This window comes from Polyangium sp. 6x1 (genome assembly GCF_029946515.1).
In the GTDB taxonomy this organism is placed as follows: Bacteria; Myxococcota_A; Polyangia; order Polyangiales; family Polyangiaceae; genus Polyangium.
On record NZ_JARZHH010000038.1, the window covers coordinates 1 to 57,671 of the forward strand.

Genomic DNA, 57,671 nt, shown 5'->3' on the forward strand with positions numbered 1-57,671 from the left:
TGGGGGCGGGGGCGGTCCCCCCGAACTCGGGGCCTGCGGCCCCTCAAACAACAGGACCCACCACCCCCGCCCCCAAAAAAGAAGCCGCCACGCGCCTCGTCCAGAATCGCAAAGCGCCGGCGGGAGGGAAGAAGGGGGGGAAAGGGAATGGTGGCAAGAAGGCCGCGGGGAAGAAGGAGGTGGTGAAGAAGGCGGCGCCGAGGCCGACGGTCGAGGTGACGGTGCGGTGGGTGTCGCGCGATGGGGTGTTCGAGGGGGAGGCGACGGCGACAGGGCTGAGGTTCGTTCCACCGCTGGAGGGGATGGGGGTGGTGGATGCGCGAGGGTCGGGTCGGGGGGTGGAGATCGTTTGGTATGAGAGCGCCAAACCGTCGGGGGCGAAGAAAGCGACGGGGATGGGGTGGGCCGCGATTGGTGGGGGGGTGATTGGGTCGGATGGACGGTTCGAGGCGAAGAGTCGCGCGAAGGTGGTGGAGGGGGAGCTGGAATGGGGGGCGGTGAAGGGGTTTTATGCGCCGCGGCTGGTGGGCGGGGCGCAGGTGGGGCTGTTGACGCAGCCTGTGGCGCGGGGCGGGAATTGTGAGTTGAGCTGGTTCGGGGGTTCGGCGGCGAAGCTCGGGCGAGGGGCTTGCGCGATCGATCCGGGGGCGGGCGCGGGTTTCGAGAAGATTTTGGAGGCGGAGCCCCGGCGGATGGGGGGGCAGGGGCGCAATGACGTGGGGCTCGTGGTGTGGGCCGGGGAGCGGGCGTTTTTTACGAAGGATGGGCGCGGATTGAGGTCGGCCGGGCGGGATGGGCGTGTGCGGGAGGAAGGGGTCGCTTTTCCCGCGCGGCGAGGTCGGGTGCACTGGGCGCGGGTTTGGCCGGATGGAACGGGGGTGGCGCTGGCCGGGGGGCGGGTGCGGGTGCTGGAGGGGGATGGGGTGCGGGAGGGTTTGTCGAAGGACGAGATTTTTACGGGCGGGCGGGGCGCCGGGGCCGTGGCGGGGATCGGGAAGGTCGGGGGCGCCGTGTGGGTGGCGCGGGGCGATGTGGGGCAGGTGGCGCCGCGTGGAGGGACGGCAGAGGTTTGGCGGGGACGGGTTTGGCCGGATGGTGCGGCGATGGTCGGGGGGAAGGCGAAGGGGCTCTTGATGGAGCTGTCCGGGGGGCGGCTGCATGTGGCGGGGCTTCTGGAGGATGGGAAGGTGGGCGCGCCGGCGCTTTCGAATGGGCGGGCGCGGAGCGCGGCGTCGCCGGTGCGGCCAGGGTTTTCCGCGGTGGAGCGGGCCGCGGGCGGGGCGATCGTGGCAGGCGTGGGGGTGGGCTCGGACGAGGAGGTGGTGGCCTTCGTGGTGGACGGGGCCGGGCGGCTCGGTCCCGTGGCGAAGACGTCGCTGAAGGTGCGCGCCGGAGAGCTGGGGGTGCGTTTGTCAGGGCTGCCCGGGGGCGGGGCGCTGCTGTCGGACGAGGGGCGGCGATATGTGGTTTGGCTGGACGAGGAGGGGCGCGAGGTCGGGGCGGCGGCCTGGCCGGAAGGGGTGGCGGAGGCGGTTTGTCAGGACGGGTCGGCGGGGCCGCGGTTTTATCCGACGACGGCGCCAGGGTCGTTTGTCGAGGTGAACGCGCTCGGGGCGCCGGGGACGTGCGTGGTGGGGGAGCCCGGGTGGGCGGCGGATGGGTCGTTGCGGTGGTTCGGGACGCGCGCCGAGGGGCGGGACGTGGTGCCGGAAGCGGGGGTGGTGCGGGGGCTCGGGACGGCCGTGGAGCGGGCCGGGGGCGAGGGCACGGAGGAGGTCGAGGAAGTGAAGGCGACGGCGCCTCGGCCGTGTCCGCCCGAGATGGTGCTCGTGCAGGGGAAGCTCTGCGTGGACCGGTTCGAGGCGACGATGGTGGACGCGGCGAGCGGGGAGGCACTTTCGCCGGATTTCCCGGTGACGCCGAATTTGATGGAGATCACGCTGGGGGATTGGTCGACAGGGCGGAGCCGCATGGGCGGGGTGCACGCGCGGGCGATGCCGCTTCCCTTCTTGCCGGGGTGGCAGCGAGGGCAGAAGCTCGACGTGGTGGCGGTGCCGCGGCGTCTGGCCCGGCCAAACGGGTATTTGACGGGGCTCGTGGCGGAGAGCGCCTGCGCCGCGGCGGGCAAGCGTCTGTGCACGTTGCCAGAGTTCGTGCTGGCTTGCCGAGGGCAGGACGATACGCCGTTTCCGTACGGGGATACGTACGTGGAAGGGGCGTGCAACGTGTTCCGGGAGGCGCACCCGGCGGCGATTTTGCACGACAATGCCTCGATCGGGCACCTCGATCCACGATTGAACCACGTGCGCGCCGGGGAGGCGCCGCTGTTCCGGAGGACGGGCGCGACGCCGGCGTGCCGGAGCCGCTGGGGGAACGACGCGATCTACGATATGGTCGGGAACCTGGACGAGTGGGTCGACGAAGGAAATGGAGCGTTCGCAGGCGGGTTTTACGCCAGGTCGACGCGGTCGGGATGCGACGCGGTGGTGACGGCCCACCCGCGGAGCTACCTCGATTATTCGACCGGGGCGCGGTGCTGCAAGGACGCGGAGCCCTGAAGGGGCGCCGGGATGGGGCCAACGCCCCGTCGCCGCCGTCGACGCACGACGAGCGAGGCGCCGAATGCAACGGCGAGGACGCCGCCCGCCGAGGACGACGCTCCGTCCCCGGCCGCCGCGCACGCGCAGCTCGTCTCCGTGCTCGTCGGCGTGGTCGTTGGTGTCGCGTCGGGCGGGTCGAGGCGCGCCGTTCGCACGAACAGCCTCGCGCCGTCGTCGTACGCGAGCGCGTACGAGCCGTCGGACGACGCCGCGAGACGAACATCGAGCGATGGCTGGGTCGAGATCACCGCCGTCTCTTCGCGGGGCTCGCCGTCCGCGTCGAGCGCGACGATCGTCGAGCCGCCGCCGTTCGCACGATACACGAGCGCGATGCTCGTGCCGTTCGTCGCGAGCCGTGCGTCGCGGATCCCCGGCGCCTCCGCGAGATTGTCCAGCGCGCGGATCGTGCCGTCCGCGGCGAGGAACCACCCGTGGATATGCTCGCGGTTTTGCCCATTCCCGTCGCCGGGCGGGAGGAAGTACGACCGTGAGACGGCGAGCGTCCCGGCGCCGGTGAGCGCCAACGCGATGCGCGCGTCGGTCGCGTCGCGGAAGCCGAGGAACGTCGGCTTCGGATCCATGTTCGCGTCGTCGAGCGCGACCAGCGCGACGTTCAGCAGCGGATTCGCATTGTTCAGCTGGAAGCCCGCGACGCACGGAGCGTCCCTACATGCAATGTTGACGCGCGGCGAACCGGTCGGCCAAAACAGCGTGCTCGACTCCCCTTCCTGCGGGATCGCGACGACGGGACCGGTCGTGCACGAAAGCACGAGGCCGGTGCTCCGCGCCTCGAGCGCGAGCGGACCGCACTCGACGAGGCCCTGCTCCGCGAGCCCGTACGTTTCGGGATCCCCCACCGTCCCCGCTTCGTCGACCACGAACAGACGTGTGCCGACGTAGAGACCCGCTTGGTCTCCGACCGCGATGCGATACGCGCCGTCCGCGAAGACCGCGCGCACCGCGGAGAGTCGCGTCTCTCCCGAATAGACGAGGAACCGCGGGACGACGACGCCCTTCTCGGCGTCCACGATCGCGGCATGGAGATCGCGCGCGCCTTCGACCCACGTGACGAGCATCGACGAGCCGTGCACCGCGACCGCGTAGTCGTCGCGACGCTCGTCGAGGTAGTCGCCCTGGCCTTCCGGAGGCTCGGAGATCGCGGGGAGCGTCGCGCCGACGTCAATCGGCGCGCTCAATGTGATCGGGTCGGCCAGCGCGACGGACGCGTGCATGACGGCGATCGCGGAAAACAGGCCCGCGAAAAGCGGGCGGCGAAGATGCGGACCAAGCGTGGAGTAGGCAAACATGCCTGCTTCGACGCCGCCTCGTAACCCCTATTCACGTCACCGCGGCTGAAGGCCACCCGGCACACGACACGACTTCGGCCCCACGGCTGGGAAAGATTTTGTCCATGAAGAATTCGTGGACGGTGGGGTCGCTGTCCGCGCAGCCATCGCGGAGCACGGTGATCCGATACCCCCGATCGGCTGCGTCGTAACAGGTTGCGGCGACCATTGCACTGGTGGCCACTCCGGCGACGGCGATGGTATCGACGGCACGGGCACGCAGCACGAGATCCAGGTCTGTTCCGGCGAAAGCGCTTGCCCGGCGTTTGAGTACGAGGACGTCCTCGTCGTGCACCGGTAGGTCGATCTCGGTTCCGGCCATCCCCTCGTGAAAGATATCCCGCGCTTCGAAGAAGGCGGAGAACAGTGCGTTGCCCGGCGGAAGATCCGCCCGGTTGGCGCGGAACGCGATGCGTACGAACACCACCAGCACACCGGCGGCTCTCGCGCGTGGGAGGAGCTCGGTCAGCGGTGCAACGACCTGCCGCGCGAAGGGGTAGGCAGCGGTGATGCCGCGCTGGATGTCGCCGATGATGAGTGCGGTTGTCATGACGTCAGCATGTAGGACAAATGAACCAGGATTTCCGCCTCCTGAGCACGCTTCTCGCGCGGCGGTCGACCGCCCTAGCCCGGAATCGAGGCCCTGCGCTTGCCGGCGATCGTCTCGGTGCGGGTCCGCTCGAATTTGGGGCGCTCGGCATAGACCTTGAGCCGACCGCCGAGCGTGACGTTCGCGACCGAGACGCCCATCGCCACGATACGCGACCTCACCAGGATGTGCGCGTCTCCGGGCTTCGGGTGCTCCTGCGCCCAGCGCACGAACTCCTGCCGCACGATGCTGTCGTAGCCCGTCACGAGCTCCCAATCGTGAAAGACCTCGAGGTCGCCCAGGGTGAGCGAGGCGAGGCGGTCTGCCGCGCGCATCACGTGCAGCGCACAGTCGAGGTCCGCATGCCCCGAGGCGCGCGTGAAAAACACGCCGTGCGCAGGGCTCGTCATGAAGAGCTCCCACGCGTCCGTCTTCCAGGACTCTTTCCATTGCCCACGATCGGATAGGGCGTCGGCCATGTTCGTGTACTCGTCATGGTGAGCATGGTTTTTTCCAGGACGGAAGGGGGTTCGAGGCTCGATACGCCGTGAAGGGACGCGTGTAAGCTCACGCCGCGGGCACCGTTGTCCCGCACCGAAAGGACCACCATGCCCCGCCTCGCCTCCCTCGCCTTCGGCGCTCTCGCGCTCGCCGCCCTCTCGGGCTGCGGGGTCAGCAGCATGCCCTCGCGAAACAGCCGTTTCGAGATGGATCGCGAGGGCGAGATCGACGACGAGGACATCCGCAAAGCGTTCGAAGCCCGGCCCCAGATGCCCGCCAGCGCGATCCGGCTCGCCTATTACACGCTCGACCCGGACGTCGCCGGAGATCTGGAAAAAGTGTTCAACGGATTGCCCGGCGTCAGCAGTGTCTACCGTATCCCGGCCTTGCTCGTCACCGGCCAGCGGCGGCTCTCCGAAGGAAATGGGTATCCCTACGACCCGCCGCACGAGATCTCGCTGAAGAAGCTCCGCCTCTTGGCCGCCCGCGCGAACACCGATGTGCTCGTCATCGTGGACCATGGCTACCGCAACCAAGGCGCCAATCCCCTCGTCGCCACGACCGCGCTGCTCGTGCCCATCCTCTTCGTGCCGTTCCTCGATACCGAGGTGAAAGGGTACGTCGAGGCGTTCGTCCTCGATGTGCGAAATGGGTACCTCTACGGCCACCTCACCGGAGAGGATACGCGCGGGGAGCCGTACGCGACGATCTACGCGAAGAGCGCCAAGGACTACGCCGACGAGCAATGGATCGATCTGCGAAAAGAGATGCAAAAACAGCTCGTGAAGCTCGTCGAGGACGAGCGCGCCCGCAAGCTCGCGCCGAGCGCGCCCCCTCCCCCGCCCGGCGCCGCGGACCCGCTCGCCGCGCCGCCAGCCGCGCCGCCCGGGGCGTCCCCCGTGCCCTGAAACGTCGATCCCGCCCGATTGACGAGGCAGGAGGGACTCGTCACATCCGAGGTATGCGACCCGTCGTCCGCAATGCCCTGCTCCTCGCCGCCTTGACGCTCACCGCCGCCTGTCGCGAGCCTCTGCCCAAGGACAAACCGCCGAGCACGCCCACGGGCCCGATCGCTCCCGCGACGAACGAGGCGCCCGGGACAGCCGCGCCCGACGGGACGGCCGCGCCCGATACGAAGCCGAACTAGCGCTTCTTCTTGTTCTTGCGGGGCTTCTTCTCGACGCCAGGCGCGTCCATGCAGCAGCGGAACCCCGTCGAATAGTCGTGGTAGGCCGGCTCGTGGGCGATCGTGGTGAACGAGCAGCCAGGGCCGTGCTCCAGGGTGGTGCTGAAAAACCCGCCCATGAAGATGCCATTTCCCACTTTCCAGGGCTGCTTCTTTCGCTCGACCTCGTCCCGCGCGAGGACGTCCTCGATATCGGAGTCGACGGCGTCGCTCACCCACTCGTGGAGGTTGCCGACCATGTCGAAGGCGCCCTCGTCGCTGCCGCAGGTCTCGTATTCGCCCGATTTGGCGAGGAAGCCAGGCTCGCGATCGAGCTTCGGGTCGTTGAAGACCTCGTACGTCCAGGCGCCGCGGCTCCGGCCGTAAAACTTTTCGAGGAGGTGGATCTTGCCGGTATTGCAGGCGCCGCGCTGGCCCTTGTTGCCGTACGGATACCGGTAGCCCTTGCTGCCTTTGCAGGCCCGCGTCCACTCGGCGCGGCTGCAGAGGCGCTTGCCCGCGTGGCCGCAAGCCTCGGCCGCCTCGACGCGGCTGATGTAGGCCTGCGGATAGAAACCTGCCCCGCTCATGGCAACGTAAAACGTGCCCTTTTCAGGGCGATCGTAATGGGGCCACGGCGTCGTCACGCCGTCCGCGGTCTTCGTGGCGAGGTGCCCCTCCCAGCGGTCGACGCAGGAACGGCCCATCTTGAACATCTCGGAAGGACAAACCGGCGGCGGCGATCCGCCGTCGGCCTCCGCATCCGCGCCCGCATCCGCGATCGCCGCCGGCGCCGCGTCCGCTTCTGCGCCCGCCTCCGCCTCCGTTCCCGCCTCCGCGACCGTCACCGCGACCACGGGCACCGTGGACCCCGCGGGGACGGCCTCCGTGGTGCTCGGCGCAGCGTTTCCGCCGGCCGGTTTGTCCTCGGAGGAGCGGCACGCGGCGAGGGCCCCCGTGGCAAGGAGCGTGAAGGCGGCGACGAGGAAGGCAGGGCGAGAATCGAGGCGCATGGGAAGCCAAAGCCGGAACGCACGAGGCCCGGGTGGGCCTTTCCACTACCGTTCTTCTTCGTATTTGAGCTCGTAGTCCCCGACCCCGAGCACGTCCCCAGGCTTCAGCGCCGCCGGCGCCGTGAGCTTCTTGCCATTGACGAGCGTGCCGCTGCCGCCCCCGAGGTCGGTCAGGTAAAACTTGCCGTCCTGGCCCACGATCGAGCAATGCTCCCGCGAGACGTCCTTGCCTTCGAGGCGGATCTGCGCGTGGTTCGTCTGGCCGATCGTGATCGTCGTGCCCTCGAGGCGATACCCGTCCTTCGGGCCCTCCCCCCGGACGACGAGCAGGCGGGCGCGAGGGAGGTTGCCAGCGATGGTGGCCATGGCGCGGCGGCTGAGGGGCCCCGCCTGGCTCGCCCCAGCGCGGCGCGAGGCAGCGGCGGCGCGGCCCGCCTGCGCCTTGCGGAAGAGGCGATACGCCGCAGGATTCGGCTTCTTCGCGAGGACCTCCGCCTCCTCCGCGAGCTGCGCGATCGTCTCGCCGAGCGGCGTGCCGTCCTGCGTTTCAAGGTCGGCCTCCGCGCGCATGCCGTCCACCGCGCGCCGGAGCAGCGTCGCCGCCGTCTCGAACGAGCCCTGATCGGCGAGCGTGCGCGCCGCGGTGCGCGCCTCCTCCGCGAGCGCGACGAGCACCCGCGCGCGCGCCGCAGGGTCGCGCTCGGGCGCGCCAGCCTGCACGTCGACCCCGATCGCACGATCGAGGACGTGGACGTCCGTCACGCCGGGGCGGCGATGCGCGAGGCGCGTACGCACGACCTCGAAGGCCCCGCTCACCGAGGCGCCGGGCTCGATCACGAGCTCGACGACCAGCGACGCGCTCTCGCCCGGCTGCAGGTCCGGCAGCTCCACGCGCGCCGCGCCCATCGTCTTGCGCACGCGCACGTCGCCCGCGATGCGGATGATGTCGACGCCACGCGCGGGCGCGACGTCGACCGACACGCCCTCCGCGACCGCGTCGCCCGTCGCGCCCACGGCCAGCGCGAGTTCGGTCGCGCAGAGCGCCGGATCCCGCACGTAATAATACTGGCCGCCGCCCGCGACCGCGATGCGCCGCAGGATGTCCTCGTTGTGCTCCTCGCCGTAGCCGAGCGTGGAGACCGCCGCGTCCCCGCGGAACGAGGCGGCGATCTCGGCGAGCGCCTCGGGGCGTCGATCGCCGAGCGTCGGATCTCCGTCGCTGAGCAGGAGGATGCCACGTCGCTCCCCAGCCACGGGCGGACCGAGCGCGCTCCGGCTCGTGCGCAGGCCGCTCTCCATGTCGGTGCCGCCCTCGGGATCGATCCGGCGCAAGCTGCTCGCGAGCCTGCGGCGCGCGGCCGCGTCGAGCTGCTCGAGCTCCGAGACGACCTCCGCGCCTTCGGAGAACGAGACGATCCCCACGCGATCGGTGGGGTCGAGCAGCTCCACCATGCGCTCGATGGAACGGACGACTTGCTCCATCGGCTGACCCCACATCGACGCGGAGACGTCGATCGCGAACATGAGCGCGAGCGGCGGCCGCTCGTGTCGTTCGTCCTCGGGGAGCGCGGCCGAGACCTCGACGACGAGGTGCGCGCGCTGCGGGGCGCCCGGAGGGACACTCCGGACGTCGAGCGCGAGCGACAGATCGAGGGCAGGGCCGGGCATGCGCCCCAAGAATACCCGGCAGAGGCGTAAGCGCGAGTCGAGATCGTTTGGGTGCTGCCAAAAGAGGCGCAAGAGGGACGGAGCGCTGCGGCGTCACGCTGTCGCCGGTCCGGGGGGTACGGCCGACCATAACACTACGATGACGGCGAAAGCGTGAGGGAGACCGGTGGGCGGGCGTCCTGCATCACGCGGGCCGTTTTTTTCGGCCGTGGAGCGGGTTGACCGGACGAGGAGCCTCGGACTAAGACAGCCGCCCCGCGATCGCGTGAAGGGATCGCTCGAATGGGCGTGACCGGCTTCCCCGGGGGGCACCGGTTTTCTTTGTTTCAAGCGGCGGTGTGATGCGCGTCTGCATTTTCTTCGACGGCAAGAATTTCCACTCCGGTTGGCGTGACGAGGCGGGAGGCCGGAGGCTCGCGTTTCCAAAGCTGTCGCGCTGGCTGGTCGAGCGCGTGGGCGGCTCGCTGCTTTGGGGCGCCTATTACTATACCGGCATCGAGATCGGCTCGGCCGCGGTGACCGAAGGGCAGAAGAAGCTCGCGGGCTTCCTCGACATGCTCGAAGTGCAGCCCGGCTTTTTCGTGAAGCGTTTCCCGCGCAAAACGACGATGTTCCAGTGCGCCGCGTGCGGGGCCGAGAACCGGTATACACAGGAAAAAGAGGTCGACACGTCGATGGTCGCGGACATGCTGCGCCTCGCAGCCGTCAACGCGTTCGACGTGCTCGTCCTCGTCTCGGGCGACTCCGATCACGCGCCGGCCGTCGAAGGCGTCCGGCAGCTCGGCCGCCAGGCCTACGTGTCGACCTGGGGGCGCGCGGGCCTATCGACGCGCCTGCGCAAGGCCGCGTTCGATCACATCGATCTGCTCGAAGGGCTCTCGTTTTTCGAGGATACCGAGGGCTCCGGCCCACCCGCGCCGCCCGGGCCCGAGCCGCGCTGGGCGAGCGAGGACATTCCCCCCGCCGTGCCGACGCCGCCCGCAGGGAGCGCCCTCCGCGAGGTGACGCACGACGAGTGCGAGGACCCCGAAGACGCCGACCCGAACGCGCCCGAATCCGCGCCGCCGTCGTACCAGCCCTCGGAGGACGAGTCGGTGTTCATCGAGGAGCTGCGCGCGGCCGAGCGGAGGCTGCGCAACGGGTACGTCGGGGCGAACTACTTCGTGACGCGCTGGCAATCGAACCGGCTCGATCCCTCACCCGACGGGCGTCGACGCATGCTCGAGCACCTCGTGACGTCGCGGCTCATCGTGGTCTATCACGCGCCCGACGGAAACGCGGCGATCCGGGCGCGCGAGTAAGCCATTTCAGCTCAAAGCGTTCGGGGTCAAAGGAAGAGGTCGCCGAGCAGCGGGAGCGCGCCGACGCGCACGTCCCGCGACGCACGCGCGAGGCGATCGGCGAGCGGGCCGAGGCCCACGGCCGGCAGGGCGCGCACGGGCGCGTGCAGCGGCCGGAAGAAATCGTCCCAGTGCGAGAGCAGCACGGCCGCGGGCGAGACGGCGCGCATCACGCGCTCGGGCAGGTCGACCCCGCTGCGCCATCCCGCCGCGCAGAGCAGGAGCAGGTCGACGTGCCGCGGCGCGGGTTCGTCGGGCAAGAGCTCGGCGCTGCCGAGGTGGACGATCGTGCGGCCGGCGACCTCGATCTCCACGCGGAAGACGGCGCCGCAGCGGTAGCCCTCGGCGCGGACGGGGACGGCGTCGCAGTCGTCGATGTCGCCGGGGAACGGGACGCGGCCGAGGGCGAAGCGCGAGTGCGCGCTCGGGACGAAGCGCAGGCGGAAGGGGCCAACCTCGCGGACGATCGGGGTTTGTCCTGGCTCGCGCTCGACGACCTCGACGCGGGCCTCGAGCACGCCCGCGGCGCGGCAGAGCGCGGCGGCGGAGCGGGAGCCGAAGACACGCGCGCCGGTGCGCTTGGCGATGGCGGGCACGTCGAGGGCGTGGTCGAAGTGCGTGTGGCCGACGATCACCGCGTCCGCGCGGCGGATGTAGCGCCCGATGGCGCCGAGATCCGGGGCGATCGGCGAGGTGATGCAGCGGGTGAGCGAGGCGCGCGTGACGTAGGGGTCGAGCAGGAGGACGTGGTCCTCGCAGGTGATCTCGAAGCCCGCCGTGCCGAGCCAGCGGACCGTGACGGGGGAGCGGCCGGCCGGGCCCGCGAGGGCGAGGTCATCCGGCCGGAAAAACAGGCTCTCGGGGCGCACGGCCGCGGGTATAGGCGCGACGCGTCGCGCGGGGAACGGTTTTTCTCAGCGTCGGCCGATCGGACGGAACAGGAGGCCCGTCACGGCGAAGGCGATGGAGATGACGAGCAGGACGTTGATCCACGGGCCCGCCGCGTAGACGCCCGTCACGGCGAGCAGCCAGGCGAGGAAAGCACCGACGGTGAGCCCCCAGAAGACCAGCATCGCCCGGAGCCGTTGCGAAGGGCGTGCCCGGTCCGCGTGGGAAGGTTCGTCGCGGGGTCTGGGGTCCGGGCCCGGCTTGTCCGGGCGGAGCCACGCGCGCTTGGATGAGGACGGCGCGGCGGCCTCTCGTGCTAGTGTCCCGCGCATGAGCGACGTCGTCTTCGACCTCGAGAACCCGACCGAAGAGCACCGGATGCTGCGCCAGATGGTGCGGAGCTTCGTCCGCGACGTGGTGGAGCCGCAGGCGGAAGAGCATGATCGCACGGGCACGCTGAACGTCCCGCTCCTGAAGCAGGCCGGAGAGCTCGGCCTGCTCGGGCTCACGATCCCGGAGAAGGACGGGGGCGCGGGCATGGACGCCGTGGGCTCGGTCGTCGTGCACCACGAGCTGTCGAAGAGCGATCCTGGCTTCTGCCTCGCGTACCTCGCGCACGCGGTGCTCTTCGTGAACAACTTCTACTACGCCTCGAACGAAGCGCAGCGCGAGCGCTGGCTGTCCAAGGTGATCTCGGGCGAGTGGATCGGCGCGATGGGCATGACGGAGCCGTCGAGCGGCACCGACGTGCTCGGCATGCGCACCTCGGCGCGGCGCGAGGGCGACGGGTTCGTGATCAAGGGACACAAGGCGCTCATCACGAACGCGATCGATGCCGACGTGTTCATCGTCTACGCGAAGGTCGAGAGCGACGTGACGACGTTCGTCGTCGAGCGAAATACGCCCGGGTTTTCCGTCGGAAAGAAGACGGAGAAGATGGGCATGCGCGCGAGCACGTTGAGCGAGTTCATGCTCGACGACGTGTTCGTGCCGGCGGAGAACGTGCTCGGCACGGTGGGCGGAGGCGTGCGCAACATGATGCGCAACCTGGAGCTCGAGCGGCTCACGCTGGCGGCGATGAGCCTCGGCATCGCGGACCGCTGTGTCGACATCATGGTGCGGTACGCGGCAGAGCGGACGAGCTTCGGCAAGTCGATCGCGGAGCACGGGCAGATCCAGCGGTACATCGGCGAGAGCTTCGCGAAGACGGAAGCCGCGCGGGCGCTCGTCTACAGCGTGGCGCGCGACGTGGGCCCGGCCAAACGCAACCGCATCGGCACGGACGCGGCGAAGCTCTTCGCGGCGCCGGTGGGCAAGGAGGTCGCCGACAACGCGATGCAGGTCCTCGGCGGCTGGGGGTACTGCAACGAGTACAAGGTCGAGCGGTTCCTGCGCGACGCGAAGCTCCTGGAGATCGGCGGCGGGACGCTGGAGTCGCACCAGAAGAACCTGACGAAAGAGCTCCTGCGGAAGGTGAAGCAGGAGTAAGGCGTGCCTCAAGCGACGGGGACGAGGTTGTAGACGTCGACGTCGACGCCGGGGCTGTAGAGCGCGAGCGGCTCGCCCGTGGGCGCGGGCAAACCCGCGGCCGCGACCATTCCGTCGCACCACGATTCGACCCGCGCCTCGTGGAGCGGATACGGCACGTGGTGGACGCGCCCGAGCGACAAACCCGAGCGGGTGCGGGCATAAAGAATGTACCGCTCGGCGAAGAAATGCGTGAGCGTCCCGGGTTTGGCGGAGCCGATCGATTCGCCGATCTGGTAGCGCGCCTCGAAGTCTGCGGGCTTCGGGCCGGGGAAGAGACGCTTGCTCCGGTACGCGACGGTGCTGCCCGAGACGTCGAGGCGCATCGAGGCGCGGTGGTACGGCAGGTGCCAGCCGGCGCGCGCGACGGCCACCGCAATCGTGGCCGCCGCGTCGAGGCTGAAGAACCAGACGCCGGGATCCTTGCCGCGAAGGTGCACGTACGTGCGCACGTTGAGCTCGTGAAAGTGCGAGACCCCCGGCACGGACGGCGACCATCGGGGCGCGACGTCGCGCATCGTGAAGGGCACGACCCCGACCCACGCTTTTCCCTCGAACGTGTCGACCGAGAGCTCGGGGGGCAAGAGCCTCGCGATCGCCTCGGCGGGCACCTCCCAGTGCAGGAAAAGCAGGGTTCGCCACCGCTGGAAGCCGGCAGGCCGGCCCGGCGGGCGTTCGGCGGGTGAGAGGCGGTCGATCATCGTGGGGAACATGGTACCTCTTCCCGCGCTTGACGCGCCCCTCCGGAGGGACGAACGAGGTAGCCAGTGACGCCCGAGCAAGCCATCCAGGAAGCCACGAAAGGGACCTTGCGGCCCGTCTATCTCGTGCTCGGCGAGGAGCGGTACCTCGCCGACGAGGTCGTGGCCGCCCTGCGTGAAGCGACGATGAAGGGCGGCATCGCGGGGTTCAACGAGGACAAGTTCACGGCCGGCGAGGCGAGCGTGGACGCGGTCCTCTCGGCCTCGAAGATGGTGCCGATGATGGCCAAGCTGAGGTTCGTCCTCGCGCGGGGCCTCGAGCGCTGGGAGAAGAAGGGCGACGGCGACGAGGACGAGGGCGGCAGGGGCGCGTCCGAGGGCAAACGTGGCGCAAAGGATTTGAGCCCGCTCGACGCGCTCGCCGAGTACGCGAAGGCGCCGATCCAGAGCACGGTGCTCGTGCTTTCGGCGACGAAGCTCCACGGGCAACGCAAGATCGTGACGGCGGGGAAGAAGGAAGATTTCCTCGTCAACTGCGAGCCCCTGAGCCGCAAGGCGCTGCCGATGAAGATCCGGGAGCTCACGAAGAAACAGGGGCACGACATCGCGCCGGACGTGGCCGATCACCTGGCCGAGATCGCCGGGCCCGAGCTCGGATACGTGGCGGACGCGATCAACCGTCTCTGCCTGTTCGTCGGGGAGGGCAAGCCGATCACGGAGGACGCGGTCGTGACCATGGTGGCGAGGGTCCGGCCGAGCTCGGTGTGGGAGCTGCTCGACGCGCTCACGAGGCGCAAGCTCGACAAGGCGCTCGCGGTGCTCGCGGACGTGGTGGATTCGAAGGACGGAGGGCTGCCGCTGCTCGGGCTCGTCGCGTCGAACGTGCGCAAGATGGTGAAAATGGATTCGGCGCTGCGGGCGGGGTCGAACGTGAACGAGGCGGCCGCGCGCGCGGGCATTCCGCCGTTCAAGGCGCAGGAGACGGCGCAGACGTTGAAATCGCTGCCGCGGGGGACACTGCCCGCGTGGGTGCGCCTGCTGGCGGAGGCGGATCGAGCGCTCAAGGGCTCGAAACGCACGCCGCAGGCGGTGCTCGAGACGATGGTGATATCGATGTGTCGGTGAGGCTCAGGCGGGGGGCGGGGCTTCGATCGCGACCGGGGCTCTTGGCGCGTCGCTCTCGGCGCCGTCCTCGGCGGGGAGCGTCGGCATCCACTTGCCGAGCCGCTCGAAGGCCGCCGAGATATCGCCGCGCACGCGGGCCTTCAGCGTTTCGAGGTCGTCCATCGTCATTCCTTTGACCTCGACAGGCGGCAGGACCTCGATGCGGGCCTGGCATTTCACGCCGAAGACCCAGGAGTTCTTGGGGATCGCGTGGCGCGTGCCGGCGACCGCGACGGGCAGGATGGGGATGCCCGTCTCGAGGGCGAGGCGGAAGGCGCCGTCCTTGAAGGGCTTGATTTCACCGTCGGAGGAGCGCGTGCCTTCGGGGAAGATCATCACGCTCATGCCGCGGTCGAGGTACCATTTGCAGCGCTCCATCGCCGATTTCGCGCTCTCGCGCTCGCCGCGGCGGAGCGGGATGTCGCCGGCCATGCTCATCATCCAGCCGAGGCCCGGGACCTTGAAATTGGACTCCTTCGAGAGCCATTTCATTTCCCAGGGCAAATAGCTGATCGCGGGGATGTCGGCGATCGACTGGTGATTGGCGACGACGATGAAAGGCCCGCTGTTCTTGGGCCTTTGCCAGCCGGAGACCTTCACGCTCCAGAGCGGATTCAAGCGGACGAGCATCGTGCCGCAAATGCGGAAGAACCTGCCCGTGATTTTGCGGACGCGGTCGAATGGTGTGGTCGTGACGAAAACAACCGCGACCGCGCCGGTCGACAACGTCACGACGGCGATGATCTCGAACCAGTTCCAGAGCGAAACAAGCTTGGCCTTCATGGAGGAAGGCCCATCTTTACCCGAGCCCTGAAAAGCCGGCAAGAGGAGGGGGGCTGTTTCGAGCATGACGCAATGCGCGTCTTGCGCTGCGTCGTTGGATATCGTGCAATCGTGACGAGAAGCTGACAGAACGAGGGTGATAACCCTACATTCGTCTCGCAGCGCGGTTATTTTTTACCGCCCTTGCCACCGCCGCCGCCCTTCGCGTCGCCGCCGCCCTTCGAGCCACCGCCGCTGGGCTTCGAGCTGCCGCCGCCGCCCTTCGAGCCGCCGCTGCTTCGCGCGCTGCTGCCGTGATCGTCGTGGCCGCCGCCCTTCGAGCTACCGCCGCTCTTCGCGCTGCCGCCGTGATCGTGGCCGCCCTTCGCGTCGCGGCCGCGATCGTCGTCGCCGCCGCCCTTCGCCTTGCTGCTGCCGGGGTGCACGGCGTCATCCGATTTGAAGCCGCCGCTGTCGCGGGCGAAGGTGCCGTCCTGGCCGAAATGCCGGCCATTGTCGCCCTTCTTGTGGTGGTGGTGGTCGTCGTCGTCGTGGTCCTCGAACCTCGCCTTCACGTGCGCGCGACCATAAACGTCGACGCCGCTGTCGAAGCCGCCCCGGATGCCGAAGCGGACGCGCGGCGCGCTGGCGATGCGCACCCTGGCCGTGGGCGCATAAATGCGGATGCCGGGGCGATAACCCCAGATCGCCGCGTGCGTGACCGCGCCGATGCTGAGCGACGCCGTGACCCGCAGCGGATTGAGCAGCGCCGCGGAGGCGCCGAGCTTCGCCGAGAAATAGAATCCGGACGGCTCGGGGTCGAAATTGACGAACCGAGTCTCCTCGGCGACGAAGCCCATCCGCAGCTTGCGCGTCTCGAGCCGCACGGGCTTGAGGTTCACGTCGAGCACGTACACGCGCGTCTCGCCCGTGTCCGCGTCCGCGACCATCTCCAGCCGATCCTCGCCGACGATCTGGATCGTACCGCCGTGCGGGCCCACGGTCTCGTCGGGCAGCTTCGCCTCGGCCGTCACCTTCGCGCCCGCCACGAGCTCGGCCGTGCCGCCCACGGGCACGTGGATGACGCCGGTCCAGGGTTTGCCCGAGACCGTCACCGTGTAGTCGACCTCGGTCAGATCCGCTTCGAGCTTCGGCCCGGTCGCGACGAGCAGCCCCGTCTTTGCGTCGAGCACGAGCGGCACCGTCTTCGGTTCGCTGCCCTCGATCTTGTAGATGACCGAGCCGCTGACGTCCTCCTTGACGCGCCCGGTCGCGGTGGCGCTGACCGCGGCCTTCACCTGGCCGTCGGAGTCGATGCGCCAGGCGACCGTGCCCTCGTCGTGCTCCTCGACGAGCGCCTCCGCCCCGAGATCCGCGTTGACGGCCGCCTCGGCCTCGACGTTGACCGCGGGCGCGGGGGCCTCGCTGCTGCTGCTGCTGCAAGCCGACGCGAACACGAGAACGAGAGACGCGAGCGATACGTGAGCAAAGCGGGTCATGAGGTTCCCTCCGTCCTTCCCTTTCTGCATACACTGCGCCTGACGAGGAGATCATCAAAAAGGTCCAATTCCCCTCGAAAATACCGCGCGTCGGCACGGTTTCGACGGTGATCGGTCACTGCATGTACCACCCGACGAGACCAACCTCGCATTCATTTTTGCAGACAGGACGGTGTTTTCCCATTTCAACGGCCATCAATGGCGACAATGTTATGGCGCCGTCCGCGCCCTCGGCGCCCCGCCACGTCCGTCCGCGGGGGCCTCGAAGGCGCTTCGCCGTTCGCTAGGGGGTCCCGGGCGGCCGTGCTAGCTTCGGCGCCGATGACGACCGAAGCCTCCCCCTCCCTCACCGCCATCGTGCTCGCCGCCGGGCAAGGCACGCGTATGAAGAGCGCGAAGCCGAAGGTGCTCCACACGCTCTGCGGCCGGCCGATGGTCGACTACGCCATCGAAGCGGCCCTCGCCGCGGGCTGCGGGGACGTCGTGGTCGTCGTGGGGTATGGCCGGGACGAGCTCGCCACGCACCTCGCCAAGGCGTTCGGCGATCGCGTGCGGACGGCGGTGCAAGAGGCCCAGCGCGGGACCGGAGACGCGGTGCGCGCGGCCCTGCCGGCGCTCGATCCCGCGGCCGAGCGCGTGCTCGTGCTCTGCGGGGATACACCGCTGCTCGATCCGGCCGAGCTCGTGCGGCTCGCACGCTCGATCGAGGGCGGCGCGCCGGTCGCGATGCTGACGGCGATGACCGAGGATCCGACGGGGTACGGGCGCGTGCTGCGGGACGCCGAGGGAAACATCTTCGCCGTGCGGGAGCATCGCGACGCGACCGAGGAGGAGCGGCGCGTGCGCGAGGTGAACACGGGCGTGTACGTGGCGCGGTCGGCCTTTTTGCGAGAATCGGTGGCGGGGCTCTCGCCGAACAATGCGCAGGGCGAGCTTTATCTGACCGATATCGTGGCCGTCGGAGCAAAGGCGGGCGGGGTCGCCTCCGTGCGGGCCGAGAGCGCGGCGGCGCTCGTGGGCGTGAACGATCGGGCGCAGCTCGCCGCGGCCGAGGACATCCTGTACGGGCGCATCGCGGACCGGATCCGGCGCGCGGGCGCGACGGTGCGGGCGACGGCGCGGATCGACGCGACCGTGGTCGTCGAGCCGGACGCGGTGATCGAGCATTACGTGGTTCTGCGCGGGAAAACCCGTATCGGGACGAGCGCGCGGATCGACGTGGGGTCGGTGCTCTCGGACGTGGAGGTCGCGCCCTCGGCCCTGGTGAAACCGTATTCGATCGCGAGCGATTCGACGATCGGCGAGAATGCGCAAATCGGGCCGTTCTCGCACCTGCGCCCGGAGAGCCGCATCGAGGCCGAGGCGCACATCGGCAATTTCGTCGAGACGAAGAAGACCGTGGTCCGCCGCGGGGCGAAGGCCAATCACCTCGCTTATCTCGGCGACGGCGACATCGGCGAGGGCGCGAACATCGGCGCGGGGACCATTTTCTGCAATTACGACGGGTTCAAGAAGCACCGCACCGAGATCGGCGCGGGCGCGTTCATCGGCAGCGATACGCAGATCATCGCGCCTGTGCGCATCGGCGTGGGCGCGTACGTCGCGACGGGCACGACGGTCACGCGCGACGTGCCAGACGACGCGCTGGCCATTGCCCGGGTGAAACAGGAGAACAAAGAGGGCTACGCCTCGCGGCTCAAGGCGCGGCTCAAGGCGAGCGTGATCAAGAAGTCGGGCGGCTGAGCCTCACTCCGCGTCGACGCTCTCGGTCGCGGCGAGCGCCGCGTCGAGCGGCGGCAGCGAATGCCCCATCCGCAGCCGCTTCGCCTCCAGATACCCCTGACTGAACGGGTTCGTCCCGACAATCGATGGCTCGCGCGCCTCGACCCGCGCGCCGAGCTGCCGGAGCGCCTGCACCTTGAGCGGGTTGTTCGTCATGAGCTGGATCGAGGCGACGCCGAGGTGCTCCAGCATCGCCGCGGCCGGCGCGTAGTCCCGCGCGTCGTCCGGGAGCCCGAGCAGCCGGTTCGCGTCCACGGTGTCGTGCCCCTGGGACTGCAGGTCGTATGCGCGGATCTTGTTCGAGAGGCCGATGCCCCGGCCCTCCTGGCGCAGGTACACGACGACGCCCTGCCCCCGCCGCGCGATCTCGGCCTGCGCCGCTTCGAGCTGGCCGCGGCAATCGCATTTCAGGGAGCCGAAGACCTCGCTCGTCAGGCATTCGGAGTGCACGCGCACGAGGACGGACGACCGTCCACGCACATCGCCCATCACCAGCGCCACGTGATCCGGCGAGAGCCCGCTCTCCGCGGACGGCTCACCATACCGGAACACGATCATCTCGAACAAACCGGTCTGCGTCGGCACCGGCGCCTTCGCTAAAATCTCGAGCCGAGGCCGGATCACCACGTCGGGGACGTACATCTCGCTCTCCTGTGCGTTTGGGTGGGCGTGTACAGCATTCCCCGGCCGCTCCCAGGACCTCGGGATCTCCGGGGGACTTCTTACGTAGCGTAAGGCCAAGGGTGTGACAAGGTCGGGGGCGCCCGTACGCCCTCGCGGAAGGTCCAGAAGGACAAACCTCGCCGCTCGGTCGCCGCGGCTCCAACGAGCCTTCGAGCTCCGCGTTCGAGCACGCTCCCGACGCCGACACGAATCCGTGACCACCGCGCCCACGCTCCCCCCAAAAAGCTGCCCGCCACCGTGGTCGCGCTCGGCTGGGTGGCGCTGCTGACCGATGCTGCGTCGGACAGGATCGACCCGCTCGTGTAAAGCATCGCCGAAGACCTCGAAGGCCTCCGCATGAGCCACCTGCCCACGCTCGTCGTATTCGTCGCGACCTACGCGCTGATCGCCTTTCGGCGCCTGTCCCTCCTGCCGATCGGGAGGCCCGCGGGCGCGCTCGCCGGGGCGTGCGCGATGGTCGTGCTCGCCTCGATCGAGCCGCGCTGGGGCATCGACGCGAAGGCCGCGTTCGCCGCGGTCGAGCCGAACACGATCGGGCTGTTGCTCGGGATGATGTTGCTCGCGGCGGCGCTCGCGGAGGCCGGGTTCTTCGAGATGGCCGCGTCGTTCTTGCTCGCGCGGAAGCCCTCGCCGGTGGGCCTCTTGTACGGCACGACGATCGCCTCGGGCGTGCTCTCGGCCGTGCTGGTGAACGATCCGGTCTGCGTGCTCTTCGCGCCCGTGGTGGATGCGACGGCGCGGCGGGCCGGCCTTCCCCGCGTGCCGTACCTGCTCGCGCTGGCGATGGGCGCGAACGCGGGCAGCGCGATGACGCTCGCGGGAAACCCGCAAAACATGCTCGTCGCGCACCTGTCGGGTCTGTCGTACCGGAGTTACTTGTTTCGCGCGGGGCCGGCCGGCTTCCTCGCGCTCCTGGTGACGGCCGCGACGCTCCACTTCCTCTTCCGGAAGAAGCTTCGGCCCACGAGCGCCGGGTCGATCGACGCGGACGCAAAGGTCGCGCCTCGATCTCGCAGCGAGCTCACGCTCGCGCTCGTCGTGATCCTGGGCGTCTCGATCGCCTTCCTCGCCGGCGCGAACCTCGCGTTCGCCGCGCTCACGGGCGCCGCCGCGCTCCTCGTCCTTCGAAGGCGTGATTCCGCGTCGCTCTTCTCGGACGTGACGTGGACCGTGCTCGTCTTCTTCGGCGCGCTCTTCATCGTGGCCGCCGCGTTCCAGCGCACGGGCCTCGTCGACGCGGCGCTCGCGGCGGCGCGGCCGTTCATCCCGGCGGAACGAGGCGCCGCGATGGCTGCGCTCTCCGCGATGTTCACGCTGGGCTGCCAGGTCGTGAGCAACGTCCCGTTCATCCTGCTCGCCGAGCCGATGATCCGCACGCTGCCCGATCCCACGCTCGCCTGGACCGTGACGGCCATGGCCACGACGCTCGCCGGCAACCTCACGCTGCTCGGCTCCGTCGCGAACATCATCGTCGTCGAGGCCGCGCACGCGGAAGACGAGATCGGCTTCGTCACGTACCTGCGCGCCGGTCTGCCCGTGACGATCGCCTCGATGGTCGTGGCGATCGGGTACCTGCTGCTCGCGGGTTAGTCCGTCGCCGACGAGAGCAGCGCGTTCAGGACGTGACGCGCGTAGCGCCCCTCGCTCTCGCTGAGCCCGTGGTTCGGATCGGTGACGCACGTCCAGAACACGGCGTTGATGACGGTCTGGAGCATGAGGCGCATCTTCGTGGCCTCGGGATCCATCGTCTCGGTGCAGATCGCGCGGGCGAGGTGGCCGAGCGCGCGCTCGACCTGGGTGTTCTCCTCCTCGCTCGCGAGACAAACGACGCCGAGCGACGACTCCTCCTCCGGCGCGAGGCGGAGCGGGAAGCACAGGATCCAGCGGTAGTGCCGCGCGAAGAGGCGGTGATGGTCCGGGCTCGGCTGGTAGATGATGCTCGTCGTCGCGTGCGCGTCGCGATGCCACGCCGCCGCGATGTTGAAGCGGAACGCATGGCCCGCGACGCCGCTGCCGCAGGTGAAACGCGCGGCCCAGGACTGCGGCCAGAACTGGCCGAACGCCGGGCAGAGCACGCGCAGGTTCGCGTCCCAGATCATGCCCATCCACGATCCGCGCTCCGAGAGCAGCCCGCTGCGCACGATCGGCGCGGTCTGCACGCCCCACGGCGAGGCGGTCGCGATCTTGTAGATCGAGTTGCCGACCGCCTCCGTGAGCTTCGCCGAGAGCGAGATGTTCGACAGGGGCTTGCCGCAGCAGCGCTCGAGCAATGCGCGCGCGGTCCACTTCGCGGCCTCGGGGTACTCCTTGCCGGTGCCGCCGGGGCGATACGCGAGCGAGTAGCGGTAGCCCACGATCGGCCCCGGGATCTTGAGCTCGACGTGCGCCTTGCCCACGATGAAGTGCGAGCGGCACCGCTCCTGCTCGAACTCGACGGGCTCCCAGCGCTCCTCGCCGAACTGCTCGTAGCAGCGCTCGACCATGGGATACGCGTCCTCGATCGTCGCGCCCGAGCTCTCCGCGAACACGAGCGCCAGCGTGAGGTGGTCGGACTCGAAGCGGACGACGTGCGAGCGGACGTCGTAGCCGTCGATCAAGTTGGGGTACCAACGATCGCGTTTTTCCAGCAGGTTGAGCTCGGCCTGCGTGAGCGCGACGGCGTTCGAGAGGTGGTAGCTCCACGTGAGGTACCGCTCGGTCTTGTCGGCGCCTTGCAGCATGAAGCGCACGCGCCCGCCGCCGAGCGGCTCTTCCTTCACCTCGCGGCGGCCGCGCCACGTGGTCGCGCGCGGCTCGGCCTGGACGTTGTTGTAGGGCGGTTCGAGCACGGCGATCGGCGTCTCGATGGGCGCCACGAAGTCGCGCAGCTCCACCTCGACGAGGGCGATGCCATCGTCCCCGACGCTCCAGATCCGGGTGTGCTCGCGGGCCTTCACGAAGCGCTCGGCCTGCGCGACGGGCTCCCAGTTCACCTCGAAGTACTTGCGCTTCGGCTCGAGCGCGTATTCGCCGGCCTCGCCGTCGCGCTCGTACACCTCGACGCTGACCGTGCTCGGGCTGAGCCGTACGACCGAGAACTGGTTGCCCACGGCGCCGGGGCGCTCGTGCGCGGCCGAGCCGAGCGATCCCGTGGAGATGATGACGAAGCGGCTTTTGAAGAGCTCGACGAGCTTCGAGCTCTCCTGGTGCGTGTGGCCGTGGAAGCCGATGCGGAAGCCCGCGGCGTAGAGGGTTCCGACGTCCTGCAGCGTAAGGTAATCGGGGCGCCCGCGTTCGCTGGTGAAGCCATGGTGCCAAACGGCGACGCGCAGCGTGTCCCGATCGAGGCCGTTCGCGAAGTCGCGAGCGGCGGAGACGGCGCGCGTCGAGATGCAGGCGCCGGTCCAGTACTTGTCGTTCCGGTGGCAGGAGTTGAAGCCGAAGAACGCGACCTTCTCCTGGGCGAAGACGTGCGCCGACCAGTGCTCGCGTTCGTTCGGATCGAGGAGATCGAAGGCGCGGCCGCGACCATCCAAGGACTCGCCGTAGAAGCGGTCGAAGAATCGCTGGACGTTCGCGAAGCGCTTGTTGTACTCCGCGCCCGCCCGCAGCTTGACGAGGTCGAGGTGTCCGTAGCGGCCCACGTCGATGCGCAGATCCGAGAGATCCGGCGAGCGCTTGAGCCGCTGCATCTCCTGCTCGAGGAGGTCGAAGTCGTGCGCGGTGCGCAGCGAGGTGACGCGCACGGGCTCGCCGATGTCGGCGCCCCAGTCGACGTCGTGGTTGCCCGGAACGAACACGACGCGCGCGCGCTCGCGGTTCACGACGAGCGGCAGGACGCGGTGCTCGGCGAACTCGAGCAGCTCGTCGTACTCCGCGACGCTCCCGCGCTGCGTGAGATCCCCGCTGACGACGACAAAGTCGAAGGGTGCCGGATGCAGCGTCCCCAGCGCTTGCGCCGGGTGCATCCACACGTCGTCGAGCGTTTGCCCGGGCTCCGTGACGTGAAGATCCGACAGGTGAAGGATGTACATTCGGTCCCAGCGCTACGTCGACGCGCGGACCGCTTCGGAAGTTCTAGCGGCCGCTCGCAGCGCGTCGCCTCGAGGTCGACGGGTTGGAGGATGGCACGGACTCGCGTTGTGTGTTCGGCGCGACGGAGCCGGAGAGAAGCTCCTTCGTGTAGCGGATGGCCTGCATGGCCACCGCTCGGTCGATGACGAAGGGTTCACGAACGAGGACCACTGCATCCTGAAACGCCGCTTCGCGAGGAGCAACAGCGACGGCCGGGGCGTGAGGTCGGTTCTTGGCGCTCATCGTTCATCTCCCAAAAGCCGATTTTTCAGATTTTCCAGGAAGCCCTGGCCCGGGTGCAAGAAAAGACTGCCGTGCGGGGGGCGTGGGAAGCAGCGTGGGGAAGGGCGAGGCGCGAAGGGTGCGCCGCGTTTGCCCCGGCACCGAGTGTGCGCGGCGCGATCGTCCCTCGGATCGCAGCAGCGTGACTCGCTCGGTCCCCAGCGGTCGGCATGCGCCAATCCTACACGATGTGCAGAAGAAGCAAGCCCGGCGCGTAGCGGTTTGTGCACGTTCGTGTCGCCCGAGGCGAACCCCCCGCCGTCCAGACTGCGGAATGTAATTTGCAGCATGAAGTTCCCTCGGCGCACCTAAAGCCCCACCTCCCAAACGGCAACAGGCTGGATCAACTTTTCTGCCGGGACGGGACGACGCAAGCACGAGTTGGTCGGTGGAGTTTCCACCCGAGACCCGGCGCGTCAAGCGTGCGGAGGAGGCGGGACCGGCTCGGCGAGCGGCGGCGCAGGCGCGGGACGGGAGCGCGCGAGGCGGGACGCGACGCGGTCGGCGACGACGTAAAACGCCGGCACCACGAGGAGGCTCAGGCCCGTGGAGATCACGAGGCCGCCGATGACCGCGATCGCCATGGGCGCGCGCACCTCGCTGCCCTCGCCGAGCGCGAGCGCCGAGGGGATCGCCGCCATCAGCGTCGCGATGGACGTCATCAGGATGGGCCGGAGACGAACCGGGCCCGCTTCGAGCATCGCGTCGAACGCGTTCTTGCCGTGGTTCCTGAGCTCCGTCGCGTAATCGACCAGGATGATCGAGTTTTTCTTCACGATCCCCATCAAGAGGACGATCCCGATCATGCTGAAGATGTTGAGCGTCTGCTTCATGAGGAGCAGCGCGAACGCAGCGCCCGCGACGGAGAGCGGGAGGATCGTCAACACGGTCACCGGGTGCAGGAACGAGTTGAACTGCGACGCGAGCACCATGTACGCGACGATGATCCCGAGGATCAGCGCGAAGACGAGGCCGCCCATGGACTCGCGGAACGCGACCGACGCGCCGCCGAGGACCACGTGGTAGCCAGTCGGTACGTCCTTGCCGAGCTTCTCCACGAGCGCGAGGGCCTCGCTCTGTGACTTGCCCGGCGCGACGTTGCCGAAGAGGGTGATCGCGCGCTCGCGATCGCGGCGCGTGATCGCCTGGAGCGCAGGCTGCTCCTCGTACTTCACGAGCGTCGAGAGCGGCACGAGCTCTCCCGTCTTCGCGCGGAGCTTGAGGCGCGAGAGGTCCTCGGGCCGCGAGCGCTGATCCGCGAGCAGGCGCATGCGCACGTCGACGCGTCGACCGCCCGCGCTGTACTTGCCCACGCGCGTGCCGCCGACGAGCGCGTTCAAGGTCGTCGCGATCTCCTCGACCGAGATGCCGAGATCCGCGGCGCGCTTTCGGTCGGGCACGATCCGTAGCTCGGGCATGCCGAGCTGGTAGTCGGAGTCGAGGTCGACGACGAGGCCTGCGGCCTGGAGCTCGGCCTTGATGCGCTCGCTGTGCGAAACGAGCTCACCCCACTCGGGTCCGCGGATCGAGAACTCGACCGGGAAGCCGCGCGACGCGGTGAAGCCCGACTGCGAGAGGTCCTGCACGATGGCGCGTACGCCCGGGATGGCGTTGAGCTCCTTGCGGAGGACGGCCGCGAACTCGTTTTGCGTCGCCTTGCGCTCGCCGCGCGGCTTGAGCGTCACGAAGATCATGCCGCTGTTCACGGCGCCCGTGCCGAAGCCGCCGACGACCACGAGCGTGCGCTGCACCTCGGGCGCGTTGTTCACGATGGCCTCGGCCTTCGACACGATCTTGTCGGTCTCGCGGATGTCGGAGCCGACGGCGGTCGTGAGCCGAACCATGAGGCGGCTCTGATCCTGCGAAGGGACGAACTCGCCGGGGAGCGCCTGGAACGCGAAGACCGCGCCGACGAAGAGGCCCACGGAGGCGACGAGGACGAGCGAGGGGAACTTGAGGCCCCGCGCGAGGAGCCAGCCGTAGCCGGCGGAGAGTTTGTCGAAGGCGTGATCGACGAAGACGCCGAGCTTGTTGCGGCCCTCGCGCGAGGTCGTGAGGAGCTGGGCGCAGCGCGCGGGCGCGAGCGTGATGGCCTCGACGTACGAGAGGGCGACGGCGATGCAGAGCGTCACGCCGAACTGGAGGAAGAAGCGCCCCATCACGCCTTCCATGAAGATGACGGGGATGAAGATCGCGATGACGGCGACCGTGGCGGCGAGCGCGGCGAAGGTGATCTCGGCCGTGCCCTCGCGCGCGGCGCGCACGCGATCCTTGCCCTGCTCGGCGTGCCGGAAGATGTTCTCGAGCACCATGATCGCGTCGTCGACGACGATACCGACGGCGAGCGAGAGGCCGAGGAGCGTGAAGGTGTTCAGCGTGAAGCCGAGGAAGTAGATCGCCGCGATCGTCCCGAGCAGGCTCATCGGGATCGCCAGGATCACGTTGAGCGTGCTGGAGAGCGAGCCGAGGAAGAGCCAGCAAACGAGGGCCGTGAGCGCGACCGCGAGGATGAGCTCGAGCTCGATCTCGTGGACGGACTGCTCGATGAAGCGCGTCGAGTCGAAGTTGATCTGGAGCTCCATGCCCTCGGGCAAGGTCTTCCGGATCTCGTCGAGCTGCCCCTTCACGCCGGTCGCGACGGCGACCGCGTTCGAGCCGCGCTGCTTCTTGATGCCCATGCCCTGCGCGGGCTGGCCGTTCACGCGCGACATGCGCCGCACGTCCTCGAAGCCGTCCTCGATGATCGCGACGTCCTCGATGTACGTCGGGACGCCTGCCTGCTCGCGCACGACGATGCGGCGGAGCGTGTCGAGGTCGAGCGCCTCGCCGAGGACACGCACGTTGACCTCGCGGCCCGTGGTCTCCAGGCGCCCCGCAGGCAGCTCCACGTGCTCGCGTCGCAGCGCCGCGATCACGTCCGTGACGGTGAGCGATTTGGCCGCGAGTTTGTCAGCGTCGAACCAGACGCGGACGTTGCGCTCGAGGTAGCCGCCCAGCATGACCTCACCGATCCCCGGCACGGTCTGGAGCTTCTCCTTGACGCGGTAGCGCGCGTAGTCGGAGAGGGTCTGCGGCGAGAATGGACCAGACAAACCGATCCACATGATCGGCTGGTCCTCGGGGTTCGACTTGGAGATGACGGGCGGGTCGATGTCGCGCGGCAAGCGCGACTGGGCCTGCGAGACCTTGGCCTGCACGTCCTGGAGCGCGGAGTCGACGTTGCGCGAGAGGTCGAGCTCGACCGTGATCGAGGCGCCGCCCTGGCGCGACGAGGAGGTGAGGGATTTGACGCCCTCGACCTGGACGACGGCCTCCTCGATCTGCTCGACGATGTCGTGCTCGACGGCCTCGGGCGCGGCGCCTTCCCAGGAGACGCTGACGTTGATGGTCGGGAAGTCGACGTCGGGGAACTGGCTGATGCCGATGCGCGTCGCGGCGACGATGCCGAAGACGATCGTCGCGAGCATCATCATCCACGCAAGGACGGGCTTGCGAAGGCACGCTTCGGTCAGGTTCATGGCGCGCTCCCTCCCTTCGAAGGCGCGCCGACGCCCTCCGAAGGCGCGCTCGTGGCCGCCGGCGGCGCGGCCGCGCTGGGCGCCCCGGGCGGACCTTTGCCCGGCCCTTGGCCCGGCGGCGCGACGCGCACCGTGGTGCCGTCCCGCAGAGGTTCGGCCCCGCGGATGACGAGCATCTCGCCGGGCTTCAGGCCTTTGCGCACCTCGACGCGGCCGTCGGCCGTGCGCATGCCGAGCGCGAGCACGCGCTCGTGCGCGACGTTGTTCTCCACGACGAACGCGAGGAAGCCTTTTTCACTCGGGCGAATCGCGGTCTGCGGGATGACGGGGGAGTTCTCGGTCGCGCCGACGGGCACCGTGACGTCGGCGAACGCGCCGGGCCGGAGCGCGTCTTTTTTCTCGTCCGCGACCTCGGCGACGATCGGGACCATGCGCGTCGCCGGATCCGCGGCGTCCGCGACGAGCGTGATCTTCGCGGAGAAGTCGTGCTCGATGCCCGTCACCTTGAACGAGACGTTCATCCCGGCCTGGAGGCGCGGCGCGTCGGCCTCGGGGACCGGGAAACGGAGCAGCAACGGATCGCGGCGAAGGACCGTGCCGAGCACCGTGCCGGGCTGGACGAACTGTCCGGTCTGCACGGTGCGCGTCTGCATCTTGCCCTCGATGGGCGCTCGCACATACGCGTCGCGCAGGTTCAGGTTCGCCTCGTCGAGCGTGGCGCGGGCCTCGGCGACCTGCGCCGCCCCGGTGCGCGCGCGCGTCCGCCAGCCGTCGACGTCCTCCTTCGAGAAGACGCCCGCGCCGTCGGCGCCCGCTTTTTCGCGGCGTTCGAGGTTCTGCTGGGCCTCGGCCGCGGAGGCCTGCGCGCGCTCGAGCGTGGCCTTGGCGCTGCGGACGGCGAGGTTGAAGCGGGCCGGGTCGATCTCGACGAGGACCTGTCCCTTCTTGACGACGTCGCCCTCGGCGAAGCGGACGTGCTCGATCACGCCGGAGACACGCGCCGTGACCTGCACGCGCTCGTAGGCGTCGACGGTGCCGACCGCGGTGACGGTGTACTCGACGCGTTCGCCGGAGACGGGCGCGAGCTCGACGGGGAACGCCATCTTCCCCTTGCCGCCCGCGGGAGGGCCCGCGCCCTCGTCCTTCTTCGAGCAGCCAAAAAGCACGAGCGCGAGGAGCGTGACGCCGAGGAAGAGCCAGGCCGAGAGCCTTCGGGGTGTTGCGAGAAGAGGCATGATCACGGGGCCGATGGAGCGAGGACCACGGCCCCTGCGGGGCTGTTCGTGGTCATCCACTTGGTGAGCGAGTCGTACCATTTCGTAACATCGCCCTGCCCGTCATCGGTGCCGGACAGGGGATCGATATGGGTGAGCTTGACGATGTCGAGCACGACGAACGCGTCGGGATCCGTGCGGGGTTTGCCCGCGAGGGGGCGGTCCGGTCCGATGGCTACGTTCTGAACGAGAGCGCGCAGCGGGTCGAGGGCGGCGGTGTCGCCGACGAGGCCCGCGACGGCCGCGAAGATCGGGAGGTCCATGGAAGCGCCGTGAATCGCGCGCATTCCGTAGGTCGCGCGGGGCCAGTCACCGTCCTTCAGGACGAGCGTGGCCGCGGCCTGGGCATCGAGCGAGAGGCGCGCCGGGAAATACCACTCGGCGAAATCGAGCGAGGGTCCCTCGAACCAGGAGCGCGAAATGTCGTCCAGGGAGGTGTGCTCGCGCGGGCTCTTGGCGTCGTACTCCACCCAATTGTACGTGGCCGTAGGATCGGAGGGCTGGACGAGCTTGGTGCCGAAGAGGCTGTCGTACTCGGCGAGCGCGCCGCCCTTGCTCTCGCCGCAGGAGACGGCCGCGAAGGAGACGCCGTTCGAGGAATCGTCCATGGCAAACCCCATGGCCGCGCGGTTCGTCATGCGCGGGACCTCGGTGAGCGAGAGCAGCGTGAGGAAGGCGTTGTCCCGGTACGGATCCTCGGTGATCGCGGTCGGCGACCACATCGCGCGCATGCCGGCGATCGCGGCGACGGGGTAGACCTTGAGGCCGAGCAAGGGGAGCGCGATGTAACGCGTGGTCTTGCGGATCGTCTCGAGGCCCGGCGTGAGGTAGGCGTTTGGGTCCTGGGACGAACCTTTCAGGTAGTCGTCCTCGGTGATCTTCGGGGCCAAGGCGCCCTCTTGCCGCGCGACGCCGTCGACGAGGACGAGGCCCGCGAGCTCGTCGTAGCCGGGTGTGCCGTCGAAGTCCCAGGCCGCGTACTCCTCGGCGATCGTGGCGCCGAGCGAGTGGCCGACGAGGAAGACGCGCGCCTTGCGCTCCTCGGGCGCGACGATCTCGACGACGCGGCGGAGGTCGCCGATCGTGGTGTCGAGCCCCCACTCGGAGGCGTAATCGACCGAGGCCTGATCGACGAAGCCGGGGAAGGTCTTGCCCTCGACGGCCTCCTCCTCGAAGTAGTAACGCTTGGCGATCTCGGGGTCCTTGCGGACCTCGGCGACGTCGTGGCCGTGATGGTCCTCGAGCAAGTTCGAGCGTCGATCGATGGCCCAGGCCTCGAAGGGCTCGCCCGCCTTGGACCTGCGCACGATGGCGCGCGCCATCGCGTCGTAGCTGCTGGCGCCGCCGAGGAAGCCGGGCATGAGGACGGCAACGGCGCGGGCAGGCGCCGGCGGATCGGCGTCGATGCGGTACCGGACGATGCGGACGGCGTTGAGCTCGGCGGGCGTCGTGCTGCCCGTCAGGGGGTTCGGCGGCGGCGTGACGCCGGGGACGAGGAAGATGTCGCGGCGGATCCGCACGGGTCCCTCCTCGACGACGGTCGAGCTCGGAGGCGGCGCATAAGGCGCAGGCGGGACGGGCACCTCGGCAGGATCGGAGCAGGCGACGAGGAGGGAGGCGCTCGCGAGGGCGAGCACCGAGGGAGGCATGCGGCGGAAGGGCATGCGCCATCATAAGGAAGGCGGGGTTCGTGGGGAGGGTTTCGCCCGGTTTCCGACGCCGATGGATCGCGGGATCAGGGGCCCGTCGTCTGGGTCTCGGCGAACGCGAGGGCCTCGGCGATCGAAGCCTCGTCGCCCTCGGCCGCGAGCGCCGCTTGCAGCGCGGTCTTCGTGTCGGGCGCGGCCGTGAGGTCGACGGCGATGCGCAACCGGCGCACATGCTCGGGGTCCTGCGAGGCGGCGAGGGCGACGAACGCGGCGGCGCGATCGACGACGGGCGCGTCGGGGCTCTCGGCGACGCGAAGCAGCTCCTCGGCGGGGACGGGCGAGGTGCGCATGCCCTCGTGCGCGCCCGAGCCGATCGCCCGGAGCGCGCGCGCCCAGGCGTCGTACGTCCTGCCGCCGCGGACGAGGGCGTCGGGCGCGCGGGCGGGGCGGCGCGCGCGTTCGGCCTCGATGGTGCAGCGAATCAAGCTGAGGAGGGCGTCTCGCTCGGCCCAGCGCTCCTTGAAGATGCTGGTGGCGAAATCGACGGCGCGGCCGGAGCGGAGGACGATGTTGATGCCGGGGTTGCGAAAGTAAAACCCGTCGGAGGTCTCGACGTAGGCGACGTCGCGATAGGGGATGAAGCGAGCGCGGACCCAGACGAGCAAGAGGCCATCCTCGCCGACGACGAGCTTGCGCGGAAAAAGGAGGACGACGAGGACGGCGAGGACGAGCGCGGCCCAGAGCGTGGCGCCCCAGAGCCCCTCACGCGTGAGCCCGCGCGCGAGGGCCGCGACGGCGACGCCGAGCAGGAGGCCGAGCCACGGGAGGAGCGGCGAAGGCAAGGAGAAGATGGGGCGCTCGTCGGGAGCGCGGCCGAGATCCCGGAGCAGGACTTCGCGGGAGGGCAGGCCCGTCGGGGAAGAGCGTGCGGGGCGCGCGCTGCTCGTTTTCGGCCGGCTCATTCGCCGGGCATGATGACATAAGTGACCCCATGCTTCGGGCCCGGGCCCCTTCCTTGATCCTCGCCACCCTCGCGTCGCTCGGCCTCGCCGCCGAAACGCGCGCCGAGAGCGGGGTCCGCCTGCGTTGGTCCGCGCCCGAGGGGTGTCCCACGGCCGAGGCGATCTCGGCCCAGGTGGATCGGTTGCTCGGCGGACGAACCTCGCCGTCGGGAGCGCCGCTCGACGTCAGCGCCGAGGTGAAGCGCGACCCGGCGGGGCGCTATCGGGTTCGGCTGGAGACACGGAGCGAGGAGGGACCACGGACGCGCGAGGTCGCGGCGTCGTCGTGTGAGGCGCTCGGCGAGGCGGCGGCGTTGATCATCGCGATGATGATCGAGCCCGACGTGATCGCCGGGCCCCCGCCGGAGTCCCCCCCACCTCCCGAACCTCAACGCGTTGCACCTCCGCCCTCCCCCCCACGACCCGAACCTCAACGCGTTCCACCTCCAGAGGTCCCCCCCACGACCCGAACCTCAACGCGTTCCACCTCCGAGGGTCCCCCCCACGACCCGAACCTCAACACGTTGAGGGTTCGAAGGTCCCCCCCACGACCCGAACCTCAACGCGTTGAGGTTCCGAAGGTCCCTCTGTCGACTCCCTCACCATCGCCACCTCCGCCTCCACCGATGGCCCTCTTCGCGCGCGCCCTCGCCGACGCTGGCTCCTTCCCCGCGCCGACGCTCGCCTTCGGCGCCGCGCTCTCCCTCTTCGTCGGCCGGTACCGCCTCGAAGCTGGCATCTCCTACCTCCCGACCCGCACCTTCCCCTTGCCGAACCTCGGCAGCGCCACCGGCGACATCGACCTCCTCCTCGCCCACGTCGGCGCGTGTGCCGCCTTCTTCCAGCGCCCTCCTTTCGAGCTCGGCCCCTGCGCCTCCTTCGAGGCCGGCCGCATCCAGAGCTCCAGCGCGGGCGTCGCCTCCCCGGGCGAGGGCGCCGCCCCCTGGCTCGCCCTCTCCGCCGGTGGACGTTTCGGCTGGACGTTCGCGCGGCCCGTCTCCCTCGTCGTCGGCCTCGGCGCCGCCGTCCCCATCGTCCACCCGGACCTCATCGTCTCGGGCCTCGGCACCGTGCACCGCGCCTCGCCCGTCGTCGGACGGGCCGAGCTCGGCGTCGAGGTGCGGTTCTGAGATTTTCGATCACGGACCTCGAGGGTGCCGGCCACCAAGGACACGCTTGCCTCCTTCCGCTTCCTTCCACGCCACCCTCCCCTCGCCGCTCGCCCCCGAGCCCACGGCCGCGGCGCGCCCGGAGGATGCGGGCGATGGGGTGGTCGTGCCCTCCTTCGAAGTCGTCTACGAGGAGCATTTCGATCTCGTCTTCCGCAACGTCCGGAGGCTCGGCGTCCCCGAGGCGCTCGTCGACGACGCCGTGCAGGAGGTCTTCCTCGTCGTGTATCGCCGCCTCGGCCAGTTCGAGGGCCGCTCCTCGCTGAAGACGTGGATCTGCTCCATCGTCACCCGCGTCGCGAGCGACCACCGGCGCGCCCTCCGGCGCAAGAGCCCCCACGCCTGCGGGAAAGCCGAGGCCATCGACGTCGATTCAGTGCCCGACGAGCGCGCGGAGGGCCCGCACGAGCATACCGTTCGGCTCGAAGGTGCGCGCCTCTTGCACAAGCTGCTCGACGAGCTCGAATTCGACAAGCGCACCGTGCTCGTGCTCGCCGAGCTCGAGCAGATGACGGCCCCCGAGATCGCGGACGCGCTCGGGGAGAACGTGAACACCATTTACGCGCGCCTGCGGGCGGCGCGGCGCGATTTCGAGCAAGCAGTGGCCCGGGAGCGGGCCCGCGATACGTGGAGGCTCCGATGAGCGAGCTCGGCCCTGAAGCGCGGGCCATCCTTCTTGCAGGACGCGACGGGGACGACCCCTCGCCCGCCGATCGCGCCCGCGTGCGCCGCGGGCTCGCGGCCGCCATTGCCGCAGGCGGAGCCGCGTCCGTCGGGGGAGAGAGCGTCGCCGACGGCGCGACGAGGAAGCTCGGCGAGGCCGCCTCCGCGACGAACATTGCCGGTGCCGCCAAGGCCGGCGCCGTGTTTTCCCTCGGCGGCCTCGCGTGGAAAGGAATGCTCGCGTTGATCGTGGGCGGCGCCGCCTCCGCGGTGGCGATCCTCGGGCCCACGGAGGCCCGCGTGGAGGCGCCCCCCGCGGCGACGCACCTCGAAGCCCCCGCTCCGCTCGGCCAAACGCCGCCCGCGCAAATGCCTGTGGAGGTGCAGCCGCAGGCGGTTCTCCCGACAAACGAGCCTCCGCCTCCGCCCGCGCCCGCGCACCCGAGCGCGGCGGCGGTGAATGCTCCTTCCAAGCGGCCGGCGGCGCCCGTCGCGACGAACGAGCCTCCGCCCGCGGACACCTTGCTCGCCGAGACGAAGCGCCTCCGCGCGGCGCACGGCGCCATGCAAGGCGGCGATCCGGAGCAGGCCTTGCATCTGCTCGACGAGACGTCGGCGGGCGCGGAAGGGCAATCGATGCGCGCCGAGCGGACCGCGGCGCGCGCGCTCGCACTTTGCAAGCTCGGCCGCGTCGCCGAGGGTCGCGCCGAGGCCGCCCGATTCCTCGCGGAGAGCCCCGGCTCGCCGCTCGCCGATCGCGTGCGGAAGGCCTGCCCCGCGAGCCCTTAACATTTCCTCACGGATCGGCGGACGTCCGGCCACGAAGCCAGACGAAGACACGCGCCGCCGCGCCGCACGTCCTTTGCGGGGACGAACGGACGCGCGCGCCCATTCCTCCACGAGAAAGACGTCAAGACCATGAAGAACTTTCGTGCTTCCTTCCTCAAGGCTCTCCTCCCCCTCGGCGCCCTCCTCGCGATCACGCCCTTCGCCGCGTGTATCGGTCCCGTCGTCATCGGCGGTGACGGCCAGTGCAATGCCGACTCCGACTGCGCGCCCGGCCAGTTCTGCGTGAACGGTGCTTGCGTCGTGCAGAACGACGGCCCCCAGCCCGAGGTCTGCAACGGCATCGACGACGACCTCGACGGCCAGATCGACGCGAGCGGCAACGGACCCGTCATTTGCCCCGACGGGACCGTCTGCGTGAATGGCATGTGCGGCGGCCAGACGCAGTGTAACCCGATGGTGACCTGTCCGCCGAACAGCTATTGCGACGAGTTCGGCATGTGCGTGCCGGTGCCCGTGTGCAGCGCCCTGCCCGAGCAGTGCGACGGCATCGACAACGATTGCGACGGCGTCGTCGACAACCCCACGCCCGGCGCGATCCTCTGCCCGAACGGCGGCGCCTGCACGAACGGCGCCTGCGTGGCCGTGCAATGCATGACCGACGCCGAGTGCCCGGCCGGCCAGCTCTGCAACCCGATGGTCGGCTTCTGCCTCCCGGGCGGCTGCGTCCCGGCGCCCGAGTCCTGCAACGGCCTCGACGACGATTGCAACGGCATCCCCGACAACAACGCGTTCTGCGCCGACGGCACCGCGTGCGTCAATGGCCAGTGCGGCGGCATGTGCTCGCCCACGCCGGAGCTCTGCGACGGCTACGACAACGACTGCGACGGCCAGATCGACGAGCCCACGCCCGGCGCGGTCCTCTGCCCGAACGGCGGCACGTGCGTCAACGGCATGTGCGCGACCTGGATGTGCATGACCGACGCCGATTGCCCCGCCGGCCACGTCTGCGATCCGGCGACGGGGACGTGCGTGAATCCGAACGGCTGCATCCCGCAGGCCGAGGCCTGCAACGGCGTCGACGACAATTGCAACGGCACGGTCGACGAGAACACGATCTGCGCCGACGGCACGTTGTGCGTCAATGGCCAGTGCGGCGGCATGTGCCTCGCCAAGCCCGAGTACTGCAACAACCTCGACGACGATTGCGACGGCCAGATCGACGAGGTCGATCCGGGCCAGGTCCTCCTCTGCCCGAACGGCGGCACCTGCATCATGGGCTCGTGCCTGTCGCAGCCCTGCCAGATCAACGCCGACTGCCCGGTCGGCCAACTCTGCACGCCGAACGGGGTTTGCACGCCCGGCGGCTGCGTCCCCAGCAACGAGAAGTGCGACGGCATCGACAACGACTGCGACGGCGTGGTCGACGAAGCCACCCCGGGCTCCTTGTTCTGCCCCGCGCCGCAGATCTGCCTGAATGGCAACTGCACGATCCAGCAATGCGCGAGCAACGCCGATTGCCCGGCGGGCACGACCTGCCAGAACGGCCTCTGCAAGTGACGCCCCGCCGCGCCCGTCGGCCCTGACGAGCCCGACGGGCGCGGCTTCCCACGGCCCCTGGCACATGCGCTGCTACGCCCACACTCGAAAGGAGTGCGCATGGCCACACAGACGCAGCAGCAAAAGCAGACGGGTGCCCCGAACCTCGAATACGACATCGTCGCCGAGATGCACGAGTTGCTACAGGGGAACTCCGCGCTCGAACAATACATCCAGGATGCACGCCAGGCCGGGGATCAGGACGCCGAGCGCTGCTTCCAGCAAATCCACGACCAGAACAAGCAAAACGTCACGACGCTCCGCACGCTGCTCGCCAAGCACATTCAGGGCACCAAGCCCTCGTGACGCGGGCGATGCCCGCCCGGGACCGCGCCGTTCGTCCGTCCCGTTGCAATTTTCGCACGGCTCCGTGACGAACACGAGAACGGCGTGGCGAACGGGCGGCCCATGGTATCGTCGTTCGGCGGCCGCACCCTTTATGCGGTCGCCACGGCGACCATGTCCTTCTCCTCCCCCCAGGAATCCTCGAAAGGCCGCGCCGCGCGGAGGTCTCGCGTGCTCGCCTGGCTCGGCGTGGCCCTCGCGGCCGCCGCAGCGATCCCCGTCGGCTGCTCGCTCGGGAACCTCTCGCCCGACGCGTGCGGGCAGAGCGGCGAATGCGCGGCGCTCTTCGGCGCCGGCAGCGAGTGCGTGGACGGGTTCTGCACCGATCCGGTGAAATGCGAGGACGACGCCGACTGCACCGCCGGCGCGTGCCGGGGCGGGTACTGCGCCGTCGGCTCGTGCGAGGGCGCCGTGTCCGGCCGTCCCTGCTTTGCTTGCGCGCCCGAGACGCGCGCCGAGTTCCTCAACGCGTGCACGAACGCCACGTGCGTGCCTTTCGACAAGGCGCGCGTCACCAAGCTCTTGCCCGACGGCACGCTGCCCCCCGTCCCCTGACCTTCGCGAGGAACCGATGCGCTTGCGCCATTCTCTCTCGTTTTTCCTCGCCGCGGCGGCCGGCCTTTTGCTCGCCGCGCCCGCGGAGGCTGGGCCCTGCAGCGCCTTGCCGAACCCCGTCTACATCAATGGCGGCGGCGGCATCTTCATCGAGAACCTCGGCCGCGTCCTCTCGTCGCAGGGCATCACGCTCATTTACAAGCGGCAAGGCTCCTGCCTCGCGGTCGATTCGATCGTGAACGGCACGCCGCTCGTGGGCACCGAGGCCGCGGGCACCGGCGGCATGTACTGGGACACGAGCAGCGAATACGCCTGCGACTTCGACGTCGACGGCAACGTCGCCGACGTGGGGATCTCCGACGTCTTTCCCTCCACCTGCTCCAGCCTGCCGAACGGCCTGCCGCAGGACGTCGGCGATTACCTCGGCCCCGTCGAGGCCTATGGGTTCGCCGTGCCGCGCCCGTCCGCGCAGGAATCGATCAGCCGCGAGGCTGCCTATTTCGTCTTCGGCTTCGGCGCCGAATCCGGCGTCGAGCCCTGGACCGACCCCACGGCCATTTTCACCCGCGGCGAGGGCAGCGGCACGCAGCAAATGCTCGCCGTGGCCACGGGCGTGCCCGTCGACCGCTGGAAAGGCACGCAGGCCTCGTCGAGCGCGGACATCGTCAGCAAACTCGCGAATGCGCCGGACAAGGAAAAGGCGATCGGCATCCTCGCGTCCGAAGTGGCCATCGAGAACGACCTCACGGTGAAGCTGCTCGCCTACCAGGACACGGGCCAAACGTGCGGCTATTACATGGACTCGACGCCGACGGCCCGCGACAAGGCAAACGTGCGGGATGGCCATTACACCGTCTGGGGGCCCTTCCACGTCCTGACGAAGCTCGATCAGGACGGGTATCCGCGGAGCGCAGTCGCGGCCGACATCGTCTCCTATGCGATTGGCACGAAAGACCCGCCGGGGCTCGACCTCGTCCAGGTGCTGGCGGCGGCCGGCATCGTGCCCGAGTGCGCGATGCGCGTCACGCGAACCGCGGAGATGGGCCCGCTCTCCTCCTTCCAGCCCCCTCGCTCCTGCGGCTGCTACTTCGACGCGCTCACGCAGGGCACGACCTCCTGCGCGCCGTGCACCACGAGCATCGACTGCCCCGCGAGCGCGCCGGCGTGCAACTACAACCACTGCGAGGTCCAGTAGCCCCCCGCGCGTCCTGGAGGTCGGCTCCCCCACCACTCGTCCCCGGAGGTCGAGGCGGCCGGCGTTTTTTTTCCGGTCGGCGAATATTTTTTCGTCACATCCGCGCGCAGCGGGAACTCTCTCCTTGGGGGGCTGGGAGGCCGGACGTTCGGCCCGGCCCGGGGCTTTTGTTCTTCCGAGGAGATTTCGCCATGATCACTGGGCACATCGGCGCAGGTCAGTACATCCTTTTCCAGCGCGATCCGCGCGTTCCGAGCGCGCCGCTGCTCGAGGTCGGGCGCCTCGTGGTCACGGCGCCCGACGGCGAGACCCGCTACGAGCACTGGTTCCTGTACACGAGCGCAGCCGTCGGCTCCGGCTACGCCGTGTACGTCCGCCCGTCGAGCTCGTTCCTGGGCATGCCTGTGGGGCTGTCGTTCCGGGGCACGGGCGCGCCGCCGGCCGACTTCGACGTGAACGACTACCTCGCCCGGCTGACGCTCTCGACGGGCTGCGGCATCGAGTACATCAAGGCACGTTGCGACCGGCTCGCCTCGAATAACACCGGGAGCATCTCCGCCGCGATGCCGAGCCTGCCGCAGCAGGTCGACCTCGGCATCTACGACATCACCCAGGGCAACCGGCGCGTCGGCGTGCTCGTCGTGACGCCCGTCGCCGGCGGCACCCTGGAGACGTGGCACCTGTTCGACCGCGTCATGACGAACACGCTGACCAACAACCTCAACGAAGCGCCCTACAGCGTCCCTGACGCGAACCTCGGTGGGACGTACGCGCTCACCTACCTCGGCGCCGTGCGCACGCCGGATCTCTCGGGCCGCGCCGTCGTGACGGTGAACGCGCATTGCGCCGTGGCCGCGTAGACTTCTTTCGCGCCCGTAGGGACCCGTCGAGCCTGGGCCAACACTTCTAGGCACACGGTATCCTTGCTTCGAGAGCGCGAATACGTTCCTACTTGACGAGCCTCCGTCATTTCGACCACGATGAATTTCGGTGGGCGCCCGCGAGAGCCATGAAGGGCGCCTACGAACATCGTCTTTGCGCGGAGGTTTCCTTGAATCATCGATTCAGCTTGCTCGGCACGATCGTGGTCATGATGGGCGTCGCGACGGGTTGCGGCGCGAATGATGCCACGTTCGAGGACGACGACGTCGCGGAGGCGGAGCTCGCGCAGGTCGACCTCGGCCTCGAGTGGCGCTCCTATACCGTCACCTACGACAACAACGCGACGTTCGGCACGATCCTCGCGACCGGCCCCAACGTGAGCGGCGCATTCAGGCCGAACCGGGAGTACTGGTACGTCAACGCCAGCAATCTGCAATATCTCGGCACCGAGGACCTGCATTTCTCGCATACGGACGGGACCGGCACGCCGCCCTCGTACAGCGGCACGCAGGAGTTCAACCTTCCCCGCATCGCGAGCTGGACCTCGCTCGGAACAGATACGAGCTCGGGCAACCGTTACACGTCCGGGAACCTGGATTTGCGCATTTTTACGAGCTCGGGCGCCATCTCGCAGGTCATCTGGTACCAAACCTTCACGCCCGGCTCGGTGGGGCCGAGCAACGTGACGCCGAACGGGACGTTCACGACCAACTCGGGCGCCGTGACCCCCGGCACCGGCCAGGTCACCTACAAGGTGGATCAAACCCCCTGATCCGCATCCACGACGATCAGCCGCCCCTCGATTCGCTCGGATCGACGACCTCGCCTCGCGCATCGAGGGGCAGCGCCTCCCGCGGACGCCCCAATCTCTCGAGGACCTCCGCCGCCGAGCGGGGTCGATCCGCGGGGTCCGTGGCGAGGAGCTGATCGAGCACGAGGGCCACCTCGAAGGGCAAATCCGGGACGAGCGTGCGCAGGTTCGGCGCGGGCTCGTTCAGGCGCGCGAGGACGAACGCGCACATGTCGCGATTCTCATGCGGAACACGGCCCGTGAGCGCGAGGTAGGCCATGATCCCCACGGCGTAGAGATCGGTGCGGGCCGTGGCGCGTTGCTCGCGGAACTGCTCGGGCGCGATGTACGAGAGGGTCCCGACGATCTGCCCCGCGTCCGTGATCGGATTCGGCGACGCGACGGACAGCGACGAGAGGCCAAAATCGAGCACCACGGGGCGCTGGTCCGGCCCCACGAGCACGTTGTCGGGCTTGAGATCGCGGTGCACGATGCCCGCGGCGTGGATCCACGCGAGCGTCTCCAGCAGGCCGACGAGGACGGGCTCGAGCGCCTCCCAGGAGCAAGGGACACTCACGCCGGGGAAGGGCCGGCCCAGGATGCACTCGGTCACGAGGAAGGGGCGGTCGCCTTGCAGGCCCTCGTCGACGAGGCGCACCACGCCGGGCAGGCGCAGGAGCCGCAGCGCCGCGATCTCCCGCTGCGCGCGCGCCGCGCAGGTCGCCGACACCGAGCGCAGCACCTTCACCGCGACCCGCTCGCCCGTGCGCGTGTCCTCCGCCTCCCACACCGCGCCTTGCCCACCGCTGCCGAGCTGCGCCATGAGCACGTACCGATCCGCGAGCAGCTTCCCCGCTCTCTCCTCGCGCTCGCGGGGCACGGGCACGTCGTCGATGCGCGCGACCTCGCGCAGAAACACGTCGTCCGACGCGTCCTCCGACGAGGAGCTCGACGGAAGCGTGGACTCTTGCCAGGCGAAGCGCTGCGACGACATCACGCTCACCCGTCCTCGTCGAGCAGGCCCTCGCGGCGGGCCATGTCGCGCAGCCGGTCCTTCAGGAGCTGGAACCGCTTGCGCAGCCTCGCCCCTTCGCGGCGTTTGTCCTCGACCGAGAGCGGCGGATCGTCCTCCTCGCGCAGCACCATGGCGAGCTCGTCCCAGGGCAGCTTCCGGTCCACGCGCAGCATGAGCAGCTCCTGGTCCTCCTCGGGGAGCGAGGCGCGGAGGGCGGTGAGGCGGCTGCGCGTCGTCGTCCGCAGAAACGCGGCCGTTCGCTCGCGGACCTCGGCCACGACGCCCGAGATCTCGGCGCTGTCGAGCTCCCCCTCGCGCTTTCGCCTGCGCAAGACTTCCCTGCGGAAGCGGACCGAGGCCCTCCGCGCGATGGCGTAGGCGAAGCCGCGGAAGGAGCCCTTGCCCTCGAAGCGCTGGAGCCCCTGCCAGAGCGCCTCGCCGAAGCGGGAGAAGACCTCCTCGGCGTCGCTCTCTTCGCGGTGCAGGGCCGCGAGGAACGCGTAGATCTCGGGCCCGTACGTCGCGAGCATGGCCGTCGCGACGCCTCTTCGGTCTCCCTGGGTAAGGCGGGTCCCGAGCTCACGCTCGAGATCGCCCCGATCCTCCGCGGTCATGTGACGTGATCCCGGAGCCCGAACGCCGAGCGACGTCGTGCCCTCGGCCCATCCTACACCATGGGACGGGCTCCCGATCGGGGATGTCCCGGGGCGGGCCGCCGCGCCCTAGCCCTTGGCGTCCCGCGCGCACCGAAACCCGCTCATCACCATGCGATAACGCGCGGGGTGGTGCACGCGGTTCGTGGAGCGCAGGCCCGTCGCGTGGTAGTTGAATCCGCCGCCGCGCAGGACCCGCTCACATTCGGTCGGGATCTTGTTCGACCCGGTAAAACCCTGCTGGCGCTTGCGCTTCAGCTCCGCGTAGGCGGCGAGGGCCTCCTCGCACGTCCCGCCGCGGCCCTCGGAGGCGCCGGGGCGCTTGTACGCGAACGGATCGTAGATGTCCTCGGCCCACTCCCAGACGTTGCCGGCGAGATCGTGGTGCCCATAAGGACCACGCCCCGAGGGGTGTGTCCCGACATCCGCCGTGACACTGACCGCGAAGACCGCGCGCTCGGGCCCGGGCGGCGAGTTTCCCCATGGATACAGCCGACCGCCCTCGCCGCGCGCCGCCTTCTCGAGCTCCGCCTCACGCGGGAGGCGCTTCCCCACGAACGCGCAATAAGCGCGCGCGCTCTCCCAGGAGATGCTGCTCACGGGCTGCTTCGGCCTCCGAAAAAGTTTGTCCGGACCCACGCCATTGCGATCCGCGTTGCTCGGCTCGGGCGGCGGGCAGATCTTGGCCTCGATGCAGCGCGCATAATCGCCGTTCGTCACCTCGAACTCGTCGAGGTAATACGCCGGCAGCGTCACGGTGTGCGCCGGCCATTCGTCGGGCTCGCCGCCGCTGTCGGCGCCCATCGTGAAAGGACCCGCGGGCACGAGGATCATGCCGTCGAGCCGGCTCGGCAGCGCGCTCGTCGCCAGAGGCGCGGGCGGCGGCTCGGGCTCCACGGGGGCGGGCGGCGGGGGTTTTTTGGGTTCGAGCGGCGGCGGGGCGAGCGACGGCGGATTCGGGACGACCGGCAGCGGCGCGGGCGGCGGCGCGGAGGGCCCGACCTCGGGCGCGGGCCCGCGGCTCGTGCATGCACTCGAGAGGAGAAGGGCCCCGAGGAGGAGGGGCGCGCGGAGGGATCGAATCATCACTGGCAGCGGCGAATCACGACGTCGTCGAGGTTCCAGGAAGACATCAGGTACGAATATTCGTCCACCTGGCCGATGTTGTACCCGAAGCGTATCTGGAGGTTCGCGTTCTTGTACGTCGTCAGATTGTGGACGATGTTCGTCCAGGCCGAATCTTCGAGGGTGCTGCCCGTGTCGGGCTTCTGCCAGATCACGACCCAGCTCGAACCGTTGTAGACCTCGATGGAGTTCGTCATCCACGGATACCCGTCGCTGTTCAGGAAGCGCCAGAAATCGAGGACGATGGAGCCCGCACCGGACGCGTTGATCACGGGGCTCGTGAGGTAATAAAACGGGTGCGTGGCGGCGATGCTCGCATTGCCGCCGATCTTGACGCCGGCGAGCTTGTTGTCGGCCGTCGTCGTGTGGTCCGTGGAGGGGTCGCCGTAGCCGTCGTCGTGCCCGGACGAGGACGTCGCCGTGCCGATCTGCCATTCGGTCCCGACGACCCCGAGCGTCCAGCCGTTCCAGCTATTCGCCGCGGTTGCGGTCGCGAACGTCTCCTCGAAGATGTTCGTCACGCCGCAGACGAGCACGCCGTTCTGGCAGATCGTCGTGTTGTTGTTGCAGGGCGCGGCATACGCCGTCCCGCAGGCCACGCCGCCGCCCGGGTTGCCCTCGTCGACGGAGCCGTCGCAATCGTTGTCGAGGCCGTCGCAGATCTCCGTCGACGGCGTCTTCGTGGCCATGCACGCGAGCGTACCGCCCTGACAAACCTGCGTGCCCGCGCCGCAGACGCCCTGCTGGCCCGTGCTGCACGCGCCGCCGCCGCCCGCGTTGTTCTCGTCGACCGAGCCGTCGCAGTCGTTGTCCTTGTTGTCGCAGACCTCGGTCGTGGGCATGTTCGTCGCGACGCACGAGATCGTGCCGTTTTGACAAACCTGCGTGCCCGCGCTGCAGAACCCCGGCTGGCCCGTCGTGCAGGCCGAGCCGCCGCCCGGGTTGCCCTCGTCGACCACGCCGTCGCAATCGTTGTCCTTGTTGTCGCAGGTCTCCGCCGAGGGAAGGATCGTCGGCGTGCAGATGAGCGTCCCGTTCGTGCACGTCGACGTGCCGGCGCCGCAGACGCCCTGCTGGCCCGTCGCGCAGGCCATGCCGCCGCCCGGGTTGTTCTCGTCGACCATGCCGTCGCAATCGTTGTCCTTGTTGTCGCAGATTTCGGTCGACGGCATCGTCATGGCCACGCAGGCGAGCGCGCCGTTCTGGCACTGGTACGTGCCCGCGCCGCAGACGCCCTGCTGGCCCGTCGTGCACACGCCGCCGCTGCCCGGGTTGCCCTCGTCCGCCGTGCCGTTGCAGTTGTTGTCCTGCCCGTCGCAGACCTCCAGGCTCGGCTGGTTCGTCTGGACGCACGCGAGCTGGCCATTCTGGCAGGACGTGGTGCCCGCGCCGCAGACGCCCGGCTTGCCGGTCTGGCAGGACGTACCCCCGCCGGGGTTCTGCTCGTCGACCGCGCCGTTGCAGTTGTTGTCGAGCCCGTCGCAGGTCTCGACGGCGGCCTGGCTGTTCTGTTTGCAGACGATGCCGCCGCCCTGGCACAACGTCGTGCCGGCGGCGCAGATGCCGAGCTGGCCCGTGTTGCATGCGCTGCCGCCGCCGGGGTTCTGCTCGTCGGTTTGTCCGTCGCAATCGTCGTCCTTGCCATTGCAGGACTCGGCCACGGGCTGCACCGAGGACATGCACTGGAGCGCGCCGCCGCTGCAGACCTGCGTGCCTTGCGCGCAGGCGCCCGCTTGCCCCGTCATGCAGGCGGCGCCGCCACCGGGGTTGCCCTCGTCCGTGTTGCCGTCGCAATCGTTGTCGACGCCGTCGCAGACCTCGGCCGACCCGACGCCCGGCATGCACGTCTGCGCCTGCCCGCCCACGCACGCTTGCACGGTCTTCATGCAGGCGCCAAGTCCGCAGGTGAGGGTGCCGAGGCCGTCGTCGATGAGCAGGTTGCAATCGTCGTCGACGCCGTTGCACGTCTCGGCCTTCGGCGTGCCGGGGGTGCACGTCTGCGGCATTCCGTTCACGCAAGCCTCGACGCTGACGAAGCAGGCGCCGGCGCCGCAATTGAGCTGGCCGAAATCCTCGTCCGTCTTCGCGTCGCAATCGTCGTCGACCCCGTTGCAGCTCTCGACGCCCGGGACCGTCTCGCCTTCGCAAGCGCCCCACGCGCCGCCCACGCACGTCTGCGTGCCGGCCTTGCAGGCGCCGACGCCCTTCGTGCCGGCGCCGCCCGAATAACAGTCCTGCGTCTCGCCGTCCGCGCAGGTGCAGCCCTCGTCGATCGTGCCGTCGCAATCGTCGTCCGTGCCGTCGCAGGCCTCGGTGGTCGCGGGCGGGAGCGGCGTGCATTCGGGGACCTGTTGGTCCACGCAGCCAGGGACCTTCACCTGGCATTGGCCGAGGCCGCAGGTGACGTCCGCGATGCCGTCGTCGACCTGGCCATTGCAATCGTCGTCCGTGCCGTTGCACGCCTCGACCGCGGGCACGACCTGCCCCACGCAACCGCCCCAGCTCCCGGCCGCGCACGTCTGCGTGCCCTGCTTGCATTCGCCCTTGTCGGCGGTGGCCGGGTCCGCGTCGTAACACGCACGCGACTCGCCTTCCACGCAAGCAGCGCCGCCTCCCCCGCCCTGGTTGCCTCCCCCGCCCTGGCCGCCGGCGCCGCCTTGCCCCGCGACGCCCCCTTGTCCCCCGGACCCGCCGGCGGCCGCGCCCGCGGTGGTGTTCGTGCCCGCATCGGAACAGCCCCAGGCCCCCCCGAACGAAACCGCGAGGCCGAGAGACAAAAAGGAAGCACGCGCGAATCGCCTCATGCTCGTATTGGAAGGCAACGCCACGAGAGAGTCAACTTCAATACGTCTGCGGGAGCGGGAATCGCTCGATGGAGGCGGCGCCGCCGGGCGTGGAGTTCACGTGGTAAAGGAAGTTGTCGCGCGCGAGGGCGATCCGCCCACTCTTCGCGCCCTTCGCAAAGAGACCGAGATCACTGCCGGCGCCGTCGAGGTCGCGGATCTCGCCGCCGAAAAGCGAGACATAGACGTGGCCCGTGAACGGGTCGCGCGCGAGGCTCGTGATGTCCGATGGGAGGGTCGCGAACGGCGTCGTCGCGGCCGTGTTCACGTCGAGGAGCACGATCTCTTTCGTGGCGAGCGCGACGAGCAGCCGGCTCCCATCGTAGGGCGAGGCGGCGTAGACGCGCGCCGGCAGGGTGGCGACGAGGCCCTTCGTGCCGTCCGCGAGGTCGACCGCGTGGAAATCGCCGTCCGTGTCGACGTTGCCCACGTAGAGCTTTTTCGTGAGGCCGAAGGTGAGGCCCTGCGGGCCGGTGTCGAGGTAGCCGCTCTGGAAGGGACCCGCGCCGGTCGTGATCTTCGCGCTCGGGATGACGAGCGGCAAAGCATTCGCCATCTGGTCGTAGAATGCGACGCCCTGCGGTGTGCCCTGACAACCGCAGTTCGCGCAGCAATTGTACGTGAGCCCGACGTCGGTGACGCTGCCGCCGAACGTGCCATTCTGACCCTGGATCGCCGCGACCTCGCCCATGTTCAGGTTCGTGACGCCCTGGACCGTGGAGACCTGCCCCGCGGTGCTCACCTTGCGCAGGTAATCGGGTCCGCTGAGGACGGTGACGCCCCAGGCATTGCAGACGAGGTCGAAGTCGATGTCGACGAGGCCATTCACGAAGGCCGTGACATTGAGCTGGTCGAGCGTGGCGCCCGTGCAGGCCGGCGCGGGGCGCTCACAGGGGCAAGCGACGCCGTGACAAACCGCGCCGGTGCACGCGACGCCCGCGCAAGGCAGCGACGCGACGCAGGTGTTCGTGGCGGCGTCGCAGGTGGTGCCGGGGCCGCAGGTCGAGGCGCCACAAGCGACGAGCGGGCCCGTGACGACGCAGCCGGCGTCGGGCGCGACGCAAGCGCCGGGGTCCTTGTCGCTGACGTTGCAGACGGTGCCCGCGGCGCAAGGGTTCGCCTCGGGAGAGACACAATCGACCTTGCAAGCGCCCGCGGCGCAGACCTCGCCGGGCCCGGCGCAAAGGGAGGCGTCTTCGTCGACGGCGCCGTCGCAATCGTCGTCGATGCCGTTGCAGACCTCATCCGTGCAGGCGACGCCGCCCGCGCCGGTGCCCGAGGAGGACGAACCACCGCCCGCGCCGCCCGCGCCGCCCGCGCCGCCCGCGCCGCCCGCGCCGCCCGCCGACGAGGAGGACGAGCCCGAGGAGGCGCCGCCCCCCGAGGACGAGGTGGCATCACCGCTGCAACCGGAGGCGGCGAGGGAGGCGGCGAGGGTGAACGGCGCGGCGAAATGGAGAAGGCGCATGGGCGTGGGGGCTCCGTGGGAAAAACGCCCGCGATCGTACCGCGCCGAGCCGCGGCGAAACAAGGCGCATGCGCGGCGCGGCCCTCAGCGCAAGAGGTCTTCCGGCACGAATCCGTATTCGGGCGTCTTGTCGGCCGTGCTCGGCTTCCACTTGAAGACGTAGGTGTTGCGCAGGAGGAGCACGCTGCAGATGCCGAGGGCCGCCACGAGCGGGACGAACCCGAGCACGCTGCTCACCCACGAGCGCTGCACCATCTCGGCGTCCCGCACGACGTCGATCACGTCCGGGTGCTCCGCGCGCAGCTTGTTCCAGAGCGCTCCGTGCACGCGCTCCGCGTCGGCGCGCATCGGGCCCACCGAGAGCGACGCGTCGAGGCAGGCGAGCGTGAGCGCCGCTTCGAGATACTCCCGATCCCGCATCGACGGCTCGAGCGCGAGCACGCGATACCCGGCCTTCACGGGGCCGCCCTTGCGGTAGTTCGAGCCCGTCATCGCCGCCGCCGCGCGCTCCTCCAGGAAATCGCGGAGCTTCTGCGCGATGGCGCCGCGCGTGTCCTCGTCGAGCACCGAGGGATGCACGGGGTGCCCGAGGTAACGCGCGTAGAGGAGCCGCTGCGCCTTCTCCTCGCGGGAAAGGCGGCCGATCATGGAGAACGCGGCCGTGGTCAGGCCCGCGCAAACGAGCACGAGGCCCGCGCCGAGATACGCCGTCGGCGCCTTCGAGTTGCCCGCCATCGCGAGGCCCGGGATGAGCGCGATGAGCGTCGCGGCGACGCCGTACGCGCGGAGATACCCCGTCGCGACGCTCTTCCAGTTCATCTTGATGTGAACGACCGTGTGCGTGTCGGCCGAGCCCTCGGCGACGACGATGTGCGATCGCACGGGGAAGAGCGGCAAGAACTGGAGGAAGGCGAACGTCGTCGCGATGTAGGTGCTGCCGACCTGCTCGACCTTGCCGTAGAGGCGTCTCCCGCCGACGATGAGCACGTTCCGAGGCTACCCGCGCCCTCCGCGGTTTTCAACGCCTGGATCAGCGCCGCGTGCGCTTTCCAGAGGTCTGCGCAATCGGTTCGATGACGCGGTACTGGCCCGTGGGGAAGTCGCGGCGTGGTGGATTGCGGCGGAGCGCGAGCAAGGTGATGTCGTCGAACTGCGAGGCCGAGCCGATGTGGTGGCGGAGCGCGCCCACGACGTCGCCGAGCATGGCCGTGACGGAGGGCGCGCCGCCGCGCAGAATCGAGAGGAAGGTTTCTTCGCCGAACGGCTCCTCGGACGGGTCGAGCGCGTCGCTCACGCCGTCCGTGAAGGCCACGAGAGAATCGCCGGGCAGGAGCGTCACGCGGCCCGTCTCGAATTCGACGTCCCCCATGGCGCCGAGCGCGGGGCCGGTCGATTCGAGGCGCCGCTCCTCGCCGGCCGCGCCGAGGACGATCGGCGCGTCGTGCCCGCAATTGACGTAGGAGAGCTCGCCGCTCTCCGGATCGAGGATCCCGAAAAAGAGGGTCGTGAACATGGCCGTGCGGCCATGGTTGTCGGCGAGGTAATCGTTCGTCTGGGTGATGGCCGCGAGGGCCTCGGACCGATTGGCCGCGCGCCGCGCGAAGGCGCGGAGCAGGCCGCGGACGAGGGACATGAAGAGCGCGGCGCCGACACCCTTGTCGCAGACGTCGGCGATCGCGACGGCGACCTCCCCGGAGGCGAGCCGGAAGACGTCGTAGAAATCGCCCGAGAGCTGCCTGGCCGGCAAGAACCGCGATGCAATCTGCCAGCCGGGCAAGGAGGGCAGCTCGCGCGGGAGGAACTCGGATTGAAGGATGCGGCCGATCTGCATCTCGCGCTCGACGGCCGCGAGGCCATTCTCGGCGCGCTCGCGGGCCACGGCGAGCTCCTTGTAAAGGCCTTCGAGCTCGAGGAGGCGTTGCTTCAGCGCCTCGTCGGTCTGCCCGAAGAGCTTCGCATTGTGGATCGCGATCGCCGCCTGCCCCGCGAACGCCTCCAGCAAGTCGAGCTTCGATTGCGAGAACTGCCCCGTGAAGGCCCGGTTGTCCACGTAAAGGACACCGATCACCTTGCCCCGGATGCGCAAGGGCGCGGCCATGATGCTCGTCAGCCGGAACATCGCCACGCTGCGCTGGAGCGCGAATCGCTCGTCCGTTTGCGCATTGCTCGTGAGCACGCTGCGCTCGCCCTTCAAGACCTCCTCGACGACGGAGCTCGAATACGCAAACTCCATGCTCCGGATGGTGTCCTGATCGAGGTTCCGCGCGACCTGGACGTCGAGATTGCCTTTGTGGTCGACGAGGACGAGGTAGCCGCGCTCGGCCTTCGTCAGCTCGATGACGGAGTCCATGACCTGGTTCAGCACGGTCTTGAGGTCGAGCGAGGAGGTGATCGCCTTGCCAACCTCGAAGAGCGCGGCCTGCGCCTCGCGCGACATGGCGCCCTCCTGCTCGCGCCGCTCGACGTCGAGGCTCGCGCGAAACGTGGAGAGCGAGGTGATCAGGGCGTCGATGTCGCCCGGCAGATCCCGCGCGAGATCGCCGCCCCGCTCGCGCAGGAGGCTCGAGGCCCGAGCAAGGTCGAGCTGGAGCCGCGCGGCGTCGCGGAGGATACGCTCGAGGTCCGAGGCGAAAGGCTCGTCGGGGGCTCTTCGGGTGGCGGTCATGAGCGGGCTCTCAGGCTAGGGAGCATCTTACGTGGCAAGCCGGCGCGCGCCTACCATCCCGCGCGGCGCCAGAGGAACGTCAGCCGGCGTTCGGATTCGAGCTGCGTTGGGAACGGGGACCCGCGAGCCCGCCGTCCGCGGGAAACCCACAGCCGAGGCCCTTCGCTCGCTTCTCGACGTCGCGCGCCGTGACCGATTCTTTCGTATTGCTCCACCGGGAAAGCACGGTGCGATACGCGCTGCAAGCGCCGGGTTTGTCGCCCTTGGCCTCGCGCGCGGCGCCGAGGCGCGCCTGCTGGAGGACATACCACCTCGCCTTCCACGGGTTCGGGCAGATCTGCGTGGCCTTTTCGAGGAACGGGAGCGCTTCGCTCTCCCTGCCGACAACGATGCGGACTTGACCGAGCGAGCCAGTCCATACCGCCTCGCTGGTGTCGAGCTCACCGGAGGGGAGCCTCATGTACTCCGCCTCCTTGGCGAGAGCCTCCTCTGCGAGCTCAGCCGAATACGCGGGCCAGGCATACGCCGCGTCCCAGGCGAGCCTCCGCCCCACAGTAGTGGAGAGATCCTGCTTCGCAATCCATGCGGACCGCGCCGCGTCGAATTCGGCGCGCGTCTCCTTGCCGGCACGGAGCTTCAAGGAATGCATGTACACGGTCGGATCGAGGGCGTGGTCGCCGATGATGCGCCCCGTCCGGAGCGCGCTCTTCGCGAGGAATTCGTCCGCGACCTGGACCGCGCCGTCGATGTCGCCGAGCTCCACATGCGCGAACAGCCGCTGGTGATACAGGACGATCTCGTCCTGCGGCAGCGGCGGGGTCATGGAAGCCATCGCATCGGCGATGCGCGCCCCGGTCGAAAACTGGCCGAACGCCATCGCGCGGCTGGCCGCGAGCGCTTCGGCGTGCCAGAGCTGCCCCGACGCCCGAAAGCGCCGCTCCGCCTGGTCGAACGCGGCGCGGACGGCCGCCTCGGGCTCACCCGAGCCGTACAAAGCGCCGGCGAGCATCACGTGGGGCTTCGGCGACGAGGGCTCCTTCGCCATCCAGCGCCGCGCCGTCTCGGCCGCGACGTCGCACTGGCCGAACGACGAGACGATCTTGATCTTGTCGTTGAGGCAATCGACCGCGCCGGCCGAGACCTCGATGCATTTTTCGAGGGCGACGAGCGCCTCCTGGCTCCGGCGGAGGGGCAGGAGGGCATACTGCTTCGACTGCCAGCAATCGGCATATTGAGGGTCGAGCTCGACGCAACGATTCGTGAGCTCGAGGACCCGCTCCGCCTGGGAGCTCTTCGAAGTATCGAGGAGCTGGCGCGCGTACCAGAAGACGAGCTCCGCGTCGCCGGGCCATTTCGCGACCATGGCCTCGAACCTCCGGGCGGACGTCGCGCAATCGCTGGGGTCGTTCTGGAGCATCGGCTCGAGCGCTTCGAGGAACGCCTGGTCGCGCTCGGAGAGCGAGGCGCGGAGGCCAATCGCCTTGCGAAATGCCTCACGCGCCGCATGGATGTCGAACGAGGCATTGAGCGACGCATACCGGAGGTGCGCCGCGGCCATGCCCGGATCGGCCTTGCGCGCCCGATCGAACGCGGCGATCGCCGTGTCCCAGGTAGCATCCCGGATCGCCTGGAGGCCTTCGCGAAACGCGAGCCGCGCCGCCGCGCTCTCCGTCGGCGGCATGGGCAAATCGGTGACGGCCGTGGGCAGAGGGCCGGCCTGCGCGACCGCCGAGGAAAGCGAAGGCGTGGGCGGTTCGGCCGGCGCTCTCCGGAAAGCAAATGCGGCGCCGAACGCCGCGAGGACGGCGACGACGGACGCCGCGATCAGGAAGGGCCGGCGCGAGGGCGACGCGGGTGGGACCGAGGCGGCGACCGGCGCGCGGGTGTCCCCGGTGGAGACGAGGACGACGTTGCGGCGGCTCGTGATGGTCCGCGTATCCTCGGCGGTGACGAACACGTGGAGGTTCTGGGCGACCTCGTCCATCGAGGCGAACCGCGCCTCGGGCTCCTTGGCGAGGGCGCGCGCGAGGATCTGCCAGACGCCGTCGGGCACGCTGGTGAGCGGGGGCGGCGTGTCGCTCAGGATCGAGGCCATGAGGCTGACCGCGCCCTTGTCCGATCGAAACGGGAGCTTGCCCGCGAGCAATTCATACGCGACGACGCCCCAGGCGAACTGGTCGGCCCGCGCGTCGATCTCCTCGCCGCGGAGCTGTTCGGGCGCCATGTACGCCGGAGTGCCGACGAGCGCGCCCTCGGCCGTCATCGTGGAGAGCGCGCCGTCGGCCGTGGGCCCGAGCGGATCGGCGCTCGCACGCGTGAGTTTGCGGGCGATGCCGAAATCGAGGACCTTCACGGCGCCGTCGGCGCGGACGACGACGTTCTCGGGTTTGACGTCGCGGTGCACGAGGCCCGCCTGATGCGCCGCCGAGAGGGCCCGCGCGATCTCGAGGAGGATGCGCAAGCGCGTGCCGAGGGGCTCGTCCCCGCCCACGAGGGCGCGCAAAGGGCGGCCAAGGACGAGCTCCATCGCGATGAAAGGCGCGCCGTCATGCTCGCCGACGTCGTAGATGGCGACGATGCCCGGATGGGAGAGCGCCGCGACCGCGCGCGCCTCGCGGAGCATGCGCGCGACCGCCCGACCCCAGGTCTCGCTGTCGGCCTCGTCCCCCTTGCGCAGGACTTTGAGCGCGATTTTGCGGCGGAGGCGGGTGTCCTCGGCGCGGTACACCTCACCCATACCGCCCTCGCCCAAGAGCGACTCGATGACGTAACGGTCGAACGACTCCCCCGGCGAGAAGCGCATGACCGGAAGAGCGTAGCCCGTCTACGGCTTGACGCCCAGGGAAGTTCGGGCGCGTTCGTCAGGGTTCGCGCTCGGGCTCACAGCCGAGCGTCTTGGCGCGACGCCATCAAGACCAGGACGGCATCGTTTCCTGCCTCGCCGCGGTCAGAGGCTCTCGAGGAGCTTGAGGAGTTCGAGGTTGGGCTTCGCTCGCTCGGAGGCGGGGATGTAGAGCGTGCTCGCTGGGGTCAGCCGCGCCTTGTCCAGGTCCTGAATGGCTACCCAGTCCTCCCTCGGCTTGCAGCCTGGGAACATGGCGGACTCGTAGATACAAACTTTGTGGTCCGTCGGATAGAACTTGGCGAGATGCTCCACGAAATAGTGGAACCCTTTGGGCTGGTAGTTCGAACGGCTGTAATCGCCGCGGCCGAAGACCCCAACCTGCCAAAGAATGAGCGCTGCCTTCGGGTTCGGAACGTGGCCGTTGATGACGAAGGCCGTAGCCTCATAGCTCTGGCATCCGGTCGTGGCCGGATCGACACCGAGCTCGGCGAAGAGACAATCCTCCGCCGAGATGCCCGGCAACATGAACGCCTCGTACCCCTGCTTCTGGAGCCTCTTGATGGCCATGTGCGTGGGATAAGCAAACACCCCAGGGTGGCCGTAGTAGGCGGCGCACGTGCGCATGCCCGCATGGACGCTGGCCATCATGCGCTCGATCATCTGCTCGTAGGTCTCCATGCGGCGCTTCCCCTCCTCGTAAAGCCCGGAGAGCGATTCCGACTTCCCAGGGTTGAGGCGTTGAATGACGCCCTCGGCGACCGGGTCGGAGACCACGTAAAAGACCTTGTCCGCTGCCTTGATCCAGGCGAGCGCCTCCTGGGTCAGGTGACCCACCGTCTTGATCCCACTGCCCACGACGACCAGTGAACCCTTTTTGCTATCCAAGGCTTTCCTCTCCGCGGCGTCTCGTTCATGGACGCTGACCGGCAATGCCCGAGTCAATGGCGATGATATTCCGAGCGACAGCGCTAGCACGCTCGTCCTCTAGGCGATCGGGACAGGTGCGTGCAGCTGGAGTGCTAGGTCCGTATGTTATGTGGGGACAGGGGCGGCGGGCTGGTTCTTCGATGACCCCGCCCGCGTGGGACGACGGAGCAGGAGTCGTCCGCAGCTCCTCAAACCGTCTCGCCCGTGTCGTTGGGATAGTACGGATAATTGTAATTCGTGATGGCCTGTGCGCTGCTCGAGAGCGGGTCATTGGGGTCGTACGCCCGCCCCTGGATGCGCGCGTAGATGACGTCGGGGTTTCCGGTCCGCAGCGCCCGCTCATCGTCCGCCGAGAGCTGCGCCGATTGGATGGCCGACTGCGGATCGGTCAAAAAGACCATGAGCTGGTCGTGATCCAGTGCCGCATCCGTGAGAAAGTCCTTCAGTCGCGAGTCCATGTTCTCACCTCCTGAACACGCGCAGACGCATTGGCATTGCTGCGTGTTCGTTCACGCGTGATCCGACGCAGAGGGTAACAACCCTTTGTGAGGGGCAGCAAGTAGTTTCTACACTGAGCCCGCTTTCACCTCGCATCCGAGCGCTCCCCGCGTCCTCCTCCCTCCGGGACCCCCTCGCCGGCATGCGCCTACGCAAGCGCGACCGCCATCGACCCCCCCGGAGGGTACCCGACCGCTTCGCATTCAAAGGAGGCCTCGAAGGCTCGCGCGCGCGATCTGTCAGGGTTCGCGCCGGGGCTCGCAGCCGAGCGCCTTGGCGCGACGCGCGACGTCGCGCGCCGTGATCGAGTCCTTCGCCGCGCCCCACCGCGAAAGGACGACCCGGTACGCCGCGCACGCGAGGTCCTTTTCCCCCCGGGTCTCACGCACGATACCGAGGCGATGCTGGGTCTGCAGATAATGAACCGGATCCAGGAGCATGCCGCAATGGGACGAGGCCTCGACGAGGTCCGGGAGGGCCGCTTCCATGTCGCCGGCGAGGAAATGAACTTTTCCGCGCAGGGCGGCTGCAGACCGGGCGCGGTAGTAAGCGATGTCGTCGCGGCGCGAGGGGAGCGGGGGCATGGCGGCGAGGGCCTCGCGCGCCTCGTCGGGCGTCGTCGCAGGCAGGGCATACGCGCCGTACCAGGCGCCTGCAGCGTCGCCCCCCTGAACACAGCGGCGTATCCAGCCGTCCCGGTGCGCAACACGCTCGGCCTCCGAGAGCAGGCCCGCGCGATGCGCGGCGGCGTAAAACGAGGGCTCGGGATCGACGATGCAATCGGTGGTGGCCGAGCGGAGCGAGGCGGTCTGCCGCGCGAGGAAATCCTGCGCGACGCGGCCCGCGTCCGCAGTGCGCCCAAGCTCCGTCAAAAGAAAGACGTGTTTGGCCGTGGGGCCGGCCTCGTGGTCGATGTCGCCGACGACGCCCGTCTCTCGCGCGATCCGGAGCGCGGACTCGAAATCCCCCGTGCCCGCGGCAAAGCCAAAGTCGAGCGTCAAGGCCTCCACCTGGAATCCCGAGGCGCGGAGCTTTTGCGTCGCCGTGTCCACGACGGCGCGGACGGCCGCATTCTCGCGGCCCTGCCCATAAAGCGAGCACGCGAGATAGCTGTGCGCCCGGCCGAGATCGGGCTCGCGCGCGACCCAGCTCCGCGTGACCTCTTCGAGGCCCACGCATCGGTTCGACATGATCTCCACGGCCGCCCGGTCGAACATGCAGTCGCCCGCGGTGGGAGCGACTTCGATGCACCGATCGAGCGCGCGCCGCGCTTCCTCGTGCCGCCCGAGCGCGACGAGCGCGCGCGCCTGAATCTGCCAGCAATCGGCATATCGATCGTCGAGCGCGAGGCAACGCTCGGTGAACGTGAGGAGCTCGGCCGGATTTCGCTGGGGGATCGGGAAAAACTCCCAGTACACGAGCTCGGCGTCGCCGGGGAACCGGGCCGAGGCGTCCGCGAAGCGGCGGCGCATCTCGGCGACGTCGGGCGGGTCGCGCTGCAAGAAGGGTTCGAGCGCGTCGAGCAGGGAGCGATCCCGATCGGTCAGCGAGGCGCGCAAAAGGAAGGCGACCCGGTAGGCCTCGCGCGAGGCGTTGAGGTCCTCGGTGTCCATCGCGACCATCGCATAACGAAGGTGCGCGAGCGCGAGCGAGGGATCGGCCTTGCGGGCCCGCTCGAAGGCGAAGCGCGCCGTCGTCCACGAGGCGTCACGCACGGCCTGGACCCCCTCGCGATACGCGACGAGCGCCTCGGGGCTGTCCGTGGTCGGGAGCGGGAGATCGGTGATCGCGACCTTGACGGGCGGCGCAGCCGAGGGAGCCGGCGCGATGGGCGCGCCGTCGACGGGTTTTTCTCGATGAAACAAAAACCACGCGGCGGCGGCGAGCGCGGCGAGGACGGCGACGAGGACGAGCGCGCGGGCCGCGGGGAAAGGGGCCCTTGCGGGGAGGTTTGTCGGGGGAGGAGGCTCGGGGGCCGGCTCGTTTTCGATCGACAAGAGCGCGAGCTCGTCGGCGAGCGCGGCCATCGAGGGGAATCGATCGGCGGGGTCTTTCGCGAGCGCGCGCCGGACGAGGTCGCGGACGCCCTCGGGCGCGCGGGTCATCGGCTTGGGCTCGTCGGCGAGGATCGAGCTGATGAGGGCCGCGGGGCCCTTGTCCGAACGGAACGGCAGCTCGCCCTCGAAGAGCTCGTGCGCGACGACGCCAAAGCCGAACTGATCGGAGCGCGCGTCGAGGGACTCGCCCATGAGCTGCTCGGGCGCCGTGTACGCGGGGGTGCCCTGGAACATGGACTCGGCGGGCTCGGCCTCGAGCGTCAGCGCGCCGGGATCGGTGTCGCGCTCGAGGCCACGCGCGATGCCGAAATCGAGCATCTTCACGGCGCCCGCGGGGCTCACGACGATGTTCTCGGGCTTGACGTCGCGGTGCACGACGCCCGCCTGGTGGGCCGCGGCGAGGGCGCGCGCGACGTCGTGGAGGATCTGGATCTTGCGGGCGGCGGGCGCGTCCCCGCCGACGAGCGCGCGCAAGGGCTCACCCTCGGCGATTTCCATGGTGATGAACGCCGTGCCGTCGAGCTCGCCGACGTCGAAGATCGCCACGATGCCGGCATGCGAGAGCCCCGCCGCCGCGCGCGCCTCGCGGAGCATGCGCGACGATTCGAGGGCCCACGCGTCCTCGGAGAGCTCGGCGTCCTTGCGCAGGAACTTCAGCGCGACCCTGCGGCCGAGGCGCGTGTCGAGGGCGCGATACACCTCGCCCATGCCGCCCTCGCCGAGGAGGGACTCGACGACGTACCGGCCGAAGGTGTCGCCGACGGAGAACCGCGTGGACGCTGCCATGCTTCAGCCGGCCTTCGCGTCGCAGCCGAGCGCTTTTACGTGCGCGCGGGCCTCGGCCGCCGTGCGAGAGGCGCGCGCCCCGCCCCAGCGCGAAAGGACGCGGCCGAACGCGTCACACGCGCCCGCGCGGTCGCCGAGCGCCTCGCGGACGAGGCCGAGGTGGTGGAGGGTCTTCGTGTGGCGGAAGGGCTCGACGAGGTCGCCGCACGACGCGGATGCCGCCGTGAGGTGCGGGAGCGCGGCGGCCGGGTCGCCCGCGAGCCAATGCGTCCAGCCGAGCGCGCTGTCGAGCGCGAGACCGACGTGCAGGCTATATGTGCGCGCCTTGGCCCTGGCCTCGGCCGGGAGCGCGGCGAGCGCGGCCTTGCCCTCCTCGGCGCTCTGGGCCACGAGCCCGTATCCGTAGACCCACGCCGCGATGCGCTCGACGAGCGTCTCCTGATAACGCGCCACCCACTTCGCGCGCTCGGCCTCGAAGTCCTTGCGGGAGAGGAGCCCCGCGGTGAGCTCGGCGCGGAGGAAACGCACGGTGTTGTCCCCCGTCGTGGGGTCGGCGAGGAGCGCGCCGCGCCGCGCGAGGATGGCCTGCGCCTCGCGGCCCGCGTCCGCCTGGCGGCCCACCTCGTCGAGGATGTGGACGAGCATCGCCGCCGACATGTTGTGCGCCATCGCGCTCGGATCCACCTCGAGGGAACGCTGGAGCTCGCGCGTCGTCCGCTCGGCCTCGTCGAACCTGCCCGTGGCGACCGCGTGCGCGATGAAGAGCTTCTGCGCCTCCCCGTCGAGCTTCTGGTCGCGGTACTGCGCCGCCGCGGTGTTGATGGCGGTCTTCACGGCGGCCTCGGGGGCGCCGCGCGCGAAGAGGGCGGCGGCGAGCTGGACGTGGGCGACCGGCGCCGTCCCGGCCTTGGCGATCCATTGACGCGCCCCCGCCTCGACGAGCGAACAGCGCCCGAGCGCGAGCTGGGTCTGGTTCCGATCCATGAAGCAATCGGAGGCGTCCGGCGTGGCCTCGATGCAACGATCGAGCCCCGCGAGCCCCTCCTCGACGCGCCCCATGCGGAGGAGGAGCACGCGTGCCCTGCCCTGTAGACAATCGCCGTAGAGCGGATCGAGGGCCAGGCATCGATCGATGAGCGGCAGCACCGACTCCGGCGGCAGGATGCCCATCGCGAACATCGAATAGAGGTTTGCGATCTCCGCGTCGCCGGGGAAACGCGAGGCCGCGACGGCGAGGCGACGGGTGCACTCCTCGTGATCACTCGGCGTGCGTTGAAAGAAGGGCTCGTGCGCGTCGAGTAGAGCCTGGTCCCGCGCGTCGAGCATCCCGCGGCTCATGACCGCGCGACGAAAATGCTCACGCGCGGCCGTCATGTCCGCGTCGTGGATGATCATCGCCATGCGCAGCCAGCCCGCGGCCAGCGCCGGATCGGCCCGCGTCGCGCGAACGAAGGATCCGTACGCGGTCCTCCACGCGCTGTCTCGCAGCGCCTGGAGCCCCTCGAGGTACGCCGCGCGCGCCTCCTCGTTCGCGAACTTCGGCAAAGGCACGGCCGTGACGGGCGTCGGGGCGGGCGTGAGGACGGTCCGCGCGAGCACGGGCGGCGGCGCGGTGCTCGCCTTGCGCGCGAAGACGATGCCCGCGGCGGCGAGGCCCAGCGCGACGAGGGCGGCGAGGCCAAGGAAGCGGCGCGAGCGCGCGGGGGCGCGCTTCGTCGTCGTCGGGGCGCGATTCGTGGCGGCGCGGCGCGCAGGCGAGCGGCTCGTCGTGCTGCGCGTGGAGGGGCTCGGCTTCGGGC

The 57,671-nt window shown here is 69.5% G+C and carries 45 protein-coding genes (1 of these 45 running past the window's edge); 17 read left to right on the forward strand and 28 right to left on the reverse strand.

The genetic code is table 11. The features are described from left to right. Positions 1-1,103: 1,103 nt before the first annotated feature. Complete coding sequence (locus QHF85_RS30045) at positions 1,104-2,558, forward strand: hypothetical protein (RefSeq protein WP_281330792.1); 1,455 nt, start codon at positions 1,104-1,106, stop codon at positions 2,556-2,558. Here QHF85_RS30045 and QHF85_RS30050 read toward each other — a convergent pair. The 3 genes from QHF85_RS30050 to QHF85_RS30060 all read right to left on the reverse strand — a co-directional run bounded on the left by QHF85_RS30050 (position 2,516) and on the right by QHF85_RS30060 (position 5,014). Further along, positions 2,516-3,832 carry an MYXO-CTERM sorting domain-containing protein gene (locus tag QHF85_RS30050; protein WP_281330793.1) on the reverse strand — a complete coding sequence of 439 codons (1,317 nt, stop codon included), beginning with the start codon at positions 3,830-3,832 and terminating at the stop codon, positions 2,516-2,518. The genes QHF85_RS30045 and QHF85_RS30050 overlap by 43 nt on opposite strands. A gap of 106 nt (positions 3,833-3,938) precedes the next feature. Then, positions 3,939-4,496, reverse strand: coding sequence for an isochorismatase family cysteine hydrolase (locus QHF85_RS30055; RefSeq protein WP_281330794.1), 558 nt, complete (start codon positions 4,494-4,496; stop codon positions 3,939-3,941). 74 nt (positions 4,497-4,570) lie between these two features. Continuing rightward, the gene (locus QHF85_RS30060) at positions 4,571-5,014 is read right to left on the reverse strand and encodes a hypothetical protein (protein WP_281330795.1); all 444 of its coding nucleotides are present in this window, start codon (positions 5,012-5,014) and stop codon (positions 4,571-4,573) included. A 129-nt stretch (positions 5,015-5,143) separates the two neighbouring features. On the opposite strand from QHF85_RS30060, the gene QHF85_RS30065 reads away from it, so the two are divergent. After that, a complete protein-coding gene (locus tag QHF85_RS30065; protein ID WP_281330796.1) occupies positions 5,144-5,944 on the forward strand; it encodes a hypothetical protein in 801 nt (266 codons plus the stop codon). 53 nt (positions 5,945-5,997) lie between these two features. Further along, positions 5,998-6,183 carry a hypothetical protein gene (locus QHF85_RS30070; protein ID WP_281330797.1) on the forward strand — a complete coding sequence of 62 codons (186 nt, stop codon included), beginning with the start codon at positions 5,998-6,000 and terminating at the stop codon, positions 6,181-6,183. Here QHF85_RS30070 and QHF85_RS30075 read toward each other — a convergent pair. Further along, positions 6,180-7,214: an SUMF1/EgtB/PvdO family nonheme iron enzyme gene (locus tag QHF85_RS30075; RefSeq protein WP_281330798.1), complete on the reverse strand. Its 1,035-nt coding sequence runs from the start codon at positions 7,212-7,214 to the stop codon at positions 6,180-6,182. The two genes, QHF85_RS30070 and QHF85_RS30075, sit on opposite strands and share 4 nt — an antisense overlap. 45 nt (positions 7,215-7,259) lie before the next feature. Next, positions 7,260-8,882, reverse strand: a complete 1,623-nt coding sequence (locus QHF85_RS30080; RefSeq protein ID WP_281330799.1) for a VWA domain-containing protein — start codon at positions 8,880-8,882, stop codon at positions 7,260-7,262. A gap of 341 nt (positions 8,883-9,223) precedes the next feature. On the opposite strand from QHF85_RS30080, the gene QHF85_RS30085 reads away from it, so the two are divergent. Continuing rightward, positions 9,224-10,183: an NYN domain-containing protein gene (locus QHF85_RS30085; RefSeq protein ID WP_281330800.1), complete on the forward strand. Its 960-nt coding sequence runs from the start codon at positions 9,224-9,226 to the stop codon at positions 10,181-10,183. Positions 10,184-10,209: 26 nt separating this feature from the next. Here the strand turns inward: QHF85_RS30085 and QHF85_RS30090 are convergent, their stop codons facing one another. Both QHF85_RS30090 and QHF85_RS30095 read right to left on the reverse strand, forming a co-directional pair. Then, positions 10,210-11,091 carry an MBL fold metallo-hydrolase gene (locus tag QHF85_RS30090; protein ID WP_281330801.1) on the reverse strand — a complete coding sequence of 294 codons (882 nt, stop codon included), beginning with the start codon at positions 11,089-11,091 and terminating at the stop codon, positions 10,210-10,212. A 45-nt stretch (positions 11,092-11,136) separates the two neighbouring features. Beyond that, positions 11,137-11,295: a hypothetical protein gene (locus QHF85_RS30095; protein ID WP_281330802.1), complete on the reverse strand. Its 159-nt coding sequence runs from the start codon at positions 11,293-11,295 to the stop codon at positions 11,137-11,139. A 145-nt stretch (positions 11,296-11,440) separates the two neighbouring features. On the opposite strand from QHF85_RS30095, the gene QHF85_RS30100 reads away from it, so the two are divergent. Continuing rightward, complete coding sequence (locus QHF85_RS30100) at positions 11,441-12,598, forward strand: acyl-CoA dehydrogenase family protein (RefSeq protein ID WP_281330803.1); 1,158 nt, start codon at positions 11,441-11,443, stop codon at positions 12,596-12,598. Positions 12,599-12,606: 8 nt separating this feature from the next. Here QHF85_RS30100 and QHF85_RS30105 read toward each other — a convergent pair whose 3' ends face one another. Next, positions 12,607-13,338, reverse strand: a complete 732-nt coding sequence (locus tag QHF85_RS30105) for a DUF2071 domain-containing protein (protein WP_281330804.1) — start codon at positions 13,336-13,338, stop codon at positions 12,607-12,609. Between the two features lie 66 nt (positions 13,339-13,404). On the opposite strand from QHF85_RS30105, the gene holA reads away from it, so the two are divergent. Then, a complete protein-coding gene (holA, locus tag QHF85_RS30110; protein ID WP_281330805.1) occupies positions 13,405-14,463 on the forward strand; it encodes a DNA polymerase III subunit delta in 1,059 nt (352 codons plus the stop codon). Between the two features lie 3 nt (positions 14,464-14,466). Here holA and QHF85_RS30115 read toward each other — a convergent pair whose 3' ends face one another. Both QHF85_RS30115 and QHF85_RS30120 read right to left on the reverse strand, forming a co-directional pair. Next, a complete protein-coding gene (locus QHF85_RS30115) occupies positions 14,467-15,285 on the reverse strand; it encodes a lysophospholipid acyltransferase family protein (protein WP_281330806.1) in 819 nt (272 codons plus the stop codon). A 167-nt stretch (positions 15,286-15,452) separates the two neighbouring features. Then, positions 15,453-16,763, reverse strand: coding sequence for a hypothetical protein (locus QHF85_RS30120; RefSeq protein WP_281330807.1), 1,311 nt, complete (start codon positions 16,761-16,763; stop codon positions 15,453-15,455). Positions 16,764-17,084: 321 nt separating this feature from the next. Here QHF85_RS30120 and glmU point away from each other — a divergent pair, with 321 nt between their 5' ends. Further along, the gene (gene glmU / locus QHF85_RS30125) at positions 17,085-18,506 is read left to right on the forward strand and encodes a bifunctional UDP-N-acetylglucosamine diphosphorylase/glucosamine-1-phosphate N-acetyltransferase GlmU (RefSeq protein ID WP_281330808.1); all 1,422 of its coding nucleotides are present in this window, start codon (positions 17,085-17,087) and stop codon (positions 18,504-18,506) included. 3 nt (positions 18,507-18,509) lie between these two features. On the opposite strand, the gene ribA is transcribed toward glmU, so the two are convergent. Then, positions 18,510-19,187: a GTP cyclohydrolase II gene (gene ribA, locus QHF85_RS30130; protein ID WP_281330809.1), complete on the reverse strand. Its 678-nt coding sequence runs from the start codon at positions 19,185-19,187 to the stop codon at positions 18,510-18,512. A gap of 378 nt (positions 19,188-19,565) precedes the next feature. On the opposite strand from ribA, the gene QHF85_RS30135 reads away from it, so the two are divergent. Then, entirely contained in the window at positions 19,566-20,819 is a 1,254-nt protein-coding gene (locus tag QHF85_RS30135; RefSeq protein WP_281330810.1) for an SLC13 family permease, read from the forward strand. Here QHF85_RS30135 and QHF85_RS30140 read toward each other — a convergent pair. The 5 genes from QHF85_RS30140 to QHF85_RS30160 all read right to left on the reverse strand — a co-directional run bounded on the left by QHF85_RS30140 (position 20,816) and on the right by QHF85_RS30160 (position 30,967). After that, positions 20,816-23,242, reverse strand: coding sequence for a metallophosphoesterase (locus QHF85_RS30140; RefSeq protein WP_281330811.1), 2,427 nt, complete (start codon positions 23,240-23,242; stop codon positions 20,816-20,818). The genes QHF85_RS30135 and QHF85_RS30140 overlap by 4 nt on opposite strands. A 738-nt stretch (positions 23,243-23,980) precedes the next feature. Further along, positions 23,981-27,082 (reverse strand): efflux RND transporter permease subunit, encoded by a 3,102-nt coding sequence (locus QHF85_RS30145; RefSeq protein WP_281330812.1) that lies wholly within the window; start codon positions 27,080-27,082, stop codon positions 23,981-23,983. Then, complete coding sequence (locus tag QHF85_RS30150) at positions 27,079-28,317, reverse strand: efflux RND transporter periplasmic adaptor subunit (RefSeq protein ID WP_281330866.1); 1,239 nt, start codon at positions 28,315-28,317, stop codon at positions 27,079-27,081. The genes QHF85_RS30145 and QHF85_RS30150 overlap by 4 nt, the downstream gene beginning before the upstream one ends. 2 nt (positions 28,318-28,319) lie before the next feature. Beyond that, a complete protein-coding gene (locus QHF85_RS30155) occupies positions 28,320-30,020 on the reverse strand; it encodes an alpha/beta fold hydrolase (RefSeq protein ID WP_281330813.1) in 1,701 nt (566 codons plus the stop codon). A gap of 71 nt (positions 30,021-30,091) precedes the next feature. Continuing rightward, positions 30,092-30,967: a hypothetical protein gene (locus QHF85_RS30160; RefSeq protein WP_281330814.1), complete on the reverse strand. Its 876-nt coding sequence runs from the start codon at positions 30,965-30,967 to the stop codon at positions 30,092-30,094. A gap of 665 nt (positions 30,968-31,632) precedes the next feature. Here QHF85_RS30160 and QHF85_RS30165 point away from each other — a divergent pair. The 9 genes from QHF85_RS30165 (at position 31,633) to QHF85_RS30205 (ending at position 38,972) form a co-directional block, all read left to right on the forward strand. Continuing rightward, on the forward strand, positions 31,633-32,136 hold the full coding sequence (locus QHF85_RS30165; RefSeq protein ID WP_281330815.1) for a hypothetical protein: 504 nt from the start codon (positions 31,633-31,635) through the stop codon (positions 32,134-32,136). 46 nt (positions 32,137-32,182) lie between these two features. Next, positions 32,183-32,818, forward strand: coding sequence for a sigma-70 family RNA polymerase sigma factor (locus tag QHF85_RS30170; RefSeq protein WP_281330816.1), 636 nt, complete (start codon positions 32,183-32,185; stop codon positions 32,816-32,818). Continuing rightward, complete coding sequence (locus QHF85_RS30175; RefSeq protein WP_281330817.1) at positions 32,815-33,627, forward strand: hypothetical protein; 813 nt, start codon at positions 32,815-32,817, stop codon at positions 33,625-33,627. The genes QHF85_RS30170 and QHF85_RS30175 overlap by 4 nt, the downstream gene beginning before the upstream one ends. Positions 33,628-33,756: 129 nt before the next feature. Then, the gene (locus tag QHF85_RS30180; RefSeq protein WP_281330818.1) at positions 33,757-35,184 is read left to right on the forward strand and encodes a MopE-related protein; all 1,428 of its coding nucleotides are present in this window, start codon (positions 33,757-33,759) and stop codon (positions 35,182-35,184) included. A gap of 99 nt (positions 35,185-35,283) precedes the next feature. Beyond that, the gene (locus tag QHF85_RS30185) at positions 35,284-35,529 is read left to right on the forward strand and encodes a hypothetical protein (RefSeq protein ID WP_281330819.1); all 246 of its coding nucleotides are present in this window, start codon (positions 35,284-35,286) and stop codon (positions 35,527-35,529) included. A 210-nt stretch (positions 35,530-35,739) separates the two neighbouring features. Next, complete coding sequence (locus QHF85_RS30190; RefSeq protein WP_281330820.1) at positions 35,740-36,123, forward strand: hypothetical protein; 384 nt, start codon at positions 35,740-35,742, stop codon at positions 36,121-36,123. A gap of 22 nt (positions 36,124-36,145) precedes the next feature. Next, positions 36,146-37,318, forward strand: coding sequence for a hypothetical protein (locus tag QHF85_RS30195; RefSeq protein ID WP_281330821.1), 1,173 nt, complete (start codon positions 36,146-36,148; stop codon positions 37,316-37,318). A gap of 191 nt (positions 37,319-37,509) precedes the next feature. Continuing rightward, entirely contained in the window at positions 37,510-38,178 is a 669-nt protein-coding gene (locus QHF85_RS30200) for a hypothetical protein (RefSeq protein ID WP_281330822.1), read from the forward strand. Between the two features lie 191 nt (positions 38,179-38,369). Then, positions 38,370-38,972, forward strand: a complete 603-nt coding sequence (locus QHF85_RS30205; protein ID WP_281330823.1) for a hypothetical protein — start codon at positions 38,370-38,372, stop codon at positions 38,970-38,972. A gap of 16 nt (positions 38,973-38,988) precedes the next feature. Here QHF85_RS30205 and QHF85_RS30210 read toward each other — a convergent pair whose 3' ends face one another. The 12 genes from QHF85_RS30210 to QHF85_RS30265 form a co-directional block, all read right to left on the reverse strand. Further along, a complete protein-coding gene (locus QHF85_RS30210; protein ID WP_281330867.1) occupies positions 38,989-39,984 on the reverse strand; it encodes a serine/threonine-protein kinase in 996 nt (331 codons plus the stop codon). 5 nt (positions 39,985-39,989) lie between these two features. After that, the gene (locus tag QHF85_RS30215; protein ID WP_281330824.1) at positions 39,990-40,619 is read right to left on the reverse strand and encodes a sigma-70 family RNA polymerase sigma factor; all 630 of its coding nucleotides are present in this window, start codon (positions 40,617-40,619) and stop codon (positions 39,990-39,992) included. 108 nt (positions 40,620-40,727) lie between these two features. Continuing rightward, entirely contained in the window at positions 40,728-41,744 is a 1,017-nt protein-coding gene (locus QHF85_RS30220; protein WP_281330825.1) for an SUMF1/EgtB/PvdO family nonheme iron enzyme, read from the reverse strand. Next, the gene (locus QHF85_RS30225) at positions 41,744-44,587 is read right to left on the reverse strand and encodes a MopE-related protein (RefSeq protein WP_281330826.1); all 2,844 of its coding nucleotides are present in this window, start codon (positions 44,585-44,587) and stop codon (positions 41,744-41,746) included. Before QHF85_RS30225 ends, QHF85_RS30220 begins: the two co-directional genes overlap by 1 nt. A 37-nt stretch (positions 44,588-44,624) precedes the next feature. Further along, positions 44,625-46,094 (reverse strand): hypothetical protein, encoded by a 1,470-nt coding sequence (locus QHF85_RS30230; protein WP_281330827.1) that lies wholly within the window; start codon positions 46,092-46,094, stop codon positions 44,625-44,627. A gap of 84 nt (positions 46,095-46,178) precedes the next feature. Continuing rightward, positions 46,179-47,081, reverse strand: coding sequence for a hypothetical protein (locus tag QHF85_RS30235; RefSeq protein WP_281330828.1), 903 nt, complete (start codon positions 47,079-47,081; stop codon positions 46,179-46,181). Positions 47,082-47,124: 43 nt separating this feature from the next. After that, on the reverse strand, positions 47,125-48,759 hold the full coding sequence (locus QHF85_RS30240) for a GAF domain-containing SpoIIE family protein phosphatase (protein WP_281330829.1): 1,635 nt from the start codon (positions 48,757-48,759) through the stop codon (positions 47,125-47,127). Positions 48,760-48,838: 79 nt separating this feature from the next. Then, the gene (locus tag QHF85_RS30245; protein ID WP_281330830.1) at positions 48,839-51,562 is read right to left on the reverse strand and encodes a serine/threonine-protein kinase; all 2,724 of its coding nucleotides are present in this window, start codon (positions 51,560-51,562) and stop codon (positions 48,839-48,841) included. Positions 51,563-51,706: 144 nt separating this feature from the next. Further along, entirely contained in the window at positions 51,707-52,489 is a 783-nt protein-coding gene (locus QHF85_RS30250; protein ID WP_281330831.1) for an SAM-dependent methyltransferase, read from the reverse strand. Positions 52,490-52,719: 230 nt separating this feature from the next. Beyond that, a complete protein-coding gene (locus QHF85_RS30255) occupies positions 52,720-52,989 on the reverse strand; it encodes a hypothetical protein (protein ID WP_281330832.1) in 270 nt (89 codons plus the stop codon). A gap of 279 nt (positions 52,990-53,268) precedes the next feature. Next, on the reverse strand, positions 53,269-55,872 hold the full coding sequence (locus QHF85_RS30260) for a serine/threonine-protein kinase (RefSeq protein WP_281330833.1): 2,604 nt from the start codon (positions 55,870-55,872) through the stop codon (positions 53,269-53,271). Between the two features lie 3 nt (positions 55,873-55,875). Beyond that, positions 55,876-57,671, reverse strand: partial view of a serine/threonine-protein kinase gene (locus QHF85_RS30265; protein ID WP_281330834.1) — the 3' portion only. It continues 916 nt past the right edge of the window; the window shows 1,796 of its 2,712 coding nt (coding positions 917-2,712); the start codon falls outside the window, past its right edge; its stop codon occupies positions 55,876-55,878.

Coding starts and splice junctions, on each gene's coding strand:
- QHF85_RS30045 (WP_281330792.1), top strand. CDS start 1,104: ATGGTCGGGGGGAAGGCGAAGGGGCTCTTGATGGAGCTGTCCGGGGGG.
- QHF85_RS30050 (WP_281330793.1), bottom strand. CDS start 3,832: ATGCACGCGTCCGTCGCGCTGGCCGACCCGATCACATTGAGCGCGCCG.
- QHF85_RS30055 (WP_281330794.1), bottom strand. CDS start 4,496: ATGACAACCGCACTCATCATCGGCGACATCCAGCGCGGCATCACCGCT.
- QHF85_RS30060 (WP_281330795.1), bottom strand. CDS start 5,014: ATGGCCGACGCCCTATCCGATCGTGGGCAATGGAAAGAGTCCTGGAAG.
- QHF85_RS30065 (WP_281330796.1), top strand. CDS start 5,144: ATGCCCCGCCTCGCCTCCCTCGCCTTCGGCGCTCTCGCGCTCGCCGCC.
- QHF85_RS30070 (WP_281330797.1), top strand. CDS start 5,998: ATGCGACCCGTCGTCCGCAATGCCCTGCTCCTCGCCGCCTTGACGCTC.
- QHF85_RS30075 (WP_281330798.1), bottom strand. CDS start 7,214: ATGCGCCTCGATTCTCGCCCTGCCTTCCTCGTCGCCGCCTTCACGCTC.
- QHF85_RS30080 (WP_281330799.1), bottom strand. CDS start 8,882: ATGCCCGGCCCTGCCCTCGATCTGTCGCTCGCGCTCGACGTCCGGAGT.
- QHF85_RS30085 (WP_281330800.1), top strand. CDS start 9,224: ATGCGCGTCTGCATTTTCTTCGACGGCAAGAATTTCCACTCCGGTTGG.
- QHF85_RS30095 (WP_281330802.1), bottom strand. CDS start 11,295: ATGCTGGTCTTCTGGGGGCTCACCGTCGGTGCTTTCCTCGCCTGGCTG.
- QHF85_RS30100 (WP_281330803.1), top strand. CDS start 11,441: ATGAGCGACGTCGTCTTCGACCTCGAGAACCCGACCGAAGAGCACCGG.
- QHF85_RS30105 (WP_281330804.1), bottom strand. CDS start 13,338: ATGATCGACCGCCTCTCACCCGCCGAACGCCCGCCGGGCCGGCCTGCC.
- QHF85_RS30115 (WP_281330806.1), bottom strand. CDS start 15,285: ATGAAGGCCAAGCTTGTTTCGCTCTGGAACTGGTTCGAGATCATCGCC.
- QHF85_RS30120 (WP_281330807.1), bottom strand. CDS start 16,763: ATGACCCGCTTTGCTCACGTATCGCTCGCGTCTCTCGTTCTCGTGTTC.
- glmU (WP_281330808.1), top strand. CDS start 17,085: ATGACGACCGAAGCCTCCCCCTCCCTCACCGCCATCGTGCTCGCCGCC.
- ribA (WP_281330809.1), bottom strand. CDS start 19,187: ATGTACGTCCCCGACGTGGTGATCCGGCCTCGGCTCGAGATTTTAGCG.
- QHF85_RS30135 (WP_281330810.1), top strand. CDS start 19,566: ATGAGCCACCTGCCCACGCTCGTCGTATTCGTCGCGACCTACGCGCTG.
- QHF85_RS30140 (WP_281330811.1), bottom strand. CDS start 23,242: ATGTACATCCTTCACCTGTCGGATCTTCACGTCACGGAGCCCGGGCAA.
- QHF85_RS30145 (WP_281330812.1), bottom strand. CDS start 27,082: ATGAACCTGACCGAAGCGTGCCTTCGCAAGCCCGTCCTTGCGTGGATG.
- QHF85_RS30150 (WP_281330866.1), bottom strand. CDS start 28,317: ATGCCTCTTCTCGCAACACCCCGAAGGCTCTCGGCCTGGCTCTTCCTC.
- QHF85_RS30155 (WP_281330813.1), bottom strand. CDS start 30,020: ATGCCCTTCCGCCGCATGCCTCCCTCGGTGCTCGCCCTCGCGAGCGCC.
- QHF85_RS30160 (WP_281330814.1), bottom strand. CDS start 30,967: ATGAGCCGGCCGAAAACGAGCAGCGCGCGCCCCGCACGCTCTTCCCCG.
- QHF85_RS30165 (WP_281330815.1), top strand. CDS start 31,633: ATGGCCCTCTTCGCGCGCGCCCTCGCCGACGCTGGCTCCTTCCCCGCG.
- QHF85_RS30175 (WP_281330817.1), top strand. CDS start 32,815: ATGAGCGAGCTCGGCCCTGAAGCGCGGGCCATCCTTCTTGCAGGACGC.
- QHF85_RS30180 (WP_281330818.1), top strand. CDS start 33,757: ATGAAGAACTTTCGTGCTTCCTTCCTCAAGGCTCTCCTCCCCCTCGGC.
- QHF85_RS30185 (WP_281330819.1), top strand. CDS start 35,284: ATGGCCACACAGACGCAGCAGCAAAAGCAGACGGGTGCCCCGAACCTC.
- QHF85_RS30200 (WP_281330822.1), top strand. CDS start 37,510: ATGATCACTGGGCACATCGGCGCAGGTCAGTACATCCTTTTCCAGCGC.
- QHF85_RS30210 (WP_281330867.1), bottom strand. CDS start 39,984: ATGTCGTCGCAGCGCTTCGCCTGGCAAGAGTCCACGCTTCCGTCGAGC.
- QHF85_RS30215 (WP_281330824.1), bottom strand. CDS start 40,619: ATGACCGCGGAGGATCGGGGCGATCTCGAGCGTGAGCTCGGGACCCGC.
- QHF85_RS30220 (WP_281330825.1), bottom strand. CDS start 41,744: ATGATTCGATCCCTCCGCGCGCCCCTCCTCCTCGGGGCCCTTCTCCTC.
- QHF85_RS30225 (WP_281330826.1), bottom strand. CDS start 44,587: ATGAGGCGATTCGCGCGTGCTTCCTTTTTGTCTCTCGGCCTCGCGGTT.
- QHF85_RS30230 (WP_281330827.1), bottom strand. CDS start 46,094: ATGCGCCTTCTCCATTTCGCCGCGCCGTTCACCCTCGCCGCCTCCCTC.
- QHF85_RS30240 (WP_281330829.1), bottom strand. CDS start 48,759: ATGACCGCCACCCGAAGAGCCCCCGACGAGCCTTTCGCCTCGGACCTC.
- QHF85_RS30245 (WP_281330830.1), bottom strand. CDS start 51,562: ATGCGCTTCTCGCCGGGGGAGTCGTTCGACCGTTACGTCATCGAGTCG.
- QHF85_RS30255 (WP_281330832.1), bottom strand. CDS start 52,989: ATGGACTCGCGACTGAAGGACTTTCTCACGGATGCGGCACTGGATCAC.
- QHF85_RS30260 (WP_281330833.1), bottom strand. CDS start 55,872: ATGGCAGCGTCCACGCGGTTCTCCGTCGGCGACACCTTCGGCCGGTAC.